This is a genomic window from Rhodococcus sp. Leaf233, from assembly GCF_001426165.1.
GTDB lineage: Bacteria > Actinomycetota > Actinomycetes > Mycobacteriales > Mycobacteriaceae > Rhodococcoides > Rhodococcoides fascians.
The window spans coordinates 1-56,383 of sequence record NZ_LMRO01000005.1 but is presented as its reverse complement, the minus strand read 5'-3'; the positions used below and the strand labels follow the sequence as shown (position 1 = coordinate 56,383).

The following is a 56,383-nucleotide window of genomic DNA, read 5'->3' as shown; positions in this document are numbered from 1 at the left end:
GCCCTTGAGGTAGTCGACCGATTTTTCGACGGCACCGGACTCGAAGAGTGAGTTCTCGTGGAAGTAGACGTCGAAATCGACACCGAATTCGTGCAGGTTGGCCTTGATGCGGTCGAACATCAGCTGGGTACCGATCGACCGGAAGATCTCGTCCTGCGCCTCGGGTGCCAGCGCCAGCGCTTCGGGCTCCTTCGCCAGCACCTGCTGTGCGATCTCGGCGATGTACTCGCCCGCATAGCCGTTCTCCGGTGCCGGCTCTCCCTTGGCCGCGGCGATGAGCGACCGGCTGAAGCGATCGATCTGAGCGCCGTGATCGTTGAAGTAGTACTCGCGAGTGACCTCGGCTCCGTGCGCGGTCAGGATGCGTCCGAGGGCATCGCCGACGGCAGCCCATCGGGTTCCACCGAGGTGCACCGGTCCGGTGGGGTTGGCCGAGACGAACTCGAGGTTGACCTTCTTGCCTGCCATCGAGGATCCGTTGCCGAACTCGGCACCGGCGGCCAGCACGCGGGCAACGATCTCGCCCTGCGCTGCGGCAGCCAGCCTGATGTTCAGAAAGCCGGGGCCCGCGACGTCGGCACTGGCGATCGCGGCGTCGGCCGCGAGCGCCTCGGCGAGCCAGCCGGCGAAATCACGGGGATTGGCTCCGGCCTTCTTCGCCACCTGCAGCGCCACGTTGGTGGCGTAGTCACCGTGCTCGGGATTGCGGGGACGCTCGACCGTGAGCTTCGCAGGGAGAACGGATGCGTCCAGGCCGCGGTCGGCAAGCACCTTGGCGGCGGTCGCGTGAAGCAATTCGGCAAGATCGGCGGGAGTCACAGGTAGCCATCCTATTGGCTGGTGTGCGGCATACTCGCATCCACTGCCCGTCCGAGCGCGGGGCCACCTGGCCGATGCGGTCCACACGGGCTCTGAGCACGCTCTCAGACAGAGAACGTACAGTAGGGGCGCTCTGCGCGGACGACCGTCGAGCACGGCCGTCACCAGCAGATACGTACCACCAGCGCTACCGACCACCCACTTTTCCTCGACTGAGAGAGCAACCACAGCGATGCCAACGGGTCCCGACAAAGGCAGTCAGAACAAGTCGGCTGCGAAGGCAGACAAAGCCATCAGTGCAGCCAACAAGAAGTCAGCTCGCAAGAAGCAGGGCGGTGTCCCCGCCGCCAAGGGCAGACAGATTCCCTGGCTGACGGTTGCCGGTGTCGTTGTGGTCGTCGGACTCGTCGTGGGCCTCGGGGTCAACCTCTACCCCAAGTACCAGGACCGCGCCGAGGCGCAGAAATTCGCGCCCAGCGAGAGCAATCAGGATCCGTCGACGGGAATCGACGGCGTCACCATCAAGGAATACCCGGCAGCCCTGCACGTCGGGCGCGCGCAACGCGTCGCCTACGACCAGACGCCGCCGTTCGGCGGACCGCACGATGCGGTGTGGGCCACTTGCACCGGCATCGTCTACCCCGAGGCCATCCGCACCGAGAACGCCGTGCACTCCCTCGAACACGGAGCGGTCTGGGTGACGTACAACCCCGACGACCTGAACGAAGACCAGATTCAGTCCCTCGCCGACCGCGTCGACGGGGAAACGCAGATGATGATGTCGCCGTACCCGGGCCTCGACACTCCCGTCTCGCTGCAGTCCTGGGGTCACCAGCTCAAGCTCGACAGCGTCGACGACGAGCGCATCGGTCAGTTCATCTCGGCTCTGCGCCTCAATCGATTCGCCTACCCGGAGGTCGGTGCCAGCTGCGCATCCGTGCCCGGAGTCGGTGACAACGCGTTCGATCCCGACAACCCGCCGCTGTTCGACGCTTCGGCCCCGGGTGCGGACGCCGTTCCGATGGACGGCGCAGGCATCACTCCCGACGCCAGCGAGACCAGCGGCGCAGGCGGAATGCCGAGCGGCCTGCCCGGCGGAGCACAGCTGCCCAGCGATCTCCAGGTGCCCGCGAGCTGATGACCGAATCGACAGTCGACTCGGTCGACGGCGTCCCCGAAACCAAGCGGAGCCAGCGCACTGCGCTGGTCGCCTTGGCCGTGATCGCCGTGCTGGCGATCGGATTCGCGCTGGGCTTCCTGGCGCAGAATCCGTTCCGCAACGGTGACAACTCCCCCGCAGCAGATTCGGTCGACGTCGGATTTGCCCAGGACATGACGGTGCACCACAACCAGGCCATCGAAATGGCCGCGGTCGCGTTGACCAACGCGCCCGATCAGGCCGTCAAGAGCCTGGCGTTCGACATGCTCACCTCGCAACAGAATCAGGTGGGCCAGATGCAGGGCTGGCTCGCATTGTGGGACCGCGCGCCGATCTCGACCGACGGCTACATGACCTGGATGACGACCGACGACTCTCACGGCCATTCGATGGGCGGCATGTCGATGGAACCGGGATCCTCCGATCCCACCAGGGCCATGCCCGGCATGGCCAGCTCCGCGGAGCTCGCCGCACTACGCCAAGCGACCGGAACCGACGTCGACGTCATGTTCTTGCAGCTGATGCTGCGTCACCACGAGGGCGGACTGGCGATGATGGAATACGCCCAGACACACGCGCAGTCTCCTGCGGTGATCAACCTGGCGAAGTCCATGGTCGCAACGCAGACGAGTGAGTCGACTCTGATGAAGCAGATGCTCGCGGCGAAGGGTGCGCAGCCGCTGCCCGAGGGGTGATTTCGACTCGCGTCGCACATGCGCTAGTCTTTCGTACAGCCCAACAGGCACGCCGGCTGAAGCCGGTGCGCCCCCGTAGCTCAGGGGATAGAGCGTTCGCCTCCGGAGCGAAAGGCCGCAGGTTCGAATCCTGCCGGGGGCACACATCTTTCACGCATGTCACTTCTCCGAGGTGACTGCTCGAACGAGACGGACTGTTCACATGTCCGAGGATCTCCCCGATATCGACACCGTCATCGACGACCTGTATTCACTGGCACCCGCCGACTTCGTGTCGCACCGATCGGCGTATGTGACCCGGTTCAAGAAGGCCGGAGACAGGTCCGGTGCCACTCGTATCGGCGGACTCCGTAAACCCACTGTCGTGGCCTGGTTGGTGAACACACTCGCTCGTCAGGACGAATCCGCGGTCGCCGAGTTGTTCGACCTCGGTGCCGAACTCGAACGGGCTCAGCAACGCGGCGACGGTCATCGACTGCGTGAGTTGTCCACCGCTCGAAGCGCTTCGATACGCGCGCTCACCGATCGAGCCGTGGCATTGGGTCGCGAACGTGGCGTGACCGTCGGCGACAACGCGGCGCGCGAGGTTTCCAACACCCTCAATGCCGCAATGGCCGATCCGGAGATCCGCGACCGGGTTCGTGCGGGCCGAACGGTGGTGGCCGAGACATACAGCGGCTTCGGCCCCGCGCTGCTCTCGCTCGTTCCGGATCCTCCCGAGACCGAGACCGAGGACGACGGCGAACCGGACATTGCCGATGACGTGCCCGAGTCCGCAGCGGAATCCGATGCCGAGAACGAAGCCGAGCGGCTGCGCCAGGCCGAACATGATCGGCTGGTCGCCGAACTCGACTCTGCCGAAATCGCATTCGATGCCGCACGTGATGCGGCCGACGCTGCCGACCAGGGCACAGAGCGCGCTGCGTCCGAACGACGCAGCGCGACAGCAGAAGTCGAGAGACTCGAAGCCGAGCTGGAGGCCGCGAGAGCCACAGCGAAGGCAGCGCGGGCCGCGGAGAGAAAAAGCGTCGAACAGGCAGAGTCGACGGCGGAGGCGCTCGAGGCCGCCCGGACACGCGTGGCCGAAGCCCGGTCGGCCCTCGACGAACCGAGCTGACCTACCCTGGCGGTATGACCACGCGCTGGCAAGCCGAGAACTCCGCCGACGACTCCGCCCGGTACATCGAGCGATTCGATCGTCTGGCCGAACGCGGCGTGGATCTGCACGGTGAGGCCCGCATGGTCGACGCGGTGGTCTCCCCCGCGTCGGACATTCTCGACGCCGGCTGCGGTACGGGCAGACTCGGTGCCGAACTGGCGCGACGTGGCCACCACGTCACCGCCGTGGATCTCGATCCGATTCTGGTCGAGAAGGCGCGTAGTCACCCCGAACTCGACGTGCATCTCGCGGATCTGACCACGCTCGAGTTGAATCGCACGTTCGACGCGGTCGTCGCGGCCGGCAACGTGTTGGTTTTTCTGAAGCCCGGCACCGAACGCGCTGCGCTCGAACGCATCTGGGCACATCTGAACGACGGCGGAGTGTTCGTCACCGGCTTCGCCACCGACCGGGCATACGCAGCCGACGAACTCCACGAGGATCTCACTGCCGTCGGATTTTTCGTCGAACATCGATTCTCCACCTGGGACCTGCGGCCCTGGCGCGCCGAAGCGGACTGGGCCGTCACCGTGGCACGAAAGCCTGATCTACTTGCCTGAAACGAATCGAGACAGAATGAATCGAGACCGGCCGTTCCCGGACGGCCTCGATGGTGGAGCGAGCGACGGGATTCGAACCCGTGTAAACGGCTTTGCAGCCCGGTTCAGATACCCCGCGCGCCAGTACTGCATGCCGCATAAGCCCAGACCAGACCAGGAGCGTTGCCGCTAGGCCTCAAGCGAGGTGACTGACGGTCGGTACCTCCGCTGTACCTCCAGAACGAACAGCGGAATACGCGCCACCGCCCAAGGCTGATGATCTCAATCTGGCTACCGAATCCCGCATATGTCGAAGCGAACCGTAGGGTATGCCCAAACATGCTTCAGCAGGCGCAGCTTGTCGGTGGCATGAGCCACACTACGAGAATGATTTGGAGAGTAAGTTGCCGGACTGGCCCCCTCACTTCCCTGAGTCGTGCCCGCCTGAGGACGCCCAGCCCACTGGCGGAAGCTTTTACCGGTTGGTCAAAGCCGACCCCGCCACTTCCGGGGACTTCGTGAGCAACCTGCGCCTCCAACAGTTGGGCATCAGCAACAAGAAACGCAAGTGGTCAGACGAATGTGTCGCGGCAGCCCTAAGCGTATTTACGGACCTTAAAGACGCTGAAGCAACGCGCGCTGCCTTCGGACAGACCATCGGAGAAGTGATTGCCTACGGCGATATCACCGGCGATGGAGTTATGAAGCACACCCCGTCGAAGACCAACGGAAGTCATCACTCCTGGTGGCTGCCAATCGAGAGCCGACCTGAACTATATTTCCGGACAGTCGCATGAACTGGCTGCCAAGACAGACCGATCTAGGTCGCCTGACACTCGACGACACATTCGTATTTTACGATGGCCCCCGCGTCTTCACCGCGCGCTCAACAACCGATCAGATTTTCCTAGCGGGATGGGCCGAGGAAGGTGAGCACGCCGACCTGTGGCTGTACGTTCCGATATCGCAGGCAAGATTAAATCTCGTCCGCTCGGGCGGTGTAACACTGCGATCTGCATACCTGAATCCCGAGGGTTACCTGTACCTCGTTTCTCTCCCGGACGACGAAAGCGAACAGGACGATGCTCGCAAGATAGAAACTGACCAAGTGCAGGAATCATGGTTACCTGCGGCTGATTATCGTCTCAATATAAGCACCCATACAGTACCTGAGGCGGCGTCTGCCTCGGAGATTACTAGGCTCGTTTTTTCCGAGAATCGAACGCGCCTGCGCATCAAGCTAGACCACAACGAAATGTTTCGGACCGAAGCACCCAGCCGACAGGTTGGCGAGATCCTAATCCTTACCCAGAAACTTCTGGATAACGTCGGGTTCGCGCTCGACGCTGATGAAGTATCCAAGATCGGTCGGATCCCAACCGAAGTAATCAAGCAGACTGCCAGTGACGTGGTCGGACTAAGGGCAGCAAGTTTCGTCATGGAGCTTGCCGCAAGCTCTTTCGACGACCTGCTCGGCGATTCGCTCTTCGCTAACTCAACGAAAACGATACTTGAACTTCTCGATCCCGAACTACGGTCCGAATCTATTTCGACAGGATTGTTGGCATTGGGGCCTCGTCCAGCCAAGAGTTTCCGGCGCTTTGTCAAGGGGCTCGCAGATTCAGGCGCTGACGTCCAGCTGGCGGCGGCAGGAACTAATTTCAAATACATCAATAGAGAACTTCCTACGGAGCGATTAGAACTTCTCATGACCATCCTGAATCGGATCGTCCCCGACGACGACGTGACCGAGATACGTGAACGAATGGAGTTGTTCGCGTATGACTCCGAACGCGGAACATTTGGGTTGCAGACCCGAGACGGGATCCGTTACGAAGGCAAGGTGGAGTCGCGTGCGCAAGCCAGCCACCCTACTATCGACAACCGATACGACGTAGTAATCCTGGCCACCCAAGTACTCGATGAAGTAGTTGGTGAGATCAAAGTGACCTATGCTCTGAGCCAACTAATACCAGCTGCTGAGGAAGAACCACCGCATTAGCCTGCGCGTATCGGTAACACGATGTCCGCATGGATCAATTGGCCTATGGCTCCGAGAGCCGCCATCGCGTCTGTGTGGTCGTCCTCGAAGATCTGCGCGTACACGCCTAACGTCACGTTCGTGTTGGCGTGCCCCATGAACCCCGAGAGCTTAAACGGCGCGATCCCGGCCGCGATGCACAGACTGGCGTAGGTGTGCCGTAGCGAGTGGGTCTCAAGTTGAGCAACAGCTTTGCGCCGTTAAGGTTTGCCCGCAGCAACGCAGGCCGGTACACCGCACCGTAGAAGTTGCGGTGCACCAGGCGGACGGTCCAATCAAGCACCAGGCGCGCTTCGGCCTGGGTGACTGTGGCGGTTGCAGCCTGTTCCGCTGGCGACATCTGCGAGCCATCCGCCTGGGTGGGCGCGGCCTTCCCTGTCGGCCTGGTGGGGCGCAGGCTGCATGCGGGAAACAGCGAGGCTTCCACTCCGTCGGCCCGGCGGTGCAACGACAGATGGTCCCGGAGCACCGCGCAGGTGGCGGGAATCAGCGGTACCCGGCGACGGCTCCCCCGCGTCTTCGGCGTGTCGTAGACGACCTCCGGCTGTAGCTCCCCAGCGCGACGACCTGGCTTCCGTTCACCTTCTGCGAAAGGTCCGTATTTGACGAGCACCGTACGACGAACGTTCACTGCGCCGGGTGCGTTCGGCCGGTTTTCCGGCGGCAGCTCCAAGTCACCGATCTGCAGTCCGGCCAGTTCGGCAGCGCGTAAGTCATTCCACGCGGCAACGTGCACAGTGACGTTATTCGGCCACGGAGTTGCTTCGACCAACGCTGACACCTGCCCAGCCGTGAGAAACTGCGCCGCATCTACAACTCCATCGACCGACGATCCGTCGCGCTACTGCCGTCGGCATCTGTCGCGAGCGATCAAGAGCAACGCCTTGCCCCTTCTCCGCTGCAAGTGCCGCATTGGTCCGCTCACCAATCAGTCGTCGCTCGAACTGAGCGAACGTCGCCAGCGTGTTGGCCGTAGCCTCACCACTGGCTGTGGCGGTGTCCACCTGCACGTCCAACATGATGAGCGCCCATTGCGGTCCGCGGGCCCGCTCCATGATCTCCACCGCGTGCAACAGCGACCTGCTCATGCGGTCGAGTTCTGTGACGATCAGACCGTCGGCAAGGCCAGCGGCCAACTGCTCCAACGCATTCCGCAGACCAGGATTCACCTGGCTACCGCTCAATCCCTCGTCACGCAGGACGGTTAGCTCCCAGTCTCGCCGGCCACGAACCGTCAGAACCGGAGCCACGGCCGGAACTGACGATCGAAGACCCTCGGCAGTTTGCCCGGACCGTCGAGGGTCTTCGCTTGACCGAATACTAGTTCGAGCACATTCAACAGGTACCTCCGTCGTACCTCCACTTGAAGTAAACACAACCTGCTTACGGTTCAACCAAGAGCTGTACGCGAGCTGCCTGCGGTGTGTGTCGGCTGGACCGTAAACCAGCAAAAATGAGTGAAACCGCCAGGCTTGCCACCTGGCGGTTCCTTCGAGCGAGCGACGGGATTCGAACCCGTGTAAACGGCTTTGCAGGCCGGTGCCTAGCCACTCAGCCACACCCGCATCACCGATGACGATGCCGTGTCGGCCACGCGAACACCACGGTTACGCTCAGCGTGATTCGAAGTGCGGGTGTCGATCGGTTCCTGGGCGGGAAGACTGTCGCTCATGAAGGAACACATAGCGCGGTTGCGGGAGTCGTTCTGGTTCATTCCCGCCGTCCTCGGGGTTCTCGCACTCCTACTGGCGCAGGCGCTCGTCAGCCTCGATCGCTACCTACTCGACACCCGCGTGGACCTGACGGGTTCGTTGCTCTATCACGTCGGGGCGAGTGGCAGCCGGGACATCCTCGGGGCGATCGGTGGCTCGATGCTGGGGGTAGCTGCCACGTCGTTCTCCATCACCATCTCCGTCCTCGCCACGGCCAGTTCCTCGTACGGCCCCCGCCTGGTGCGAAACTTCATGGCGGACCGCGGGAATCAGGTGGTTCTGGGTATCTTCGGGGCGACGTTCCTGTACTCGCTGATGGTGCTGCGGTCGATTCGTTCGATCGAGTCCGATGGTTCGGTGTTCGTCCCGGACATCGCCGTCAATGTCGCCGTGGCGCTCGCGGTGGTCGACGTGGGCGTGCTCGTCTACTTCATCCATCACATCGCGCAGTCGATTCAGGTGGCCACCCTGTCCGCGAGAGTCCGCGACGAGTTGTCGGAAACCGTCGACTCCCTCTACCCGACGGATCTTCCCGACGACGCCGCTTCGATCGACGGCATCTCGAAACCACCTGTCTACGTGACGGTCCTGGCCGAGACCTCCGGGGTGATCATCGACATCGACGAGGACGCACTGCTGGGCATCGCGACCGACAACGGCACGCTGATCGAGATTCATCGGGTCCCGGGCGAGCACATCGTCTCAGGCGAGCCGCTCGTCGACATTCTCGCCGACCGCTCGGCCGACATCTCCGACGCATCGATCGACCGAGTCCGCTCTTCTTTCGACATCGGTACCAGTAGGACGCCGCGCCACGACATCGCGTTCGCCGTCGAGCAGATGACGGAAATGGCGGTCCGGGCGCTGTCCACCGGGGTCAATGATCCCTACACGGCGCGTAACGCCATCGACGATCTTTCCGTCGGACTCGTTGCACTGGTCCAACGGCCGGCACCGTCACGCGGACGGCGTGAAACCGACGGAGAGGTGCGACTGATCGTGCGGCGGGTGCCCGTCTCGATCCTGATCGACCATGCGCTCGATGCGGTGCGCATCTACGGGACCAGCAGTCCCATGGTGGTCCAGGCCGGAATTCGTCTCGCCGAGAGGGTCGGCCGCGCTGCGCGCTCCACCGACGATGTCGACGCCGTGCTGGCGCAATTGAGCCTGTTGGACGCCGCCCTGACCGTCGACGAGACAGACAGCGCGCGCACAGTCGATGCCCGCGAGCAGATTTCGCGGACTCGAGCAGCGATCACCGATCGGGTACCACTCGCGGTACTTCGCACCGTCATTCGGTAGACGCTCGAACCGGGCATCGTGGGAGGATGGTGTGTATGCCAGCACCGTCGCCGCTTCCCCTCGACCCCATTGCAGAGGCCCACCGTCAGTGGACCAAGCACGGGTGGTCCGACGCCGCCGACGGTATGGCCGCGGTGACGTCGTTGATGCGCGCGCAGCAGATCATGCTGGCCCGGGTCGAGGAAGCGCTCAAGCCGACGGGACTGACCTTTTCGCGCTACGAATTGCTGACGTTGTTGACGTTCACCAAGAACGGCGCGTTACCGATGGCGAAGGCCAGTGCCCGACTGCAAGTGCACCCCACCAGTGTGACCAACGCGGTGGACCGCCTCGAATCTGTCGGCTACGTGCGCCGGATTCCCCATCCCAGCGATCGACGGACAACCCTGGTCGAAATCACCGAGCAGGGGCGCACGTTGGCGGTCGAAGCCACCGAGCGCCTGAACACGCTGGTGTTCGCCAGGCCCGGGCTCGCGCGCGACAAGCTGATGGCGCTGGTGCGCATCCTTGCGGAACTGCGTTCGGATGCAGGCGATTTCGACAGTGATGACATCACCACATCGTTCTGAGTTCGATGGTGACTCGTCACAAGACAATGGCACAGCCGTACCGTTCGTGGTCCAATTGCTCCGGGAACAGGTCGGAGTCGGTCTGCTGAAGGGCGGGGCGGGGTGCTGGTGTTGGGGGTCGGAGCGGGTGCGCACGGTGCACGCGCAATTCTGACGTATCTGGACAGCCCCCACCGCACACCGATCGTGTCGCGGACGGTGCGCCGCGCTCCCGGGCAGTCGCTGGCCACCACGATCGCCACCGGCGTCGACGCCATCCATTCCATCGCCGCGACGATGTCGCTCCCGGTCCAGTTCTCTGCCATTGCCTACCGGGTGGCCACCGATCCCGGCACGGTCGCCACCCGAGGTACCGCTCGCACGGCCTCACTCGTTCCGGAAACCGCTGCGCAAGTAAGGTTTCTACGATTCATCGGGCTGGTCCCCAATCACGGCGTCACCGTGCTGTGCGACATCGGTAGTACCGGGACCACGGTCACCGTCATCGATCTCGCGTCCACTCGCACCCTGATGACGCGGCGCACCGCGACGTTCTGCGGCGACGATCTCGATCACTCGGTGCGCCGGCTGCTCTCGTCCAACGGCGTTCGCGTCGGAATCGACACCAGCCGGTCCATCAAGGAGCAACTGAGCATCGATTCCGTCGTCAGCACCACGGACCCAGCCGGCACTGCACGGCATGTGCTGACACGGCGCGACTTCGACGATCTGATCGCGGGACCCGTCCGTTACGCAGGCATGCTGGTGGAGCAGACCATCGAATTGTCCGGTGCCAGACCGCAGTCCATCGTCGTGGTCGGCGGCGGCGCGAACATCACCTCGATAGCGCGGTCTCTCGAACTGCGGACCGGCCTGACGACCCTGGTGCCGACGATGCCCGAGCTGGTCTCGGCCCGCGGGGCCGCCCTCCTGTCCCCGACAGGTAGGACGGCCCCGGGAGTGGAGCCTGCGGAACGACCGGTCGGGGTGGGAGTGGAGCCCGCGGAACGACCCGAAAGCACGCGTGGAGCCCGCGGAACGACCCGAAAGAGCGGCCAGCTTTACCGGTGCTGAAAGTTGGGCGTGCGCTTCTCGATGAAAGCCGACATGCCTTCCTTCTGATCCTCCGTGGCGAACGTCGAATGAAACACGCGGCGCTCGAACAGAACTCCCTCACGAAGACTCGACTCGAACGATCGGTTCACTGCTTCCTTCGCCATCATGGCAACCGGAAGCGACATCTCCGCGATCGTGGTCGCGGTTGCGATGGCGTCGTCGAGGAGATCCGCGACCGGCACGATGCGCGAGACCAATCCTGCTCGCTCGGCTTCCTCGACCTTCATGTTCCGGCCGGTCAGGCACATCTCCATGGCCTTGGCCTTGCCCACCGCACGCGTCAGGCGCTGCGAGCCACCGATTCCCGGAATGACGCCGAGCTTGATCTCGGGTTGTCCGAATACCGCGGTGTCGGAGGCGATCAGAACGTCGCACAGCATCGCGAGTTCGCAGCCGCCACCGAGTGCATAACCGGAGACCGCGGCGATGAGGGGCGTCCGCGCCGCGGCCAGTCGATCCCACGCCGCGAAGAAGTCGTCGAGGTACACGTCCATGTACGACTTGGGCTGCATTTCCTTGATGTCGGCCCCGGCCGCGAAGGCCCGTTCGGATCCGGTGATCAGAATGGCACCGATCTCGGAATCTGCATCGAGTTCCTCGACCACCGACACGACCTCACGCATCAACTGAGAGTTGAGCGCGTTCAATGCTTTCGGTCGGTTCAGCGTGATGATGCCGACGCGTCCCCGGCGTTCGAGCAGGATGGTTTCGTAGTCGGTCACTGAGCAGCTCCGTTCGAGCGTTCGCGGATATCGTTGATGATGCCGGAGAAGTCCACGTCGGTTCCGCCGCCGGACGTTTCCTTGAACCGAGCGTAGAGCTCGGCTGCGCGAAGTCCGAGTACTCCCTCGACCCCGTTGTCGCGCAGTGCATTCGCAGCCAGACCCAGATCCTTGTCCATGAGGGCCGCCGCGAATCCGGGCTTGTACTCGTTGTTCGCCGGGCTCGTCGGAACCGGACCGGGCACCGGACAATTGGTCGTCAACGCCCAGCATTGGCCGGACGCAGTCGATGCCACGTCGAAGAGCGCCTGATTGCTCAGGCCGAGCTTCTCGCCCAACACGAAGGCCTCGCTGATGGCGATCATCGATACGCCGAGAATCATGTTGTTGCAGATCTTGGCGGCCTGACCGTTGCCCGCCGGTCCGCAGTGCACGACCTTGCGACCCATGACATCGAGAACGGCAGCGGCGGAGGCGAAATCGTCCTCCGAACCACCGACCATGAACGTGAGCGTGCCTGCGGCCGCTCCCCCGACACCGCCCGAGACCGGAGCGTCGAGGCTACGGTGTCCGGCCTCGTGCACCAGCCGGTGCGCGGCATGCGCGTCAGCGACGTCGATGGTCGACGAATCGATGAACAACGTCCCCGGTGCCGCGGCCGGAAGCAGGTCCCCGTACAGCCCGAGCACCAGTTTTCCGTTCGGCAACATCGTGATCACGATGTCGGCTCCGGCGACGGCCGCAACCGCGGACTCCACCACTGTGACGCCGTCCTTCGTGGCCTGCTCCAGCGCCGCGGGAACAAGATCGAAGCCCTGCACCGTGTACCCGGCCGCAGCCAGATTGGCGGCCATCGGCCCACCCATGTGCCCGAGGCCAATGAATCCGATCGTCTTCTCGCTCATGACTGCTCACCTTCTGTAAGTGCTTTCGACAGACCGAGTTCGGCGTCGCCCAGGGGCGCGAAGTATCGGTCGACGTCCTCGGCAGTGACATCAGCCGACGTGGCCGGCTGCCACTGGGGATTGCGATCCTTGTCGACGACCTGCGCCCGAATTCCCTCGACCAGATCGTGACTGCTCAGCGACGCGACCGACACGCGGTACTCCTCGTCGAGCACGGCCTCGAGGGAGGGCAGCGTCGCCGCCCGTCGCAGTGACCGCAGCGTCACCGCAAGAGACACCGGCGATTTGGACGCGATGTCCTTCGCCGCCTGCTGCGCCTCCGGCACCGGCGATGCAGCCAGAGCGTCGACGATGCCCTGAATGTCATCACCGGCGTAGCACTCGTCGATCCATTCCTGCTGAGCCGCGACGGTGGATTCCGGAGCCGACTCGCTGAACGTGTCGACGGCCTCCCCGACGCTGACCGTCTCGAGGGCGGTGTAGAGCTCCTCGAGCTTGTCCGACGGAATGTAGTGATCGGCGAATCCGACCGCGATGGCGTCGGCCGCATTCATCCGCGCCGTGGTGAGCGCGAAGTGGGTACCGGTTTCGCCGGGCGCACGCGAAAGAAGGTAGGTGCCACCGACATCGGGAATGAATCCGATGCCGACCTCGGGCATCGCGATCTTCGAACGTTCGGTCACGATGCGGGTGTTCGCGTGGGCCGAGAGCCCGACGCCACCGCCCATGACGATGCCGTCCATGATCGCGACGAAGGGCTTCGGGAAGCGGGCGATCGCGGCGTTGAGCACGTACTCGTCGCGCCAGAAGTCTTTGCTCCCGCTGCCGCCGTCCTTGGCGTCGTGGTAGATCGAGACTATGTCGCCGCCCGCGCACAATCCTCGCTCGCCGGCTCCGGTCAACAGGACGACGTCGACGCTGTCGTCGGTTGCCCACTGCGTCAACGCCGGAGCTATCTGCTGCACCATCGCATGCGAGAGTGCGTTGATGGCTTTGGGGCGGTTCAGAGTGATGCGACCGATCCCGCCCGAAACCTCCAGTAGGACATCGCTCATGCTGCACCCACGATGGAGCGAGCTACGACCACGCGCATGATCTCGTTGGTACCTTCCAGAATCTGGTGGACCCGAAGGTCGCGAACGATTTTCTCGACACCGTACTCGGCGAGATAACCGTATCCGCCGAGCAACTGCAGCGCCCCGTTGGCGACCTCGAAGCCGGTATCGGTACCGAAACGTTTGGCCATCGCACACATCTCGACCTTGTCGGCTGCATTGTTCTGCAACCCGTCCGCTGCTCGCCACAGCAGAGTTCGCGCAGCTTCGAGCTCGGTCTTGAAATCCGCCAGTCGAAACTGCAGGGCCTGCGAGTCGAGCAACCTGGCACCGAATGCGTTGCGGTCGGCGAGGTAGGACACGGCCTTGTCGAGAGCGGATTGTGCGCCGCCGATCGAGCACGCGGCGATGTTGATGCGTCCGCCGTTGAGCCCGTTCATCGCGATCCGAAATCCGTCGCCCTCGCCGCCGAGCAGGTTGGCAGCCGGAACGCGGGCACCTTCGAAGATCACCTGGCGGGTGGGTTGAGCGTTCCATCCCATCTTCTTCTCGTTCGCTCCGAACGACAGTCCCGCGGTGTCCTTCGGCACGATGAACGCCGAGATGCCGCGGGGACCCGGCGCTCCGGTACGGGCCATGACGACGTACACCTCGGAAGTGCCTGCGCCGGAGATGAACTGCTTGACGCCGTCCAGCACGTACTCGTCACCGTCGCGGACGGCCTTGGTACCGAGCTTTGCCGCATCGGATCCAGCGCCGGGTTCGGTGAGGCAGTAGCTACCGAGCTGGTCCATCGAGCACAGCCCTGGCAGCCAGCGCTGCCGTTGCTCGTCGTCGCCGTACGTGTCGATCATCCAGGCGACCATGTTGTGGATCGAGATGTAGGCCGCGATGGACGGGTCACCGGTGGCGAGTTGCTCGAAGATGCGCACCGCGTCGACGCGGGTCAGGCCCGATCCGCCCACGTCTTCACGAATGTAGATGCCGCCCATCCCGAGAGCAGCAGCCTTGCGCAGCACGTCCACCGGAAAGTGCTTCTGCTGATCCCATTCGACGGCGTTCGGTGCGAGGAACTCGTCCGCGAAATCACGAGCAGTGTCGTTGATGGCACGCTCGTCCTCGTTCAACGTGAACATCGTCGATCAGTCCATGTTCGGAATGACGAAGTGATTCTGCGCAGCTGCTTCCTTGGTGCCCGACGGCCAACGCTGAGTGACGGTCTTGGTCTTGGTGTAGAAGCGGATGGAATCCGGTCCGTGCTGGTTGAGATCGCCGAATCCCGAACGCTTCCAACCACCGAACGTGTGGTACGCGATCGGCACCGGAATCGGCACGTTGACTCCCACCATGCCCACCTGGACGCGGGAGCAGAAGTCGCGAGCGGTGTCGCCGTCGCGGGTGAAGATCGAGACGCCGTTGCCGTACTCGTGTTCGGACGGCAGACGCAGCGCGTCCTCGTAGTCCTTCGCGCGCACGACGATCAGCACCGGACCGAAGATCTCTTCCTTGTAGATGCGCATGTCGGTGGTCACCTTGTCGAACAGCGTTGCGCCGGCGAAGAATCCGCCCTCGTGGCCCTCGAGACTGAATCCGCGTCCATCGACGACCAACTCGGCACCCTCGTCCACACCGATCTGGGTGTAGTCGTTGACGCGCTTCAACGCATCGCTACCGACGAGCGGGCCGAAGTCCGCGTTCTCGTCGTCGCTGCGGCCGATCTTCAGTTTCGCCACTCGCTCGGTCAGTTTGGCGACCAACGCGTCGGCGGTCTCCTCACCGACGGGAACCGCGACGGAAATCGCCATGCATCGCTCGCCGGCCGAACCGTATGCGGCTCCGAGCAGAGCGTCGGCGACCTCGTCGAGATCGGCATCGGGCATCACCAATGCGTGGTTCTTCGCTCCACCGAAGCACTGTGCGCGCTTGCCGTGCTGCGCCGCCGTCTCGTAGATGTACTGCGCGATGGGGGTCGATCCGACGAAGCCGATCGCCTTGACGCGATCATCGGTGAGCAGCACGTCGACGGCATCCTTGCCGCCGTTGACGACGTTGAACACGCCCGGCGGCAGACCTGCCTCGAGGAACAGCTCCGCGAGCTTGAGGGGTACGGACGGGTCTCGCTCTGACGGCTTGAGAATGAAGGCGTTACCGCAGGCGATGGCCGGGCCGGCCTTCCACAGCGGAATCATGGCCGGGAAGTTGAACGGGGTGATGCCGGCAACGACACCGAGCGGCTGACGCATCGAGTAGACGTCGATACCGCCACCCGCACCCTCGGTGTACTCACCCTTGAGCAGGTGCGGAACACCGACGGCGAACTCGACGACCTCGACGCCACGCTGGATGTCGCCCTTGGCGTCGGCGATGGTCTTGCCGTGCTCCGACGAGAGCAGCCGCGCGAGTTCTTCGGTGTCGCGGGTGACGAGCGCGAGGAACTTCATCAGCACCCGAGCGCGCCGCTGCGGGTTCCACTTCGCCCACTCACGCTGCGCCTGCTCGGCGTCGGCGATGGCGGCCTCGACCTCGGATACGTCGGCCAGGGGCACCCGGGCCTGCACCTCACCGGTATTGGGATCGAACACATCCCCGAACTGTCCGGAGGTGCCGGCGACATGCTTGCCGCCGATGAAGTGCGTGAGTTCGCGAGCCATGGGTGTCCGTCCTCGAGCGTGGAATTAAGTACGCTCATCCTATAGTCGGATGTCCATGCAAGTCCAGGAGCGGTCACATTCGGTCGTAGAACGCGCGCAGATCAGCGCAGGCCCGGCTGACTTCCGCCTCCGTCGAACCGTCGGCGCGAAAGATTCTGCGCAGGATCAGCGGATCGAGATCGTCCGTCGCCGGAGCGAACGACACTTTCGGAAGTTCGGGGAACGCCGCACGATCGCCGAACCAGTCGTCCGGGTCGAACTCCTCGTCGCTGTCGCCGACCCCCTCGATCAACTGATCCAGATCGACACCGCGCAGTGTCAGGATCGTCCCCGCGGACGCGTCGATGTGCTCGGCGGCGATGTACATCAGCGCTGCCGCGTGTTTGCACGGCCACCCGTCGTCGGGGCACGAACAGTCGAAATCCAGTTGCCCCTTGTCGTGGGGAAGCAGCACCGACGCCAGCGCCTGAGGAATCGCGTTGGACGCGAGTTCCGCCAGCATGCCGGGGTTGGATCGCACTCGGCCGACGAGCGCGGCCACCTCGCCTTCGGTGAGCGGCTCGACACTGACCGACGCGGAGAACGGCTCGAGCTGACTGCCCTGCACCTCACCGTAGATCTGCCCGCGTTCGACGCCGAGAGTAAGCACCTGACCCTGGCGGGCATAGGTCCGGCCCCGTGCGATCCGGCCCGGGTCGGCCAGATCTTCCATCGCGGCGACGAAGTGCCTGCCCCACCACGTCTGCCCGAAGGCACCCCGCTTGTTACGAGACTCGATGCCGCCCTTGGCTTGTCGACGCTTACCGTACTGCGAGAAGTCGGCCATCACTCCCCCACCGCATCTTCGCTGAGACGAAACAGTTCCTGCAGTTCCGCAGTGTCCATCTCGGTCACCCAGCTCTCACCGGTGCCCACCGCCAGATCCGCCAGATCCTGCTTCGACACCAGCATCGAATCGATGCGTTCCTCCACGGTGCCCACACACAGCAGCTTGCGCACCATCACATTCTTGCGCTGGCCGATACGGAAAGCGCGGTCGGTCGCCTGGTTCTCCACCGCCGGATTCCACCAACGATCTAAGTGCACAACATGATTGGCGGCAGTGAGATTGAGCCCGGTACCACCGGCCTTGAGCGAGAGCATCATGATCGGCGGACCGTCGTCGCTCTGGAACTTCTCGACCATCTCATCGCGCTTGCCCTTGCTCACGCCGCCGTGCAGGAACGGCACCTGAACTCCGAAACGCTCGGCGAAATACGGTGCCACGAGCTCACCGAACTCTCGAAACTGCGTGAACAACAACGCCTTCTCGTTGTCACCGAGAACGGAATCGAGCATGTCCTCCACCAATCCGATCTTTCCGGAACGGTGCTGACCTCGCTTGAGTACCGACGAACCGTCGGACAGGAAATGCGCGGGGTGATTGCACACCTGCTTGAGGCGAGTGAGGGCCGAGAGCACCGCACCCTTGCGTTTCATGCCCTTCGCGTCGGCGATCTGGGCCATCATCTCGTCGACGACCGCCTTGTACAACGCCGCCTGCTCGGCAGTGAGGTTGGCGCGCACGGTCATTTCGTTCTTCTCCGGCAGATCAGAGATGACCGTGGGATCGGTCTTGACGCGACGCAGAATGAACGGAGACGTGATGGCACGCAGCCGCGAGACCGCGTTCTCGTCGTTCTCCCGCTCGATCGGCACCGAGAACCGCTTCCTGAAGTCCGACGGCCGCCCCAGCATGCCCGGGTTCGCGAAATCCAGAATGGACCTCAGCTCGTCCAGCCGGTTCTCCACCGGCGTCCCGGTGAGCGCCAGTTTGTGATCGGCCGGAATGGCCAGCGCCGCCTTCGCCTGCACGGTGCCTGCATTCTTGATGTGCTGCGCCTCGTCGAGAACCACACGGCGCCACGTCTGTGCGGCCAACTGCGCGCGGTCCTTGGCCATCAATGCGTACGTGGTAACTATCAGGTCGTGCTCCGCGATCGCTCGATCGAGCTCCTCGTCGCGTAACCGCGTCGGACCGTGGTGCACCAGAACACGCAGTGCAGGAGTGAATTTCGCGGCCTCACGTTGCCAGTTACCGACCACCGACATCGGGGCCACCAACAGCGTCGGAGTCGCACTGTTCTCGTGGGCGAGCAGCGTGAGCACCTGCAGTGTCTTGCCCAGGCCCATGTCGTCGGCGAGCACGGCACCGAGACCGAGCCGGCTCATGAACGCGAGCCAGTCGAGACCGCGTTGCTGATAGGGCCGCAGAGTCGCCCGGACACCGTCGGGCACCGGGATAGTTTCCGGAACCGCCCCGGGTTCGAGCAACGTAGCCGCCCAGCCGGTGGCGCGGATGTCCTGGACCGGAGCCGGAGGCGGATCGGCCAACGTCATCTCACGCATCAACGTGCTGAGCGCAGTCCCGTCACCGTGATGCTCGGCGACGTACTTCGCGGCCCGCGCCAGCTGTCCCCCGTCGGCGAGCACCCATTGCCCGCGCAGCCGGACGAGGTCGCCCTTCGAGACGGCAAGCCGGTTCATCTCCGCCTCGGTGAGCACCATGTCGCCCAGCTGCAGTTGCCAGTCGTACGACACCAGCTCGTCCATCCCGACGGCACGATCGGCCGCAGCTTTGGTCACCGCGGGTGACTCGACCCGCAACCGCATCGACGGATCCAACCTGGTCCAGGCCCTCGGCAGCAGGACCGTCGTGCCGGTGGCCTGCAGCGCAGTGGCACCGTGTTCGACGAGATCGATGACCACCGACGTCGGCAACAACAGGTCGAGGGTGCCCTCCTGGGTGGGCAGATCACGCAGCCTCGGGTAGGCAGCCACGGCCTCGCCGAGTTTGCGCACTGCCGTCGACAGCAAGGTCGCGTCGACCTTGCGGCTCATCGGGACCGGACGCGGCGCCTCCCCGTCCGCGCGCAGGCACACCTGAAGTGTCCAGAACGACTCGACGGCATCGTCCGCGGCACCGTCGGCATCACCCGTCTCGCCGTCCTGGTCGTCCGGTTCGAGCAGGCGCAGCACCAGCGCCGGTTCGTCGACGGTGAGGCTGGCGCGCCAATTGTCGAACAGCGTCGAGATCTTCTGCGTCCCATCGAGATACGGATCGTCACGCACGAGGGCCGACAGCAACGGATGCTCGGAGTCGGGCTTGCCGAGCACCGATCTGACGATCGGGTCGGTGAGCTCCTCGACCATGTCGTCCAGAAGCTTCTTCGGCCGTTCGTTCGCCCGCTGCACCGACGGCATCGCAACAGCGAGCTCGCTGAGCCACGCGCGTTGACGCTCGCCGCCGACCAGCCGCCAACGCGGCCACCACTGGCCGTCCATCAATTTCAGTGCCGGCACCACTCGTCCGGCCCGGACCCACCGTTCGATGCCCTGGGCGACGTGGCCCAGGAACCGGAGGTCTCCGGAGATCAGCGGGTGGGTCGACGGGGTGCGGAGCAACAGGTCGGCCGCATCGTGCGGAGCCAGCGCGATCGCCGGCAGTTCGACCGGATCCCGAGGGGTGGCGCGTCGAGTGGAGTCGGGAAACGTCACTCGGGCGCGATGCCGGAACGTGCGGGTGAGCACGTGCGAGTGTGTCGCCGGTAGGTCGGGTTCGTCTCCGGTGCTGATCTCGTCGTCCCAGAGCAGCAATCCGGCACCGGGAGACCAGAGACCGTGCAGCATCGGTCCATCCAACCAGCACGCACCGACATACCCGGCGCCGATGTGTCTTCGATGAGGCACCGATGAGGCACCGATGTGTCATCGATGTGTCATCGATGAGGCACAGTGGTCCCATGATCGCGTACGGCTTCGACGAATACGGCGGCCCCGACACCGAGACATTTCTGGACCTCCCCGTGACGGAACCGGGATCGGGGCAGCTTCTCGTGGCGGTACATGCCGCGGGGGTGAATCCCGCAGATTGGAAGGTGCGGGCGGGTAATCGCAAGGACACCGTGCAGATCACTTTGCCTGCGGTGCTGGGGCGGGAGGTGTCGGGCACTGTTGTGGGCGTCGGCTCGGGAGTGGACGGGTTCTCGGTCGGTGACGAGGTCTTCGGGGCAACGGCGTCGGGTCACGGCGGCTATGCGCAGTACACGCTGCTCAACGCGGCCGGTACGGCACACAAGCCCGAGGCCGTGTCCTGGTCGGTCGCGGCGACACTGCCGGTGGCGGCCGGGACCGCCTTGGACGCACTGCGAGGGTTGGCGCTGACTGCAGGCGACACGGTTCTCGTTCTCGGCGCAGGCGGCGGTGTGGGTTCTTCGGTTCTGCAGCTGGCGCGTGCCGACGGTATCGACGTTCTCGGGGTGGCGAGCTCGGGCAAGCGGGAGTGGATCGAGAGCCTCGGTGCGGAGTTCGTCGAGTCCGGACCCGAGTACGTCGGTTCGATATCGCGGCCGGTGCACGGCATCGTCGATCTGGTCGGCGGCGACACTCTTCGCGCGGCCGCTGCGAAGACCGGCGCTCCGATCGTCAGCGTGGCCGACCCGGTGCTCGCCGCCCAGTGGGGTGGGTCTGGAGCAGTGCGCGAGCGCACCACTGCGGCGTTCACCCGATTGGCCGATCTGGTCGTGACGGGCGTCCTTCGTCCACGCATCGATCACACGTTTCCACTCGACCGCGCAGGCGAGGCTCTTGCGCTCGTGGAGAACGGGCACGCACTCGGCAAGGTCGTCATCGAGGTCCGCTGACACCCGACCGTGTCGGGCGGTGTCGGTACCGTCCGGCACACTGCTGTCGCGAGGTACGAGAGTCGGCAAGATCGAAGTTTCACGATGGGGCGTGTGTGAAGAAGCTGTGGGTAGCGGCGGCGTTGGTGATCGCCGCGATCGTCATGGCGACGTTCGAATCCTGTGACCGGTCCGACATACCGGGATTGGCTCCCCCGCCCCCGGCTCCGGGCAGCCCCACCCGCGCCCAGATCGAAACGCTGTTGGATCGGGTGGCCGTCGTCGCCGCACGACCCGATCCTCGTGGGTACGAGCGCGGATGCAAGAGCGGTGAAGGGTGCGTGTTCGGACCGGCGTGGACGGACGACTACGACGGACCGGGCGGGCACGACGGGTGTGGAACCCGCGACAACGTGCTGGCACTGTCGATGACCGAAGTCGAGTTCAAGGCCGGCACCCGAGACTGCGTGGTGCTCTCGGGCTCCCTGGACGACCCCTACTCCGGTGAACGGTTGCAGTTCACCAAGTCCGACGCCGGCAAGATTCAGATCGATCACGTCTATCCGTTGTCTGCCGCCTGGGACATGGGTGCCGACAGCTGGGCAGCGGACAAGCGCATTCGTTTCGCGAACGACATCGCGTTCAATCTGCTGGCGGTCAACGGGCCGGACAACCAGAGCAAGAGCGACAAGACGCCGTCGCAGTGGATGCCGCCGAACGCGGCGTACCACTGTTTCTACGCGGGCAAATATCTGTCGGTGGCGGCCCAGTACGAGCTGCCGATCACCGAGGCCGACCGCCGCGCCCTCGCTTCGGTGGCCCCCAGCTGCTGATCCAGCGATGCGAACGCGGGCGGTAAAGTCTGGCCAATGGCAACGACGTCGTCGCGCAGCTTTCTCGACCGTGACACCCAGCTCTGCATGTCTCTGTCGGGAAGGCCGAGCAATATCGGAACCCGCTTCCACAACTACTTGTACGACGAACTGGGATTGAACTTCGTCTACAAGGCGTTCACCACCACCGATCTCGCGGCCGCGGTCGGTGGAGTCCGTGCACTCGGTATCAGGGGATGCGCGGTCTCCATGCCGTTCAAGGAAGACGTGATCGAGCTGGTCGACGTCATGCACGAATCTGCGAGCGCGATCGCATCGGTCAACACCATCGTCAACGAGGCGGGCGTGCTGCACGCCTACAACACCGATTACCAGGCTGTGGCCGATCTGCTCGCGTCGAGCGATATCTCGACCGATTGTTCGGTGGCCGTGACCGGCAGCGGCGGTATGGCCAAGGCAGTTGTTGCCGCACTGCGAGATTCGGGTTTCACCCGCGGCACCGTAGTTGCTCGCAACACGTCGACCGGTCCGGCTCTCGCCGAGGCGTACGGATACGACTGGTCGGCCGAGTCCGTCGAAGCCGACTTGCTGGTGAACGTCACCCCGGTGGGAATGGCGGGCGGCCCCGCTGCCGATTCGACTCCCTTCACCGAGTCGCAGATCCATGCGGCACAGGCAGTGTTCGACGTGGTCGCGATGCCGTCGGAGACTCCGCTGATCACCGCGGCGCGTGCGGCGAACAAACCGGTGATCACCGGCGCACAGGTCATTGCCCTGCAGGCAGCAGAACAGTTCGTTCTCTACACCGGAGTTCGCCCGACCGACGATCAGATCCAGCGGGCGTCGACATTCTCCCGTCGCTGACTCAGAGGCGTTGCCACGCGGGCTTGTTCGCGTAGGCGTGGCGGTAGTAGTCCACGAGATCGAGGGACGCAGCAGCTGCCTCGTCCACCAGTACCGTCACGTGTGGATGCCACTGAATCGCGGACGCAGGACAGCGTGCCGACAACGGCCCCTCGACGGCCGCGGCCACCGCGTCTGCCTTGGATTCTCCGGTAGCGATGAGCACGAGATGACGCGCCTCGTCGATGGTGCCGAGGCCTTGCGTCAGCACATGGTGCGGCACCTCCTCCGGCGAGGGGAAGAAGCGCGCATTGTCGACCCGAGTCTGTTCGGTGAGCGTCTTGACCCGGGTTCTCGACCGAAGTGACGATCCGGGCTCGTTGAAGCCGATGTGTCCGTCGGTGCCGATGCCCAGAATCTGCACATCGATACCACCGGCCTCCGCGATCGCGGCGTCGTATCGTCGCGCTTCGGCAGCGATATCGACGGCTTCACCGTCCGGCGAGAACACCGCGGAATCGTCCAGGTCGACGAGGTCCACGAAGTTCTCGCGAATGAACGAAAAATACGACTGCTCAGCAGTTCTGGGTAGCCCTATGTATTCGTCGAGCAGAAACGCTCGACACCCAGCGAAGGACAGCCCTTCCTCGCGATGTCGGCGGGCCAGCTCGCGATACGTGCCGACGGGACTCGACCCGGTCGCCAACCCGAGGACGGGGCCCGATCCCGGGACCGAGTCGGTTCGCACGACGTGCTCGACGATGTCGGCCGCGGTTCGGTCCACGTCGGTAGCTGTAGGGAGTACGACGATCTCCATCTAACTTTCCTCCTCGATCGCGCGTCCGCCGCGAATGACCTGCACCGGCTCGAAGGATGCGTCGACCACCAGCACGTCCGCTCTCGATCCGGCGACGAGAGAACCGGTTTCGGCCCCGATCCCGATCAATGCTGCCGGGGTGGTTGCCCCGGCACGCACTGCGTCGAGCAATGGCACGCCGGCGTCGAGCACTGCGCGGCGTACCAGGTCGAGCACACTCGACGTGCCACCCGCGATCGGGGCCGACTCGGGATCGTTCTCCCGCGACAGGCGGGCGACCGAATCGTGCACGGTGACATCCAGCGGCCCGAGCCGGTAGCGGCCGTCGGCCATTCCCGCCGCGGCCATCGCGTCGGACACCAACGCGATGTTCCCACCGCCGACGAGATCGAACACCGCTCGCACGGTCTCGTCGGCGAGATGTACCCCGTCGCCGATCAATTCGAGCACCATCGACCCTCGCGCCGCGGCGGCCAAGCACTCGCTGACCGGCCCCGGCGACCGATGGTGCCAGGTGGGCATCCCGTTGAACAGGTGCGTGGCACCGATGGCACCCTCTCCGAGGGCGTCGATTGCGCTGCGAGTGGTGCGTGCGTCGGCGTCGGTGTGCCCGATGCTGGGGACGATGCCGTTCTCTCGCAACATGTGTCCGACGGCCATGAAGCCGTCGACTTCGGGAGCAAGTGTCATCGACCGTACCGATCCCCGCCCGGCGTCGATGATGTCTGCCAGCAGACCGGTGTCGCCGCCACGGAGTGACGCGGGGTCCTGCGCTCCGCAGCGCGCAACAGACAGGAACGGCCCTTCGAGGTGGACCCCGGCGATGTCCCCCGACTCGTACAGATCGGCGAGCATCGACGTCTGCTCGACCAGTCGCCCAGGGGATGCCGACACCAGCGATGCGAGCATCGTGGTGGTGCCGCGGCCGCGGTGGTGCCGTACCGCGGTCATCAGATCGGCACGGGCAGAATCCGGGAATGACGCCCCGCCGCCGCCGTGGCAGTGCACGTCGACCAGCCCCGGCAGGATGGTCGAGTTCGATTGCGGTGGGGCCTCGTCGGGCCACGCCGACACCGGACCCACCCAGGAGATTCGATCGCCGGACAACGCCACGACGGCATCCTCGATGACCGCATCGGGTGTGACGACCCGCCCCCGGAGCGCCGTCGTGATGGATTCGCTCATGCCCGGTCGGGTTCGAGCACCGCGTCGTCCTCGCGGCCGGGGGTGCGCAGGTTCCACTTCTTGATGACGAAGCTGAACAGGAAGTAGTAGATCACCGCATACACCAGGCCGATAGGAATGAGAAGCCATGCCTTCGTGGCGATTCCGTAGTTCAACAGATAGTCGATACCGCCGGCAGAGAAGAAGAAGCCGTCATGGATTCCCAGGGCATTGGTCAGTGCCATGGAGGTTCCGGTCAGCACGGCGTGGATGATGTAGAGCGGCCAGGCGACGAACATGAACGAGTACTCGAGCGGTTCGGTGATGCCGGTGACGAACGCAGTCAGACCGGTGGACAACATGATTCCGCCGACGATCTTCTTCTGCGACGGCTTGGCGTTGCGATAGATCGCGAATGCGGCGGCAGGCAGAGCGAACATCATGATGGGGAAGAAGCCGGTCATGAAGACTCCGGCGGACGGATCTCCCGCGAAGAATCGGTTGAGATCGCCACGCACCAATTGACCACTCGCGTCCTGATAATCGCCGACGAGGAACCAGACGACCGAATTGAGAATGTGGTGCAGTCCCGTCGGAATCAGCATGCGATTGGCGAAACCGTAGATTCCGCTACCCACCACACTGTGATCGGCAACGGTGTTTCCGACCCAGTTCAGTGCGCTGTAGAAGAGCGGGTAGACGAACGACATGACGACGGCGACGACGAGGCCGGTGACAGCGGTCAGGATGGGAACCAGACGTCGTCCGCTGAAGAAGCCGAGGTAATCCGGCAGTTTCTGGCGGTAGAACCGCTGCCACAGAATGGCGGAGAGCAGGCCGATGACGATGCCGGCCAACACGCCGTAGTCGATCACGGCCGGATCGCCGTTCGCGTCGACTTTGCCTTTCAGTACCACCGGTGACATTGCGGTGAAGACACCGTTCATCACCATGTAGCCGACGACGGCGGCGAGGGCGGTCGAGCCGTCCGACTTCTTGGCCCAGCCGATGGCGATGCCCACGGCGAAGATCAGAGGCAACCAGGTGAAGACCGCCTGTCCTGCAGCGGAGATGACGGCCGCCGCGGTGCCCAGAGCACTGAATCTGCCGAGGAGGTCGTCCTGGCCCAGCCGCAACAGGATTCCCGCCGCGGGAAGAACCGCGATGGGCAGCATGAGACTGCGCCCGAATCGCTGCAACCCGGCGAGAGATCTGGATTCCTTCTTCGGTTCGGCTTCGGCCGAGTCCGTCTTCTTCAGGGTCATGGCGACCTTCTCTTCGAGGCTGGTCCGGCAAGGGAGTTCTACTGTTGTGACCGGATGACATCAGGGGTACTGTCCGGTCATTACCAGTTGTAGTTTGGCCAGGTGACGACCACATGTCAACCCGGAGATGTGACCTCGCCTACACCACTGCACACGAGAAGGAAGCGGGAACAGAACATGGCCAAGGCGGACGCGATCGTGAAGGGCCTCGGCGGTGCCGACAACATCGTAGAGATCGAAGCGTGTATCACCCGGCTCCGTACCGAGGTCAAGGACGGGTCGCTGGTGGACGAGGCTGCGCTCAAGGCAGCCGGTGCGCACGGAGTGTTCCACAAGGGGACAGCCGTGCAGGTCATCGTCGGCCCGGAGGCCGACACCCTCGCCGAGGACATCGGCGACATTCTGTGAGCGGGACCTCGACGATCTCCAGTCCTGTTGCCGGTCAGGTCATCTCGCTCGCCGACGTCCCCGACCCGGTCTTCTCTTCGCAGATGGTGGGCTCCGGGGTCGCCGTGCGCCCGGCAGCCGGTAGCGGGCCCGTCGAGGTGCGGTCTCCGATAGCCGGCAAGATCCTCAAACTCCACCCACATGCGTTCGTCGTGTTCACCGACGACAAGGCGGGAGTGCTGGTGCACATCGGCATCGACACCGTGAAGATGAAGGGCCAGGGTTTCGAACTCGTTGCAGCAGAGGGCGATCGGGTTCAGTCCGGCGATCTCGTGATCACCTACGACCCTGCGGCGATCGCGGAGGCCGGATACTCCGACGTGATTCCCGTGGTCCTGATGGACTCCGAGCCCGATGCCGTCACGAGCGCGGCCGTCGGAACGTTGGTGGCACAGGGTGACTCGCTGTTCGTGTTGCCCTGAGCCTAGCGGCGCTGTGTGGTGCGCCGCTCCCCCTCCACCTCCATCGAGAGTTGGTACCGGTCACACCGGTACCAACTCTCCGTGTGCTCGATCGGTTCGTCGCCGCTGAACGACACTCGGTCGAAGTACAGCACCGGTGCGCCGCGTTTGGTCCCCAGCAGCGTGGAGGTGTCACTGTCGGCGGCTGTCGCTTTGACGGTCTGCTCGGCTCGATCGATGGTCAGGCCGTAGTGGTTGCGCACGGCCTCGTACACCGACTGACTCAGATCGTGGTCGATCAGCCCCGGAAGGAGTTCGGCCCGGTACCACCCGTCGTCGACACTGACCGGCTCGGCATCGGCCAGCCGTAGCCGTTTGATGTGGTACGTCCGATCACCGTCGACCAGGCCCAGAGCACGAATCGTTGCTGCCGAGGGCTTTTCGAGTCGCGCGAACAGGACCACCGTCGTCGGCGTCAGCCCCTGGGCACGCATCTCCTCGGAGAACGACGCCAGGTGCAACCGCGACTGCACGGTACGAGAAGCAACGAACGTCCCTTTCCCACGTACCCGAACCAGATGTCCGTCGTTGACGAGCTGCCCTATCGCCTCGCGTACCGTGATGCGACTGACGCCGTAGTCCTCCATCAACCGACGCTCGCTCGGCATCAGATCCCCCGGCGAAAGCTCCTTGGTGCAGCGGTGCAACAGAATTGCGCGTAGCTGTTCGTGCTTAGGGATCTGACTGTCCCTCAGGTGTACGGGCATCACCACTGCGCCGGCCTTTCGATCACTCGCAGAACCAGCGGTACGGACTGGTCCGGTCCAACCAAAGACTACGTCACGACGGCGATACCGAGGAAGCATTCGCCCGGACTCAGCTCTCCGATGCCTCGAATCCGGTCGCGTTTGTTGCCGACGTGGCGACGGGTTAGCGTCGTGCCATGACGGAGTCGCCGAAGGACAGCGTGGAATTGTCGAATGCGTCGGATTTCCCGGCACTGCGGCCGGTGTCGACCCGATGGGACGACAACGACCACTACGGCCACGTCAACAACGTGACGTATTACGCATACTTCGACACCGCAGTGAACGGGTGGCTCATGGAAACGACGGGTGTGGACATCAGGACTCTGCCCGCGATCGGCGTCGTGGCCGAAACCTCGTGCCGCTATCTGTCCGAGCTCAGTTTTCCCGATCGCCTTCAGGTCGGTCTTGCGGTGGAGAAGCTGGGCACCCGCAGCATCGTCTACTCGCTGGCCTTGTTCCGAGAAGCCGAGGACGACGCACTGACATTGGCCGCTCGGGGACGGTTCGTTCACGTCTACGTCGACGCGAACTCCCGTCGCCCCGTCCCCATTCCCTCCGAAATCGAAACCGCGGCACGCACTTTGGTGATCGGAACGTCAGTAGACGCCTGAATCTAGAGCCCGATTTCGTCGGCGCGCTGCAGCGCTCGGGTGACGATGTCGTCGATCAGCGTCGTGGTCGGCGCGCCGCCCACGGCGCGGTTGCGTGAATCGGCTTCCATCCGGCGCATGACGCCTTCGGCGATGATCGACAACTTCCACAGCGCCAGCACTTCCCAGAATCCGGCATCGGTCACATCGCGGCCCGTGTTGTGCGCGTAGGACTCGACCAGCTCCGCCCGGGTAGGGAAACCGGGCAGAGTCGATGCCATGAAAGGACCGGCAACCCCGTCGTCCGCCTGAGGCCAGTAGGCGAGCAGACCACCCAGATCCGCCAACGGGTCTCCGAGCGTGCACAACTCCCAGTCGACGACGGCAACCACGCGGCCGTCGTTTCGAGCGGTGATGACGTTGCTCAGATGGAAGTCGCCGTGAACCAGCGTCACCTCGTGCTGCTCGGGGATCTTGGCCGTCAATCGTGCTGCGAGCGAATCGATTCCAGGAACCTCCCGGGTTCGGGAGGAGTCCCACTGCGTGGTCCACCGCGCGATCTGACGCGCAGCGTAGGGCTTGCGGCCGGCGAGGTCGGCAAGACCCGACGACTCGAGGTCGACACGGTGTATGTCGGACAACGCCGCGGTCAGACCGAGTCCGACACGTCGACGCTGATCGGGGTCCAACTGTTCGGCAGCCGACACCGAGTCGACGACGACCCCGTCGACGAAACTCATCAGGACCAACGGAACCTCGGAAATGGCTGGATCCTGCGTGATCGCAATCATTTTCGGCACAGGGACCGGCGAATTCTGCAGACCGGAGAGAATCCGGTGCTCGCGCACGACGTCGTGAGCCGACGCCAACAATTTGCCCAACGGCGGCCGGCGAAGGACCCACGCACTGCCACCGGCGTCGCGAACCGCGTACGTGAGGTTGGACTGGCCGTTACCGATGCGCTGAAACGAGAGCGGCGATGTTGCGCCTATCCCCAGCTCCGCGATCCACGTCGACACTGCATCTTCGTGCAAGCCCACCACGCCCATACAAAACCCTCACTTCGTTGTGCGGCACCGTTGCCGACGGACATCACCGGTTCGGGTGATCGTAACGAAGCGGTGCCAACGGATGCCGGTGGCACAAGCACAGACGGTCAGCTGGCGCGACCGAACGCGGAGATCAGCGCCGGAGTAGCAACGGCAGCGGCCGGGACTGCGGCCTCGTGCCGCTTGACAGCAATTTCGTCGACTTCGCCGACGAGCAGTGCGGTCATCGACTCGGGCTCGGCACACCAGACGGCCGAGATGTTGTGCACCTCCGCTGGCGCGAACAGTCCACTGGTGGACAGCGCGTCGATCCATTCGGCAACGGCATCGGCCGTGGGCTCCGGCATCACCGTACGGTCCAGCGAGTCCGCCTGGAACTCGTTGCAAAAGAACGCGCGGACCATATCGAGCTGCCCCTGCGACATTGTGGTCATGTTCTTCTCCTTCGAGTTTCCGACTTCTGTTGGTGCCGAATGCCCGTTCACGAGTTGCGATGAGCCGACCAGACCGTGTTCAGATCGTTACCAACTTGGCCGTAACGGGGGAATACGGTTTTCCGATGCGGCTGAAACTACGCCCTTTTCGACGGTCTCGCCCAGGGTGAACTGGACTATGTGACCATAGTCACACAGATCGGCCCATCCGATCAACGACTTGCAACGAATTCATAGTTCGCATTTCAAAATACTGTGACAGGAGACAAACTCCGCACAAAAGTCCAGGTAGGCGAGGTGCGACACTCGAGAGCAACTACTCGGAGCCGCAGTCGAGTAGCCTCCTCTACACCGCACTGGACCACACACTCCGACCGATCGGTTGGTTGCAGGGTCGAATTCTACTTTCGGCTCGGCTTTTCGGCTGTTTACAGACTCCAGGAATTTGACAGATCGCCATTACTAGGTTGCGGCTACAACAAAGAATCGACGCTTCTTCGTCGTGATCCGACCGTTACCGCAGATGCTCAGCCGGCTCCCACGATGCTCACATCTCACGCTCAGCCGACTGCGGCAGTCTGGCGTCCATGCGATCACCGAGTCTCGACAGCGGACCGATCCGGTCACCCCGTGGAGCCGGCAACGAGAGCCGTTCGGCGAACACGAGCGAGCGAGCGCACCGACGGGCGATCCGTACCCGGCTGACGGTGTCGGGCCTCTGCGCGGTGCTGTTGTCGGTACTACTGATGTGGGTGCCGAACATGGCACCGGTGTGGCCCGTCTCCACGAGCCCGTCCGCCGCCCTGGCCTCGCGAGCGCTGAGCACGATCGACGTCACCGCCGTGCTGACCGTCCTCGCCGCCCTCACCGTTGTCGCCCTGGTCCGAAAACTGCCTTACGGCATCGGAGTGGTGATTGCCTGCGTCGTCGGCGCGGAAGTGACCACAGCTCTGGTGCGTCACCTCGCGGCGTCGTCGACAACGGCCACCGACCTTCCGAGCGGGCAGCTCGTCGCTGTCACAGCGCTGGTGGGGGCCGCGTCGATGGTGGCATCGGCCACGTGGCGGCCGATGATCCTCGGGCTCGGAACCGTCGCCGCCCTCGCTGTCGGAGCGGCACAACTGGTCGTCGGGTCCGTCTCCCCCGTCGGGATTGTCAGCGCACTGCTGATCACGGGCATGTGGTGGCCGGCGTGCTCGGTGGTGATGCTCTTCTCACCCGCAGCCGCTGCCCGCGAGGCTCGAAACCCGTTCGATACCGCTGCCCTCGTCGCCCAACGCAGAATGGGACGCTTCCGTTGACACGGAAGCGTCCCATCCGGGCCGAGACGGCGACCGACTAGAGGGCCTTGAGCTCCTCGGTCACCTCGGACACCGACTTCTTTGCGTCGCCGAACAGCATCGACGTGCCTTCCGCGAAGAACAGTGGGTTCTCGATTCCGGCGAAGCCGGACGACATCGACCGCTTGAGGACGATGACCGACTTCGACTGATCGACGTTGAGAATCGGCATCCCGTGAATCGGGCTCGACGGATCGTTGCGCGCCGCCGGGTTGGTCACGTCGTTCGCTCCGATGACCAACGTGACGTCGGTGCGTGAGAACTCGTCGTTGATGTCGTCCATTTCCTTCATCGCGTCGTATGCGACGTCGGCCTCGGCGAGCAGCACGTTCATATGTCCCGGCATGCGACCGGCGACGGGGTGAATGGCGTACTTGACCTCGACACCCTTGGACTCCAGCAACTTGGCCATGTCCTTGACGGCATGCTGTGCCTGAGCGACGGCAAGGCCGTAGCCGGGCACGACGATGACCTGGTTGGCGTAGGCCATCTGGATCGCTGCGTCTGCCGCCGAGGTCGCCTTGGCGGTTCCCCCGCCTGCACCGGCCGGGCCTGCAGCCGCGTCGCCGCCGCCGAATCCACCTGCGACGATCGCCGGAATGGACCTGTTCATGGCCTTGGCCATGAGGTTGGTCAAGATCGTGCCGGACGCGCCGACGATCATGCCCGCCACGATCATCGCGGTGTTGTTGAGCGCCAGACCCGCAGCCGCAGCAGACAGACCGGTCAGAGCATTGAGCAGCGAAATGACGACCGGCATGTCCGCGCCGCCGATGGGCAGTACCACCGTGAGACCGAGGATGCCTGCCAGTACGAGAACCGCGACGATCCACCACTGCGACACGCCGCCGCCCGGAGTGGCGTTGATGCCGATGACCACTGCAGCGGCCACAGCGCCGATCAGCAGCAGAGCGTTGAGCGGCTGCTGCAACTTACCGATGGTGATCGGCGAGCCGGGCAGAGTTTCCTGCAGCTTCAAGAAGGCGATGAGAGAGCCCCAGAACGAGATGGAACCGATGATCGCCGCGAAGAGTGAGCCGATGACGATATGCACCGTCGGCGACTCTCCGTGGTTGAAGTTCGAGAATCCGGACGTGTCGAGGAACTCGGCCCACGCGATCAGTGCGACCGTGCCACCGCCGACGCCGTTGAACAGAGCCACCAGCTGCGGCATCGCCGTCATCTTCACCCGTCGCGCAGGCGGGATTCCCAGCGCCACGCCGACGACGAGTCCGACGATGATCAGGATCCAGTTACCGGTGTCGCGAATGGATATCAGCGTGGCCACCACGGCGATGAACATGCCGACCGCGGCGATCTGGTTGCCCCGCACGGCGGTCTTCGGTCCGGTCAGACCCATCAGACCGTAGATGAACATGCCGAAGGCGACGATGTAGAGAATGTTGACGAGATTGTCCATCAGGAGTCAGCACCCTTCGAGGTCTTGGCGGGCACCGGCTTGGACTTGAACATGCCGAGCATGCGGTCGGTGACCACGAAGCCACCGATGACGTTGACGGTTCCGAACACCAGCGCGACGAACAGGATGACCTGCAGCCCGATGGACGGGTCGTGCACCTTCCCGAGGACGACCAACGCGCCCAACACGACGATGCCGTGGATGGCGTTGGTTCCCGACATCAGCGGGGTGTGCAAGGTGTTCGGCACCTTGGAGATCACCGCGAAACCGACGAACCCGGACAACACCAGGATCGCGATGTTCGCGAGAAGCGGGGTGTACATCAGTTCTCCTTCTCACGTGTCACGCAGGCACCGGCGAGCACTTCGTCGGAGAAATCCGGAGCGAGTGCGCCGTCGACCAGCATGAGCTCGAGCAAAGCCGAGATGTTCTTCGAGTACAGCTCGCTGGCGTGCTCGGGCATCGAGGCAGGCAGGTTCAACGGCGAGCAGATGGTGACGTCGTGCTTGACGACGGTCTGGCCGGGCTCGGTGAGTTCGCAGTTTCCGCCGGTCTCACCGGCCAGGTCGACCACGACGCTGCCGGGCTTCATACCCTCGACTGCGGCGGCCGTCACCAGACGCGGTGCGGGACGGCCGGGCACCAACGCCGTGGTGATCACGACGTCGAATCCCTTGATCGCCTCTTCCAGGGCACGCTGCTGCTGGACGCGTTCGTCCTCGGTCAGCTCACGCGCGTAGCCGCCTTCGCCGGCAGCATCGATCCCCAGATCGAGCCACTGCGCGCCGACGGAACGGACCTGGTCGGCTACCTCCGGTCGCACGTCGTAGCCGGTGGGTCGACCACCGAGACGCTTCGCGGTGGCCAGGGCTTGCAGGCCGGCCACACCGACACCGAGAACGAGCACAGTCGCCGGCTTCACCGTTCCGGCGGCGGTGGTCAGCATCGGGAAGAACCTCGTGGACTCCGACGCGGCCAACAGAACGGCCTTGTACCCGGCGACGTTCGCCTGAGAAGACAAGGCGTCCATCACCTGAGCGCGGGAGATACGCGGAATGGCTTCGACCGCGAACGCCTGTACTCCGGCGGCCTTCAGCGCGCCGATGCTGTTCTCGGCATTGCGTGGGGCGAGGAAACCGATGAGCGTCGAGCCCGACTTCAGCCTCGAGATCTCTACGTCGGTGGGCGGTGCGACCTTGACCACGACCTCCGAGCCCCAGGGATCGCCGATCGTGGCCCCGGCTGCGACATAGAGCTCGTCCGGGATCAGAGCGCCGAGTCCGGCACCCGATTCCACGACGACCTCGACACCCTTGCCCGTGAGCGCGGCAACGATCTTCGGGACCAGAGCGACACGTCGCTCACCTTCCCCCGATTCGCGGACCACACCGACGACCGTCGTGGATCCCGAACCCTTTTCAGTGCTCTGCGATGTATCCAAATCTCCGTCTTCCTGCGTTGAATGGTGCCCACCGATCGGCCAATGGCTCGAAATCTGCGACGAGTGGACGAACCCATGCGACAAGGCACGAGGTTCCTGATAGTAGCCACAGGTAATGGAGCGCGGGTAACCCAGAACACAGTCCGATTCGTTCTGAATCGAGTCCGTTTCGACATTTCGCGACTACAGGGCGAGCAATTGTGATGCACGCCATACAGGTCTATCCGTGATGATCGGACCTTACAGTGACAATCGTGGAATCTTGCATCTTCTGTGCCATCGTCGCCGGCGACGCACCTGCCCACCGCGTGTTCGAGAACGAGCACACCGTCGCCTTTCTCGATATTCGACCGATCAGCAGGGGCCATGTTCTGGTGGTTCCGCGCGAGCATTCCGCAGACCTGACCTCCACCGGACCGGACACAGCTGCCGAGGTTTTCCGCGTCGGGCACACGCTGGCGCGCGCAGTGCGCGAGTCCGACCTCCGCGCCGACGGTGCAAACCTGGTGATCAACGACGGCGTCGCCGCATTCCAAACCGTCTTTCACCTGCATCTGCACGTGGTGCCGCGCTGGGACCGCGACCGACTGAAGTTCGCGGCGGGGTTCGTCACCCGTCGCCTGCGTGAACCCGAACGGGTGGCCGAGGCAATTCGATCCGGAATGGCCAGGGTCGCCGGGGAGCAGACCTCGTGAGGTTGTTCTTGTCTTCGTATCGATTCGGCGGCCATTCCGACGAGTTCGCCCGCCTCACCGGCCCGCCCGCCGATCTCGCGGTCATCGCCAATGCGGCCGATGCCTGGCCCGCCACCGCCCGCGAATCCTCGCTCCGCAGCGAGTTCGGACCCCTGCGCGCGTTGGGATACCGGCCGTCGGAGTTGGATCTGCGCGATTTCGCCGGGAGACCGGCCGCATTCGAGCGCGCCCTGGCAGCGTTCGACGCAGTCTGGGTCCGCGGTGGCAACACGTTCGTGTTGCGCGCTCAGATGGCTCGTTCCGGTGCGGACGAGGTCATCCGCGGGCGCGTGCGGGCCGACACCATCGCCTACGGCGGGTACAGCGCGGGAGCGTGCGTCGCTGCGCCGTCGCTGGCCGGAGTCGAGGATGCCGACGACCCGAACGAGGTACGGCCGTTCGCAGGCATCGATCCGGTGTGGAGCGGGCTCGGTCTCGTCGACTTCTCCGTCGTCCCGCATCTCGATTCCGTGCTGGACGAGAAGGATTCGGGGTGGGCGACGCTGCGCCGTCTGCGACGCGAGGGCATCGAAGCTCACGGACTGACCGACAGCCAGGCAATCGTGGTCGACGACTCCGGGACGACAATTCTGGGCGCGTGAACCGTGATATGTGACTGTGCGACCCGTGATCAGCCCAGGCGAGCGAGCGGCGCGAGCCGGTCGAGGGACGACCACGCGAGAGAGCAACGGCGAGCAGTCATTTCGTCGGCATCGAGGACGAGCATGTCGAACAGTCGGCGGGGTACTGCACGCCACGAGTCGGCGATGGCCGCGACGGTCGCGCTCTCGAACATCCCGGATTTCAGCAACGCGTGCACCCACTCGTCGACCTCGCCGCGGTGAATGCGCTCGATGGTGTCGTATTCGACTCCGCCCCCGAGGAATTCGTACGAGAACATCGCCGCCACATAGTTCCAGGAGTCACTTCCGGGATCGATCATCGTGCAGCCTCCTTGTCGACCCGCACCGCATGGGGTGCGAGATGCGCTGCGCTGGACGCTAGCGCTGCGAACTACAACATTGCGTGTCGACGACGCATCGATCTGGTAACGCCTGAGGCTGGTGTTACTGATGTGACTCGGACATTCTCGGAGTCGTTCTCGTTCACGCCCCACTGCGAGTCGTGACAGACTCGAGTGGCGACGGTCACATGTACGACGTGAGGAGAACCGGATGTCGGTGACTACCGATGCAGATGCCCACCTGAGCGAGCTCGAAGCGCTGCTTCCCGCCGGTGCCGTGGTCACCGACCCCGACATCACCGAGGGATACCGACGCGACTGGGCCAAGGACCCCGACGCGGGTATCCCATTGGCCGTGGTCCGCGCGCAGTCCACCGACGACGTCAGAGCCGTCATGCGGTGGGCCACCGAACACGCGGTGGCGGTCGTCCCGCGCGGGGCCGGCTCGGGCCTGTCCGGTGGTGCCACGGCCGTCGACGGCGGGATAGTGCTCACCACCGAGCTGATGCGCGAGATCACCGTCGACCCGGTGACCCGCATAGCCGTCGTACAACCCGGACTGCTCAACGCCGAAGTCAAGAAGGCAGTCGCCGAACACGGTCTGTGGTACCCACCGGATCCGTCGTCGTTCGAGATGTGCTCCATCGGCGGCAATGCGGCCACCAATGCCGGCGGGCTGTGCTGCGTGAAATACGGCGTCACCACCGATTACGTTCTCGGACTCGAGGTCGTCCTCGCCGACGGGACTGCCGTCCGACTCGGCGGACCACGCCTGAAAGATGTTGCCGGACTGTCCCTTGCGAAGCTCTTCGTGGGATCCGAGGGCACCCTGGGCATCATCACCGAGATCACTCTTCGATTGATCCCGGCCCAACCTCCGGCCAGCACCGTGGTTGCCTCGTTCGCCTCCGTGCACGATGCGACGACTGCCATTCTGGCCATCACCCGCACCCTGCGGCCGTCGATGCTCGAGTTCATGGACCGTGCGTCCATCGGTGCCGTCGAAGATGCCATGAACATGGGACTCGACCGCGAGGCAGCAGCGATGCTGATCGCTCGGTCCGACTCCCCCGGCGCCGACCGAGGACGTGAAATCGAGATCATGGCCGCAGCATGCACCGAGGCCGGTGCCTCGGATGTCTTCACCACCGACGACCCCGACGAGGGCGAGGCCTTCGCAGCCGCACGGCGATTCGCCATTCCGGCGGTCGAACGACTCGGCAGCCTGCTGCTCGAGGATGTCGGTGTTCCGCTCCCTGCCCTCCCGGCTCTCGTCGACGGGATCGCCGAACTGTCGAAGAAGTACGACGTGTTGGTCGCCGTCATCGCGCACGCGGGCGACGGCAACACCCACCCGCTGATCGTGTTCGATCCCGAGGACGCCGACATGACCCGTCGGGCCAACGTCGCATTCGGAGCCATCATGGATCTGGCAATTTCGTTGGGCGGCACCATCACCGGGGAACACGGCGTAGGTCGCCTCAAGAAGGCCTGGCTACCCGATCAAGTCGGCGAAGACGTCATGGAACTGACCCGGCGAATCAAGACCGCTCTCGATCCGGCCGGAATACTCAACCCCGGTGCTGTGCTCTGATCAGAGCGGCTGACGCCGCACGTGCGCGCAGTGTTTTCGGGTCGTTCCGCAGGCTCCACTCCTGCCTCGTAGTCTGGGGTCGAATTTACGCGCACGACCCCGAGTCAGACGGTGAACCCGTCCGCCACCGTCAATACCTCGTCGAGGATTTCCAGTCCCTGACGAATCTCGTCCTCGGTCGTCGTCAGTGGCGGTGCGATCTGCAGACGGTTGCCTGCGACGAAGGGCCACAGACCCCGTGACTTCGCCGCGGCGGTCACGGTGCCCATCGCCGCCGCGTCCTTGCCCGACGCGGCGAAGGGCACCAGCGGCTCCCGCGTCGTGCCGTCCTTGACCAGCTCGACGGCCCAGAAGAATCCCTTGCCGCGCACCTCACCGACGCTGGGATGAGATTCGGCCAGCTTGGACAGGCCCGCACCGAGTACGTCCTCGCCGACGTGACGCACGTGCGGAAGGATCTTGTCGCGCTCGAACACTCCGATGGATGCCACACCCGCGGCGCACCCGAGGACGTGACCGGAGTAGGTCAACCCGCCCGGGTAGGCTTTGTGGTCGAACTGCGAGGCGATCTTCTCCGAGATCACGACCCCGCCGAGGGGCACGTATCCGGAGTTGACGCCCTTGGCGAACGTGATCAGATCCGGTGTCACATCCCAGGCCTGGCACGCGAACCATTCCCCGATTCGCCCGAACCCGACCATCACTTCGTCGGCGATGTAGACGATTCCGTACTTGTCGCACAGCGCTCGAACGCCGGCCAGATATCCGGGCGGCGGGATCAGCACACCGTTGGTGCCGATGACCGATTCCAGGATCAGCCCGGCGATGTTCTGCGCGCCTTCGAGCACGATGACCTGTTCGAGGTGCGCAAGCGCTGCGGCTGTCTCGTCCTCGGGAGTCGTTGTGCCCCAGGGCGACCGGTACGGGTACGGCCCGAAGAAGCGTACGACGTCGACGTTGGTCGGCTCGGTACCCCATCGCCGCGGCTCGCCGGTGAGACCGATAGCGACTCCGGTTCCGCCGTGGTACGAGCGGTAGGCGGCAAGCATCTTCGTGCGTCCGGTGTGCTGGCGCGCCAGCCTCACCGCATGCTCGACGGCTTCGGCACCGCCCGTCGTGAAGAACACCCGTTTCAGATCACCCGGAGCGCGTTCGGCGATCAGAGCGGCGAGTTCACTGCGCTTGTTGTTGGCCACGGTCGGAGAGATGGTCGTCAGAACCTGGGCCTGTTCGACGATGGCGGCCACCACGTCGGGGTGTTGATGCCCGAGATTGACGTTGACCAACTGGGACGAGAAGTCCAGGTACCGATTGCCCTTGTCGTCCCAGAACCACGACCCCTCGGCACCCTCGACGGTGATCGGGTTCAGTTCGGCCTGCGCCGACCAGGAGTAGAACACGTGATCCATCTACTTGCCGCCTTTCTTCGGTGTGACACTCACCGGAGCGTACGACTGGCCGACGGCAACAGTCCCGTCGCCCGTCACGACGTAGCCGTGACAGATGTGCGAATCTGCGGGATGATGCTTTCTCCGTACGCTTCGAGCGTCGCTGCCTTGGCGTCGTGCTGCAGGTACACCGAGAACTGGTCGACGCCGAGCGCCTCGAGCTCCTTCAGCTTGGCGATGTGATCGGCCGGGGTGCCCAGTAGGCAGAACCTGTCGATCACCTCGTCCGGAACGAATTCTGCGTGCGAGTTTCCGGCTCGACCGTGCTCGTTGTAGTCGTACCCTTTGCGCGCCGCGATGTAGTCGGTGAGTGCCTGCGGAACACCGCCGCCGTCACCGCCGTAGCGTGCGACGATATCGGCGACGTGATTGCCGACCATTCCACCGAACCAACGGCATTGATCGCGGGCATGTTCGACCCCGGCCTCGGTGCCGTCGGTGACGTAGGCGGGAGCTGCCACGCAGATCGAGATCGAATCCGGATCTCGGCCCGCCTGCTCGGCCGCAGCACGCACTCGGCCGATCGTCCACGCAGCGATATCCGGATCTGCCAATTGCAGAATGAATCCGTCCGCTACCTGCCCGGTGAGCTCGAGGGCTTTCGGTCCGTACGCCGCGACCCAGACCTCCAGCGTCGAGTGTTCCGCCCACGGAAACTGCACCGTCGTCTCACCCACTCGGGCGCTGCGCCCGTTGGCCAAATTTCGGATCACCTCGATCGAGTCTCGAAGCGAGGCAAGTGTTGTCGGCTTCCCTCCGAGAGCGCGGACCGCGGAATCACCCCGACCGATGCCGCAGACGGTTCGATTGCCGAACATGTCGTTGAGTGTCGCGAACGTCGACGCCGTTACGGTCCAATCGCGGGTAGCCGGATTGGTGACCATCGGACCCACGGTCACACGCCTGGTCGCGGCCAGAATCTGACTGTAGATGACGTACGGTTCCTGCCACAGCAGATGCGAATCGAACGTCCATACGTGCGAAAACCCATGCGTCTCGGCCTGTCTGGCCAGATCGATCACCCGCGACGCCGGCGGATTGCACTGCAGCACCACCCCGATGTCCATGCTCAGATCAGATTCTGTGACAGGTCGCGGCGAACGAAGCGGCCGTGTCCCGCAGTGCCGGAATAGGATCCACTGTCGACGATGACGCGCCCGCGAGACATGACGGTGTCCACGTGCCCGTCGATCTCGAAACCCTCGTACGCCGAATAGTCCATGTTCATGTGGTGGGTCTTCTCGACCCCGATGCTGGTGTGCCCGTTCGGGTCGTAGATCACGATGTCGGCATCTGCTCCCGGGCTGATGACGCCCTTTCTCGGATACATACCGAACATCCGGGCCGGGGTGGTGCAACAGACGTCGACCCACTTCTCGAGGGTGATCTTGCCGCTCTTGACCCCCTGGAACATCAAGTCGATGCGATGTTCCACCGAACCGATTCCGTTGGGAATCTTGGAGAAATCGCTGATTCCCATTTCTTTCTGGTCCTTCATGCAGAACGGGCAGTGGTCGGTACTGACGGTTGCCACGTCACCGGTGCGCAGGTAGCGCCACAATTCGTCCTGATGGCCCTCGGCTCGCGACCGCAGGGGCGTCGAGCAGACCCATTTGGCCCCCTCGAAGCCGGGTGCACCGAGTTGTTCTTCGAGCGAGAGATAGAGGTACTGCGGACACGTCTCGGCAAACACGTTCTGCCCGTTGCCCCGAGCCTGCGCAATCTGTTCGAGAGCCTGCTTTGCCGATACGTGCACGACGTACAGCGGCGCTCCGGTGACGTCGGCCAGCATGATCGCTCGATGCGTCGCCTCTTCCTCCAGCTGCCACGGACGCGATGTCCCGTGGAAGTACGGGGCCGTGTCGCCGCGTGCGATGGATTGGGCCACGAGGACATCGATGGCAATCCCGTTCTCCGCGTGCATCATCAACAGCGCACCCGTTTCCGCCGCCGACTGCATGGCGCGCAGGATCTTGCCGTCGTCGGAGTAGAAGACCCCCGGATACGCCATGAACAGTTTGAAGCTGGTGACACCCTCGGAGACCAACTCGCTCATGGCTTTCAGCGAATCATCGGTGACGTCGCCGATGATCTGATGAAACCCGTAATCGATCGCGCACCGACCAGCGGCCTTGTCATGCCACTGCGCCAGAGTGTCCTGGACGCGTTGGCCGGGAGTCTGGATGGCGAAATCCACGATGGTCGTCGTACCACCCCACGCCGCTGCACGCGTTCCGGTTTCGAAGGTATCGGAGGCGAACGTGCCCCCGAACGGCATCTCCATGTGCGTGTGTCCGTCCACGCCGCCCGGAATCACGTACTTCCCGGTGGCATCGATGACGACGTCCGCCGATGTCTTCAGATCTGCGGCCAAGGACACCGAGCCGGGTGCCAGCACTGCGACGATGGTCTCACCGTCGATGAGCACATCCAGTTCCTGTGCGCCGGTGGTGGATACGACAGTGCCGCCGTGCACGAAGGTGGTGGCCATCAGGGTTGCACCAGCGGGCCGTAGGCGTCGGGTCTACGGTCGCGGTAGAACGCCCATCGGTCGCGGACCACTTTGATCAGGTCCATGTCCAGGTCCCGAACGACGATCTCGGACTCCGAATCCGACGCCACCTCGCCGACGAATTTGCCCTCGGGATCGACGAAATAGCTGGTGCCGTAGAAATCGTCGTCGCCGTACTCGGATTCGATTCCGACGCGGTTGATCGCACCCACGTAGTACTCGTTCGCGACGGCGGACGCGGGTTGCTCGAGCTTCCACAGATAATTCGACAGACCCCGTGAGGTCGCCGAGGGATTGAAGACGATCTCGGCACCGGCGAGTCCGAGAGCACGCCAGCCTTCGGGGAAATGCCGGTCGTAACAGATATAGACACCGATGCGGCCGACGGCGGTATCGAACACCGGCCACCCCAGGTTGCCGGGACGGAAATAGAACTTCTCCCAGAATCCGTTCACGTGGGGAATGTGATGCTTGCGGTATTTACCAAGATACGTGCCGTCGGCGTCGACCACGGCCGCGGTGTTGTAGAGCAACCCGGGCTGTTCCTGCTCGTAGACGGGCAGGATCATGACGATCCCGAGCTCTTTCGCCAACGCCGCGAACCGGTCGACCGTCGGGCCCGGTACGGATTCGGCGTACTCGTAGAATTTCGCATCCTGGAGCTGGCAGAAGTACGGACCGTAGAAAAGCTCTTGAAAGCAGACAACTTTCGCGCCCTGCTCGGCGGCGGACCGAGCAAACCCCTCGTGTGCCTCGATCATCGATTCTTTGTCACCGGTCCACGTGCTCTGGACCAACGCAGCTCGAACTGTGGACATCATCGGCACTCCATCTCTCGCTGGCTTGCACCCTCAAGGTATTTTGCGCCGTGTTACGGGATCGTTCGTCCGGTTTCGTATGTATTAATCGTGCACAGTTCTCGGCGAACTCACGAGTTCGAGTTGGGCAACAACGCGCGGACGGCATCGATGGTGTCCGCGGTGGCAAGGTTCTTGTCCGGTCGGTATCGCAACACTCGGGCGAAACGCAGCGCCACCCCGCCCGGATAGCGCGAGCTGACCTGCACTCCGTCGAGTTCGATTTCGACTATCAACTCGGGCCGCAGGTACACAGTGTGCTGATCTCGCTCGCGTTCGTGTTTCGGGAATTCCTCCGTCTGCCACTGCAGCAACACATCGGTCAGGCCTTTGAACGTTTTGCCGACCATGATCGGTTCACCGCCATCGGGATCGCGGGCCCCCAGATGCAGGTTGGACAGAAAGCCCGTACGTCGGCCGTATCCCCACTCCGCGCCGAGAACAACGAGATCGAGAGTGTGTTCGGGTTTGACCTTCTGCCAACTCTTTCCGCGCCGGCCTGCCGCATACGGGGCGCTCAGGGCCTTGAGCATGACTCCCTCGTGCCCGGCATCGAGCGCAGCATCGAAGTGGGCGGCCGCCCCGTCGGCGTCGGGCCGCACGGCACTCGGAATCCGATGGCCCGGCGCCACCTTGTCGAGCGCTGCGAGACGCTCTTCGAGTGGAGCGTCGAGCAGATCGACGCCGTCGAGATGCAGACAGTCGAAGAAGTAGGGCTGCAGCAACAATTCGTGTGCGCTCTCGGCACCGAACCGGCTCATCGTCTCCTGGAACGGACGCGGTCTGCCACTGTCGTCCAGTGCGAGTGTTTCGCCATCGAGGACCACCGACTCGCAGGGAAGTGCACGGACCAGTTCCACCAGCTCGGGCACACCGGCGGTGATATCGCGCAGGGTGCGGGTGTAGATGCTCACGTCGGATCCCGAGCGATGCACCTGAATTCGGGCACCGTCCAGCTTGTACTCGACCGTCACATCCCCCGCCAGCTGCTCCCACGCACCCCGAAGGGACTCCGCCGGCGACGCCAGCATCGGGCGAACCGGCCGACCGACTTCGAGTCGAAAGGCGTTCAATGCCTCGACACCACCGGTCATGGCGGCGACGGCAGTGGCAGACAATCGACCGGACAGCATGAACGCCCGCCGCACCGACGCCTGCGGCAGAGCTGTGGCAGCGGCGACAGCGTCGACCATGATGCCCTCGAGCGCACCTTGCCTCAGCTCGCCCGTGACCAACCTGATGACGAACGCCCGCTCGTCGGCCGTGGTCCGCGAGAACAAGTCCAGCAGCAGGGCCGAACGTCGCGCAGCCGAACCAGCGCCCGACGTCGCCGCCACCTCGGACAACTTCTCGTCCACCTCGGCAACCGTCAGTGTCGACTCCGATGCGGACGGGACATCCAGATCTGCGAGTGTGCGCCAGCCGACCCCGATCCGTCCCTGCGGCAATTCGCCCGACAACCACGACACCGCCGGTGCGATATCACCCGCCTGTGCCTCGGACAGCACAGCACCGAGCTCCTCGATCTTGACCTTGCGCGAACGCGTCGCGGCCACGGCCCGAGAGGTTTCGACAATCCTGGACATCAGCACTCATCGAACATAACCGCACCCACCGACTGGCCTACCCAACCGGGTCATTCCGCAGGCTCCACTCCTGCCTGACATTCAATTGTTACCGCTGTGACTCCAGCGGCCGGTGTTCTTGCTGTTACGTTCGATGTATGCCTGTGACGTCCCGAGCAGGAGTGAAGCCTGCGGGACGACCCGGCGGCGGGCCGGCGACGGATCAGCTGAATCCCACCACCCGGTCGCCCCAGGCAGCGCGCATGTCTCCGTCGGGATCGTCGACGAGCGTGTCGGACGTATCGATCACCAGAGTCCATCGATTCTTCTCGGTGTACGGGGCCCAGTGCTTGGACGCGTCCAGCGCGGCCGGTACTCCGTACCGCGCGAAGGCCAGCCACCGCCGCTGCATCCGGGCCGACACCGCCATCGCCGGTTTGCGACCCCCCAGCCAGAAGGTGGGATCTCGGTTGAGAGTTCCGAAATTGCCGAACACGTACGGCAGTTCGGTCGCGTGGCCGGCCCCTACTCGCGCGGCCTTGAGCATCGGCGTCGCGTGATCGAAACGGTACATCCAGGTCGGCGAATGTCTACTGTGCCCGTCGGCGATCCACAGACTCGGCATGACGAAGCCCGCGTCGCGCGAGATCGCCTGCGCCCCGGCGGGTTTATTCCTGTCCGGGTAGGCGGCCATGATTTCCGCGATGCGCGAGGCGGGCATGTCCGCGTGATCGTGCGCGATGGCCCGGAACATCTCCGAGACGGTGTCGGATGTGATCGGCATCAACGGGGACTTCATGAACCGGAAGATCGAGGGCTCGTCGTGGTTGGTGCCGATGATCAACGGAATTCTGTGCGACAGACCTTTTTGAAAGGCCGCGACCGGGTAACGGGGCACGATGTCTCCGTCGACGACGGGCGAAAGTCCCAGTGTCCCAGGCACTGTGGTCGGAATCTCGTAGCAGAGAGTGTCCCCCGCGGTGACCAGTCTGCTGAAGTGCATCTCGAGCAACTCGCCGACATCCTCGCGGTCGACCCCCACGAGCTCGAGGAACCGGGCGGCCACCGCAGCGCCGCGTTCGGGACCGTACACGGACGTGGCCGGGGCACTTTGCACGATCGCTCGATGGAAGAGCCCCTCGGCCTTGGGCGAGGTCATCAGAGTGGTGACCGACGCGCCCCCGGAGGACTCGCCGAAGACGGTGATCTCGTCGGGGTCCCCACCGAAGGCGGAGATGCACTCCCGGACCCAGTGCAGCGCCGCAATCTGGTCGCGCAAGCCGAGATTGGTCTCGAAGACGTGCTCGTCGGTGGAGAAGGACGACAGATCGAGAAAGCCGAATGCGCCGAGACGAAAGTTGATCGAGACCACGACCACGTCGCCGTTCTCGCTCAGATGTCGCCCGTCGTACACCTGTTGCGCGGACGAACCGAGCGAATACGCGCCGCCGTGGATCCACACCAGCACCGGACGCAGTTCGCCGTCCGGCCGTGGTGCCCACACGTTGAGCGACAGGCAATCCTCGGAGATCGACAACGACGGATCGATCGGGACCGGGCTGTCGCGGCCCTGCGGTGCCATCGCACCGAAGTGCAGACCGTCGAGCACGCCGTTCCACGGCTGCATGGGACGCGGTGCTCGAAACCGCAACTCACCCACCGGCGGCGTCGCGTACGGAATACCCCTCCAGGCGACTGTCGGCGATGCGTCGGCCGCGACCGGGTAGCCGAGAACGTCGCCGTACGGCGTGCTCACACGCACGGTGGAGTCGGACGTGGTGTCGTCCATCGCACCTCCCTTCGGGTCGTTGCTCAACGTACCAACTCCATCCCCGACGCCGGCCCGCTCGAAACCCCCGGCAGCGCTCCCATCGAACCGAGGAACGAGTCATGAAGAGAATTGGATCCGCCCTGGCGGCGGTCGTCGGAGTGTGCCTGTTGTCTGCCTGCGGTTCGGGCGGCGGAGGTGACGGACCCATGGCGACGGTCATCACCGACCGCCCCCAGCCGATCACCGCGGTTCCGACCACCGACCGTGGCCTGCCGTCGAGCAGTGTGCCTTCCACGCCGTCCTCCACGACACCGTCCAGCACCACGAAGACCACGCCGAGTGCCGTTGCGCAGCAAGCGAACCCGACACAGTACGCGGGCAAGGCTCCGGGCTGGTACTACTTCACGAGCCCCAGCGGCAAGTTCGAGTGCGGTATAGCCGTACAAGAGACGTCGATCGCCGGTTGCCACGGCTCGCTGCCCGACTCGGCCCCCGAGGTGACCGACAGTGCATCCTCCGACCGGGTGAAACCCAATTCAGTGCAGATCATCGCCGGCTCCCCCGCGAAGTTCGAGAGCCTGGGCGATCCCAAGTTCCACCGATTCGACGGACCCGCGGCGGCACTCCCGTACGGCGAAGAACTCACCGTGGCGGGTAGTGGATCCACCAACGGGCTTCGATGCAGCGTCGACGAGCAGACCGGAGTCACCTGCACCGATCAGGTCGGCCACGGTTTCACCGTCTCGGACGACGATTTCGACCTTCGCTGACGGCGTCGTTCGCGCGGCGAAAGACCAGGCGTAATGTCCCAGGACGGTACGACAATCCCTGCCGTACGGTCTCCCCAGCGGCCGGCGCCCGCGCGCGGCCAGAAGGTGCATCACACATGAATCAGACCTCGGACCGTCACACAGCGAAGGTCATCGGCGTCAGCGTCGCCGCCGCTGTAGGCGGCTTCCTGTTCGGCTTCGACAGTTCGGTCATCAACGGAGCTGTCGATTCGATCGAAGACCACTTCTCTCTCGGCTCGTTCACCACCGGCTTCGTGGTTGCGATCGCCCTGATCGGCTGCGCGATCGGTGCCTGGTTCGCCGGTAGCCTCGCCGATCGCTGGGGCCGCAAGAAGGTGATGCTGCTCGGCTCGGCCCTGTTCGTCATTTCCTCGGTCGGCTCCGGGCTCGCGTTCAGCGTTCCCGATCTCATGCTCTGGCGTGTGCTCGGCGGTCTCGGCATCGGCATCGCGTCGGTCATCGCACCGGCCTACATCGCCGAAATCGCGCCCGCCAAATGGCGTGGCGCGCTGGCCTCGCTGCAGCAATTGGCGATCACCATCGGTATCTTCGCTGCCCTACTGTCCGACGCCCTTCTCGCGGGTGCGGCCGACGGAGCCTCCAACGACCTGTGGTTCGGTGTCGAGGCGTGGCGCTGGATGTTCCTCGTCGGTGTGGTCCCCGCTCTGGTCTACGGAATCCTGGCTACCCTGATCCCGGAGTCACCCCGCTACCTGGTGGGTCAGCATCTGGACGAGGAAGCCGCCGCGGTTCTGGCGAACATCACCGGCGAGCTGCATCCCGACGAGCGAGTGCACGAGATCAGGCTGACGCTGCGCAAGGAGGCCCGATCGTCGTTCGCCGACATCCGTGGCCCCAAGTTCGGTCTGCAGCCGATCGTCTGGGTGGGCATCACGATGGCCGTCCTGCAACAGCTGGTCGGCATCAATGCGATCTTCTACTACTCGACGACGCTGTGGCGGTCGGTCGGGTTCACCGAGGACCAGTCGTTCACCACCTCGGTCATCACCGCGGTCATCAACGTGGCCATGACGTTCGTGGCGATTCTGTTCGTCGATCGCATCGGCAGGCGCAAGCTGCTGATGGCGGGGTCCATCGGAATGTTCGTCGGACTCGTCATGGCATCCGTCGCCTTCTCGCAGGCGACCGGCAGCGGCGACGAGGTCAGTCTGCCGTCGCCGTGGGGTGCGATCGCGTTGGTCGGGGCGAATCTGTTCGTCATCTTTTTCGCATCGACCTGGGGGCCGATCATGTGGGTCATGCTCGGCGAGATGTTCCCCAACCGGATGCGCGCCATGGCTCTGGGTATCGGTACGGCTGCGAATTGGATCGCCAACTTCGCTGTCACGCTTGCCTTCCCACCACTGACGTCGTCCGTCGGATTGTGGGTCATCTACGCCGGCTTCGCGCTCTTCGCTGCGCTGTCGTTCCTCTTCGTCAAGTCCAACATCCGTGAGACCAAGGGCATGGAGCTCGAGGACATGCTGGGCTAGACCCAGGCCGAGGTGAAGGGGCAGTAACACCGGCACATCGTGACCGGTGTTACTGTCACTGACGTTCTGACACGGGGTGTGTCCGCCGATGCGGATGCTGAGATCAAACCCGCCGAACCTGATGCAGGTAATACTGACGAAGGGATGTCAAGGCGATGACGCCTGTTGTATCTGCGGACCCGGTCCGCTTCACCACTCGACTCTGGGACGCATCCGCGCACATCAGACGCGCGATCGACGATCTCGAATTTCTCTGCCTACTCGGTGCGGGAACCCTTCCACTCGACGCGTTCCGTCGATATCTGGAACAGGATTCGCTGTATCTCGGTGGCTACGTGAAGTCGCTCTCCCTGCTGGCAGCGCACGCGCCGACACCGGTGGCCGGAGCCTTCTGGGCCGGCGCTGCAGCGAGTGCGATGGACGAGGCCGCCTCGCACGAGGCCATGCTCACCGGAGACGTTCTCCCGCCCTCCGCCGAGACGCCGACGCCTTCACCGGCATGCCTCGGCTACACCTCCTATCTGACGGCCGTCGCCGCGACCGAGCCGTATCCCGTTGCGGCGGCAGCTGTTCTGCCGTGCTTCTGGATCTACGCCGACGTCGGCCGCTCGCTCGCCGGAGCGGCGAAAGCCGTGCTGGCACGCGATCCCGGTCATCCCTACGCACAGTGGGTGGCCAACTACGACGCACCCGAATTCCATGCCATCGTCGATGCCGCCAAGGGCTTCGTCGACGACGCGGCCGACTCTGCGACGGAACTGCAGCGTGAGCAGATGATCGACGCCTTCGTCGTTGCGTCGAGGTACGAATTGATGTTCTGGGACAGCGCATTACACCCCACTCCGTGGCCATCGACCGAGAGCGCGGTGCACGCATGAGAACGTCTCGATCGCTCACGGTGATGGTGGCGACAGTCCTCGCAACCACGGTGATGGCCGGCTGCTCGCAGTCGACGGATTCCGACACCATCCGTTTCGCCCTCGACTGGACTCCCAACACCAATCACACCGGCCTCTACGTCGCCCTTCAGGAGGGCTACTTCGCCGACGCCGGGCTCGATGTGGAGGTACTGCCGTACAACAACACGGCCGCGGACACGCTCGTCGATGCAGGCAACGCCGAATTCGGTATCAGCACCCAGAGTTCGACGGTCTTCGCGAGATCCGCCGGCGCCCGGACCGTGTCCGTCCTCGCACCACTGCAGCACTGGGCCACCGGCATCGGAGTGCGTGCGGATCGGGACGACATCGCGAGCCCACGCGCACTCGACGGCAAGGTCTACGCCGGTTTCGGTGAATCCGGCGAGCAGGCCGGGCTCCGGCAGGTCATCGAGAACGACGGTGGCACAGGCGAATACGAGACCGTCGTACTCGGCACATCGGCCTACGAGGCGGTGTACTCCGGCACTGCGGACTTCACCGTGTCCTACCTCGCATGGGAGGGCATCGAGGCAGAGCACAGCGGAACGCCGATGAAGTACTTCGATTACACCGATTACGGGTTCCCCGACGCCTACGCCATCACCATCAACGGGAACGAGCCGTGGCTGGCTGCGCATCCGGACGAGGCGAAGAAGTTCGTGCAGGCGCTGCAGCGTGGCTACCAACTCGCAGCGGACGATCCGGACAGGGCGGCTCAGGATCTGATCGACGCCAATCCCGGTACGTTCACCGACGAATCGTTGGTGTTCGAGAGTCAGAAGATGCTCGCAGAGAAGTACATGAAGGATTCCGCGGGCGAAGTCGGACGACAGAGCATCGACACGTGGACCGCGTACTCGAAGTTTCTCTACGACAGCGGGGTACTCACCGATCAGAGCGGTGCACCGCTGAGCGCCGAACCGGACTGGTCCACCTATTTCACCGATGACTACCTCGGCGATCGATGAGCCGGTGACCGCCGAGCGAGATACGTTCTCGCTCAGCGGTGTCCGAGCTTCGTTGCGGTGGGCATGGCCCGCGGTGACCGTCGTCGTCCTGTCGATCGCGGTGTGGCAGATCTATGTCGAGGTCAGCGGCATCAGGCCACAGGTACTGCCCTCCCCCGGCCGCGTTCTCACGCAGGGCTGGGCCCAACGCGAGGCGATTGCCGAGAACGCCGCAGCGACACTGCAGGTGACACTCGTCGGGTTCGCGGTCTCGCTCGTGCTGGCCTGGCTGCTCGCCATCGCCGTGGACTTCTCCCCGTGGCTGCGCCGTGCGTTCGTACCCTTGTTCGTCGTCTCGCAGACACTGCCGATCATCGCCATCGCACCGCTGCTCATCATCTGGTTCGGGTTCGGACTGTTACCGAAGATTCTCGTGATCGCACTGGCGACGTTCTTTCCCATGGCCATCGGGCTCATCGAGGGGTTCGCCGCCGCAGATCGCGACGCGCGAGCCCTCCTGGCCACCATGGGGGCCGGCCGCTGGCAGCAGTTCCGCTACGTACGGCTGCCGTCGGCACTTCCTCGATTCTTCACCTCGCTTCGCATCGGCATCACCTACGCCGTCGTCGGTGCGATCTTTGCCGAATACGCAGGAGCCACCGCAGGACTCGGTATCTACATGAGTCAGCAGAAGAATTCGTTCCGTACCGATTTGGTACTTGCAGCCGTTGCCGTCACCGCGGTGATCAGCGTGCTCCTGTTCGTCTCGACGTTCGTGGTCGAACGCGTCGTCGCCCCGTGGGCACGTCAGGGGTCGGCGGGCCACAATGTCTGAACTCGAGCACAGCATCGACATCTCGGCTCTGAGAAAATCGTTCGGCGGAAAACCGGTACTCGACGGCGTGTCGTTCGGCGTCCGGCCCGGTGAATTCGTGTCGATCATCGGTCCGAGCGGCTCGGGTAAGAGCACGGTGTTCAACATGCTCGCCGGCCTCGATACACCCGATTCGGGCTCGGTCCGAGTCCCGCCGTGTGCCTACATGCCGCAGAAGGACCTACTGTTCCCGTGGCGATCGGTGCTCGACAACACCTCGCTCGGCCTCGAAGTACAAGGCGTCGCCAAGAAGGAGGCACGAGCGCGGGCACGCGAGTTGTTCCCGGTGTTCGGTCTCGACGGGTACGAGTCCGCTCGCCCGTCCGAACTGTCCGGTGGCATGCGGCAACGAGCAGCACTGCTGCGCACCGTGGTGCAGGGACGGTCGGTGTTGCTGTTGGACGAGCCCTTCGGGGCATTGGACTCGTTGACCCGTAGTGACATGCAGGCCTGGCTGCAGCAGGTCTGGTCGGAGTTCAGGTGGACGGTGCTGATGATCACCCACGACATCCGCGAGGCGGTCTACCTGTCCGATCGGGTGGTGGTCCTCTCGCCACGACCCGCCCACGTTCGACGGCAGGTCGACGTACCGCTGCCTCGACCCCGGGAGCTCGAGATCGTGACGACGCCACAGTTCGCCGCCGTCGAGAAGCAGTTGATGGATGTTCTGTCGAGCTCGCCGAACCATTGACCGAGCCGATGCAGGGCTCAGTCGACGCAGGGGATGCCGCCGTTGCTGTGCACACCCTGGTCCGGGGCGGCCGGTAGGTCCTGGGACGGCTCGGGTACGGCTACCGCGAGCGGTGGTGGTGGTGCCGGATCCGACGTCGGGTCGAGGGCTGCGGGCGCCGGTTGCGCAGGACCGATCAATCGCGCTGCGTCGGCTCTGATGGCGTCGACGTCGACGAGATTGACGTCCTGACCGTCGACGGTGTCGTAGCCCGTGATCGGCAGCGTGTAGAAGTCGATATCACCCTTCATGACGGCACCGGCTCCCCCGGCCAGGCCGATCGGGTCGAGGCCTGCGTCGATGACGATGTCGTTCTTGGTACCCGCGATCAGCTCACGCAATTCGCTGATGTTCGCCAGCACGCCGGATGCGCTGAGCTTGGCCATCACTCCGGCCACGAACGCCTGCTGCCGCTTGGTTCTGTCGAGGTCACCGTTGTCGAGTCCGTGCCGTTGACGCACGAAGGACAACGCCTGAGTCGCGCTCAACTCTTGTGCACCCGCGGGGAAGTCCGCACCCGAGTACGTATCGTGCACCGGGTTGTTCAGGCAGACCTGGATCGGGCCGACTGCCGTCGCCACGTCGTAGAACCCCAGAAGATTGACTTCCGCGAAATGATCGATCGGCACATCGAGGAGATCGCGAACGGCCGTCAGTGTCGAGCGGCGCCCCGCCTCGCGTGCTCGACGCTCACGCTCGGCCGCGTCGGTGACACCCTCGTCGAGCAATTGGGTGTCGGCATCGGCCTTGGCGAGCCCGTAGGCCTCCTTGATCTTGCGCTTGCCGTACCCGGGAACGTCGACGTAGTCGTCGCGCGGTATCGACAGCGCTGTCGCTCGTCCACCGCCGGCCGGAAGATGCACCAGCAGAAGCGTATTGGTGTTGTATCCCCCGACGTCGCTGTCACCGGCATGCAGGGTGTCGGTGACGAACGCGGCCGGCAGATCGTTGCCGTCCATGTCCTTACGACTGTCGAGCCCGATCAGCAGAATGTTGGTGTCGGCACCGTTGACATCCGGATCGTTGTTCGCGATACCGTCGAGCGCATCGGAGGTGGTCAGTCCGGTGGTTGCCTCCCGGTACACCGCGAATCCGACGCCACTGACTGCAACGGACGCCACCGCCGCCGTCGCAACGAGCACTCGGCCGATCCGCAGCGCAACAGCGTGGTCGCCGGACGGACGCGCCAACCGGTGGCGTCCTGGTCCACGTTCGATGCCGCTACCAGGGCCGTTCGGTTGCACCCTGACAGGCTACTCGGCTCTCACACGGGCGAGATCGTGCCCAGACGCCGCGCGAGCTCGTCGACGGCCGAGAATGCCGCGTCGAGGCTGGCCCGAGCCTGCGGAATCTTCGGTGCCAGACCGGCAACCCGCTCGGCAAGGGTCAGGTCGATCGGGACGAAATGCACGTCCATGCCCAGTGCGGCACCGAGAACCTGCCGCAGCTGCCCCGTGGTGTGGTCGATCGACGCTGCCTCCGAGCCCGGGGTGTACTCGTTCCCCCGACTGGTGACCACAACCGCAGGCTTGCCGACGAGTGGTGCTGTGTCGCCGTCGAACGGCACCGTGATGCCGGGAACGTGCACGTAGTCGATCCACGCCTTCAGCGTCGACGGGATCGACCAGTTGTACATCGGTGCACCGATCAGTACGACGTCCGCGGAGATCAGTTCCTCGATCAGCTCGACTTGTAGAGCCTCGGCTGCCGCGTCCACGGTCTCGTCGGCAGTCCGCAGGTGCGGTGCCCAATGCAGTGCCGAGGTCGGCAGATGTGGCAATGCATTGACGTGCAGATCACGGCGAATCACCGAATGATCGGTTCCGATGCTGTGCCACGCGTCCGAGAAGTGGGCTGTCACCCGACGGCTGATCGAACGGGACAGGTCGGCAGACGAATCCAGGTGCAACAACTGCGGCACTGAAACACTCCTCGGATGGTGGGTGTCCCGAGCCTAGGCGAACCGAACGCTCCTATCCTGGTCGGATGGACTTCCGATTCGTCACCCGCGCGCTGAGTTCGCGCTCCGCCGCACGAATCACGACGGCACTGCACGAGAACACGGACACGGACGTCGATGTCCGTCTCGGCGGAGTGTCGGTGGACCTGGACGACTCCGCGCGCGCTGCGGTGCTCGAACTGCTCACCCAGCTGGCCACCGCCAGGGCTGTGGCCATCGGAACCGTCGAAGAACTGCTGACGACCTCGCAAGCGGCAGAGGTACTCGGTGTCTCCGACACCTACGTCCGGCGTTTGGCCGACGCCGGAGACCTACCGATCGAAATGCGTGGCACCCACCGACGCTTCCGGCTGGAAGACCTTCTGCGACACCGTGATCGATTTCGCTGACGGGCTGCGGTGGCCGATCAGCCGGCCTCGCGCTCGAACTGCTCGGACTGCAATGTCATGAGGTCACGAAACGCGTGGCCGGCTGCACGCCACAGCTGTTCCGCATCGATGTAGTCCACGCCGCGAAGGTCGACGTCTCCCAGATACGCCCCGACGTCGACCGACAGCATCCCGATCACCGACGACACCTCTGCATCGAGGTACGTCACCCGCGTGTTCTGGAGTTCTCGAAACTGCGTCGAGAAGAACTCCGCCGGAATTCTCCGATCGACGAACTGTGCGATGAGAAAAAGGAAGCGGGACGAATGAGCGGATGCCGCTCGGTATGACTGCTCCATGGTGAATACCTCTCCCCACGGTCGACAGCACCCCTCGCACTGTCGACCGTCGAGCTCGCTGAGACCCGAAACCCGATGCACAGACGAACTCTCGAGCATCGATTCGACCCAGCGATTGAAACAGGGAGCTCGTCGTACAAGCGCTAGGTTAATCAGACGCTTCGACGGTTTCCGCACGTTGCGCGAAGTTGGTGAAAGCTCACAAGATCACCGCGTTCACCTGCTAGTTCTTACTGAAAGGAACCGAGAGGGGCGCGATCGGGAGTGTCCAACTGCCAGAACTGCCAGCCGTCCCGCTCCTCGACATCTCCACTGATGTGCGTGGCGACGGCACTGGCGGCGACGGACGGGTTGTCGAACCGTCGACCCTCCATCGGCCCGGCCGTGATTTCCAGGCGCTGAGTCTGCGGGTCGAATCGCCCACTGAGCCGGTATCCCTCGCAATCGGCCACCACCCGTACCCGGTTGTCGATCACTTCCTCTTCGACGACGACCTTGGACTTCCGCGTTGCTTTGACCCTGGGCGTGCGAACCCACGTCTGCTCGGGTCCGACGTCGACGGACGTGTCCAGGGTGGCGCTCAGTCCCAGCAGTTCCCAGCGTTCACTGCCGTGAGCCACCCTGTCGACTGCAATGGCGTGATGCCCGGTTCGTGTCCGTAGCGGCGAATCCTGTACCCACAGATCCACTTCTCCACGAATATCCGACGCCATCTCCTCGGAGGACACCATGTAGAACCGCGGTTCCTCGGTTGCCAGGTCCACGAACACCCAGTACGACGACCCCGTGTCGTCGCTCTCGAGCGACTCGTCCTGCCTGCGGGCCTTCCAGTCGCCCGTGACCTTCGATCGCACCCGCACGATGCAGGAGGACTTACCGTCCATCGACCAGACCTGAACGGGATTGCGACGCGAGGTGGTCAGACGCTCCGCGCGTCCACCGCGCTGCGCGACGGTTCTGATGAAAGCCTTGATTCCCCGGTCGGATGTGTCTTCCACGGTTTGCCGCCTTAAGCCTCGAGCGCCCCGTACTTATGAAGAGAGGTGTTGCGACGGGTGGCGCTCGCACGACTCGGTTTCCCTCAGCCTACTGCGTCGATGCGTGCTCGAGTAACTACCGGAAGATCGCCGTTCGGCTGCCGGTTACCGTGGAGACATCGAACACTGCCAGGAGGTACCGCAATGCCGGTGACGATCACCCATGACACCGCCGCCCACCGATTCGAGATTCACGTCGACTCCGAGCCGGCCGGGTACTCCGAGTACTTCGAGTCGAACGGCGTCCGAACCTTCCACCACACCGTGACACTGCCTCGGTTCCGCGGCCGAGGGCTGGCCGCCGCGCTCACCGAATACGCCCTCGACGACACCAGCACGCAGGGCCTCCAAGTGGTCCCTGCGTGCTGGTTCGTGCGCGACTTCATCGACGCAGCCGGCGATCGATATTCACATCTGGTCAAACGATGACCGGTCAGCGATTTGCCGAGACGAATCCGGACCCGATACCGGATTCAGAACTGTCACCGTTTCCGGGTGTTCCCTCGTCGTTCCCAGTGGTTTTCCCGACCGATTCCTGAACGGGTTCGATTCGTTCTTGTGCCGCAACACTTTCCGCAGCCCGCTCGGCTGCTACCCGACGCCGTTCGTAGTTCTCGACACCCCGGGCAACCCGTTGTCGATGTTCACTCAAAACATGTTCGTAGTACATCTGTTCTCCTACAGAAAGAATGGACGCCTCACACGGAGCACAGCCGTGCGGCGCAAAATAGTCGACGCGTCGTTGTCGAGGCTCATCGGCCTCGATCCGCGAAAGCTCTACTCAGAGAGCGTGATCGGCAATAGCCGCGGATCGCGTGTAGACGACGCCCCGGCCTGCGAGCTCGAAATTTGCTGCCATTGTCCACCTCCACGATCGATGCGATGTACCCGTACGACGATCATGCACTGCCGAGGCATCGAACTCCACTGATTAAATTCGGCGCTCGAGAATTGTTGTGCAGCTGGGCGTTCCAGGGGCGCACTCGAACGAGTGGTGGAGTGTGGCCCGACTACTTCGATTCGATCGGTCGGTAGGCCTTCCCGGTGTACGCGAACGCGCGCGCGTTTGTCAGGTACGCGCAGTCCGGTGTCGCTGTTCTGCTCGCGTGTGGCAAACGCGCTCGCGTGTGCGAACGGGATGGGTGTTGCGAGTGAACGTCCGGCACTGTCGGAGGCGACGTGGTGCCGGCACCTCTGGTGCTATGCGAATGCGCGCGCGTTTGCCGGGTGCGCGCAGTGTGGTGTCACTGTTCTGCTCGCGTCCGGCGAGTGCGCGCGCGTTCGCGGCCCTGGGGCGAGGGGGCGGGGGGTCCGTATGGCGATGATGGGACTGGGGGTGCAGGTGTGGATGCCTGCGAGTTCAGCAGCGCGAGCGGTGCATACTGTTGTGTGGGTGGTGGTTTCGAATGCAAAATGCCCCTGACCACGGGTGGTCAGGGGCATTTTGGGATGTTGTGTTCGGCGGTGTCCTACTCTCCCACACCCTGTCGAGTGCAGTACCATCGGCGCTGGAGGGCTTAGC

The 56,383-nt window shown here is 64.1% G+C and carries 56 protein-coding genes, 2 tRNA genes and 1 riboswitch (1 of these 59 cut by a window edge); of the genes, 28 read left to right on the top strand and 30 right to left on the bottom strand.

The annotated features are described in order from the left end of the window. Positions 1-819: the beginning of an arginine--tRNA ligase gene (gene argS / locus ASH04_RS07650; protein WP_032373974.1), read on the bottom strand. 834 nt of this gene lie to the left of the window's left edge; the window shows 819 of its 1,653 coding nt (coding positions 1-819); the start codon lies at positions 817-819; its stop codon lies beyond the left edge, outside the window. A 232-nt stretch (positions 820-1,051) separates the two neighbouring features. Here argS and ASH04_RS07645 point away from each other — a divergent pair, with 232 nt between their 5' ends. The 7 genes from ASH04_RS07645 to ASH04_RS07610 all read left to right on the top strand — a co-directional run bounded on the left by ASH04_RS07645 (position 1,052) and on the right by ASH04_RS07610 (position 6,373). Next, positions 1,052-1,957 (top strand): DUF3105 domain-containing protein, encoded by a 906-nt coding sequence (locus tag ASH04_RS07645; protein ID WP_057473213.1) that lies wholly within the window; start codon positions 1,052-1,054, stop codon positions 1,955-1,957. Then, the gene (locus tag ASH04_RS07640; protein WP_057473212.1) at positions 1,957-2,673 is read left to right on the top strand and encodes a DUF305 domain-containing protein; all 717 of its coding nucleotides are present in this window, start codon (positions 1,957-1,959) and stop codon (positions 2,671-2,673) included. Before ASH04_RS07645 ends, ASH04_RS07640 begins: the two co-directional genes overlap by 1 nt. Positions 2,674-2,742: 69 nt before the next feature. Then, a tRNA-Arg gene (locus ASH04_RS07635) sits at positions 2,743-2,815 on the top strand. Between the two features lie 60 nt (positions 2,816-2,875). Then, positions 2,876-3,790, top strand: a complete 915-nt coding sequence (locus ASH04_RS07630; protein WP_057473211.1) for a hypothetical protein — start codon at positions 2,876-2,878, stop codon at positions 3,788-3,790. Between the two features lie 14 nt (positions 3,791-3,804). Further along, on the top strand, positions 3,805-4,392 hold the full coding sequence (locus ASH04_RS07625; protein WP_057473210.1) for a class I SAM-dependent DNA methyltransferase: 588 nt from the start codon (positions 3,805-3,807) through the stop codon (positions 4,390-4,392). Between the two features lie 497 nt (positions 4,393-4,889). Beyond that, positions 4,890-5,168, top strand: a complete 279-nt coding sequence (locus ASH04_RS07615) for a hypothetical protein (protein ID WP_156394500.1) — start codon at positions 4,890-4,892, stop codon at positions 5,166-5,168. Next, positions 5,165-6,373, top strand: a complete 1,209-nt coding sequence (locus ASH04_RS07610) for a DUF6575 domain-containing protein (RefSeq protein WP_057473208.1) — start codon at positions 5,165-5,167, stop codon at positions 6,371-6,373. Before ASH04_RS07615 ends, ASH04_RS07610 begins: the two co-directional genes overlap by 4 nt. Positions 6,374-7,155: 782 nt before the next feature. Here ASH04_RS07610 and ASH04_RS07600 read toward each other — a convergent pair. Both ASH04_RS07600 and ASH04_RS07595 read right to left on the bottom strand, forming a co-directional pair. Next, the gene (locus ASH04_RS07600; protein ID WP_057473206.1) at positions 7,156-7,662 is read right to left on the bottom strand and encodes a recombinase family protein; all 507 of its coding nucleotides are present in this window, start codon (positions 7,660-7,662) and stop codon (positions 7,156-7,158) included. A gap of 244 nt (positions 7,663-7,906) precedes the next feature. Next, positions 7,907-7,977 (bottom strand) — tRNA-Cys (locus ASH04_RS07595). A gap of 105 nt (positions 7,978-8,082) precedes the next feature. Here ASH04_RS07595 and ASH04_RS07590 point away from each other — a divergent pair. From ASH04_RS07590 to ASH04_RS07580, 3 genes are all read left to right on the top strand, one after another. After that, the gene (locus ASH04_RS07590; protein ID WP_057473217.1) at positions 8,083-9,426 is read left to right on the top strand and encodes a DUF2254 domain-containing protein; all 1,344 of its coding nucleotides are present in this window, start codon (positions 8,083-8,085) and stop codon (positions 9,424-9,426) included. 35 nt (positions 9,427-9,461) lie between these two features. Continuing rightward, positions 9,462-9,995 carry a MarR family winged helix-turn-helix transcriptional regulator gene (locus tag ASH04_RS07585; protein WP_048320672.1) on the top strand — a complete coding sequence of 178 codons (534 nt, stop codon included), beginning with the start codon at positions 9,462-9,464 and terminating at the stop codon, positions 9,993-9,995. Between the two features lie 102 nt (positions 9,996-10,097). Next, complete coding sequence (locus ASH04_RS07580) at positions 10,098-11,048, top strand: hypothetical protein (RefSeq protein ID WP_235579961.1); 951 nt, start codon at positions 10,098-10,100, stop codon at positions 11,046-11,048. Here the strand turns inward: ASH04_RS07580 and ASH04_RS07575 are convergent. The 7 genes from ASH04_RS07575 to ASH04_RS07545 all read right to left on the bottom strand — a co-directional run bounded on the left by ASH04_RS07575 (position 11,036) and on the right by ASH04_RS07545 (position 20,092). Continuing rightward, a complete protein-coding gene (locus ASH04_RS07575) occupies positions 11,036-11,812 on the bottom strand; it encodes an enoyl-CoA hydratase (protein ID WP_027497924.1) in 777 nt (258 codons plus the stop codon). The two genes, ASH04_RS07580 and ASH04_RS07575, sit on opposite strands and share 13 nt — an antisense overlap. Further along, the gene (gene mmsB / locus ASH04_RS07570) at positions 11,809-12,717 is read right to left on the bottom strand and encodes a 3-hydroxyisobutyrate dehydrogenase (RefSeq protein ID WP_027497925.1); all 909 of its coding nucleotides are present in this window, start codon (positions 12,715-12,717) and stop codon (positions 11,809-11,811) included. The genes ASH04_RS07575 and mmsB overlap by 4 nt, the downstream gene beginning before the upstream one ends. Next, positions 12,714-13,772 (bottom strand): enoyl-CoA hydratase/isomerase family protein, encoded by a 1,059-nt coding sequence (locus ASH04_RS07565; protein WP_057473205.1) that lies wholly within the window; start codon positions 13,770-13,772, stop codon positions 12,714-12,716. The genes mmsB and ASH04_RS07565 overlap by 4 nt, the downstream gene beginning before the upstream one ends. After that, on the bottom strand, positions 13,769-14,908 hold the full coding sequence (locus tag ASH04_RS07560) for an isobutyryl-CoA dehydrogenase (RefSeq protein WP_032383699.1): 1,140 nt from the start codon (positions 14,906-14,908) through the stop codon (positions 13,769-13,771). The genes ASH04_RS07565 and ASH04_RS07560 overlap by 4 nt, the downstream gene beginning before the upstream one ends. A 6-nt stretch (positions 14,909-14,914) precedes the next feature. After that, positions 14,915-16,423, bottom strand: a complete 1,509-nt coding sequence (locus ASH04_RS07555; RefSeq protein WP_032365569.1) for a CoA-acylating methylmalonate-semialdehyde dehydrogenase — start codon at positions 16,421-16,423, stop codon at positions 14,915-14,917. 73 nt (positions 16,424-16,496) lie between these two features. Beyond that, the gene (locus ASH04_RS07550) at positions 16,497-17,249 is read right to left on the bottom strand and encodes an SWIM zinc finger family protein (RefSeq protein ID WP_032368786.1); all 753 of its coding nucleotides are present in this window, start codon (positions 17,247-17,249) and stop codon (positions 16,497-16,499) included. Next, entirely contained in the window at positions 17,249-20,092 is a 2,844-nt protein-coding gene (locus ASH04_RS07545) for a DEAD/DEAH box helicase (RefSeq protein ID WP_032365567.1), read from the bottom strand. The genes ASH04_RS07550 and ASH04_RS07545 overlap by 1 nt, the downstream gene beginning before the upstream one ends. A gap of 113 nt (positions 20,093-20,205) precedes the next feature. Here ASH04_RS07545 and ASH04_RS07540 point away from each other — a divergent pair, with 113 nt between their 5' ends. The 3 genes from ASH04_RS07540 to ASH04_RS07530 all read left to right on the top strand — a co-directional run bounded on the left by ASH04_RS07540 (position 20,206) and on the right by ASH04_RS07530 (position 22,781). Beyond that, a complete protein-coding gene (locus ASH04_RS07540; RefSeq protein WP_032406297.1) occupies positions 20,206-21,105 on the top strand; it encodes an NADP-dependent oxidoreductase in 900 nt (299 codons plus the stop codon). Between the two features lie 95 nt (positions 21,106-21,200). Next, on the top strand, positions 21,201-21,917 hold the full coding sequence (locus ASH04_RS07535; protein WP_032401268.1) for an HNH endonuclease family protein: 717 nt from the start codon (positions 21,201-21,203) through the stop codon (positions 21,915-21,917). A gap of 36 nt (positions 21,918-21,953) precedes the next feature. Then, positions 21,954-22,781: a shikimate 5-dehydrogenase gene (locus ASH04_RS07530; RefSeq protein WP_057473204.1), complete on the top strand. Its 828-nt coding sequence runs from the start codon at positions 21,954-21,956 to the stop codon at positions 22,779-22,781. A gap of 1 nt (position 22,782) precedes the next feature. On the opposite strand, the gene nagB is transcribed toward ASH04_RS07530, so the two are convergent. Genes nagB through ASH04_RS07515 form a run of 3 tightly spaced genes read right to left on the bottom strand, consistent with a single transcriptional unit; the run spans position 22,783 to position 26,006 of the window. Beyond that, entirely contained in the window at positions 22,783-23,577 is a 795-nt protein-coding gene (nagB, locus tag ASH04_RS07525) for a glucosamine-6-phosphate deaminase (protein ID WP_057473203.1), read from the bottom strand. After that, on the bottom strand, positions 23,578-24,762 hold the full coding sequence (locus tag ASH04_RS07520; RefSeq protein WP_057473202.1) for an N-acetylglucosamine-6-phosphate deacetylase: 1,185 nt from the start codon (positions 24,760-24,762) through the stop codon (positions 23,578-23,580). It lies immediately after the preceding gene. Further along, positions 24,759-26,006 carry a PTS transporter subunit EIIC gene (locus tag ASH04_RS07515; RefSeq protein WP_057473201.1) on the bottom strand — a complete coding sequence of 416 codons (1,248 nt, stop codon included), beginning with the start codon at positions 26,004-26,006 and terminating at the stop codon, positions 24,759-24,761. Before ASH04_RS07515 ends, ASH04_RS07520 begins: the two co-directional genes overlap by 4 nt. Positions 26,007-26,183: 177 nt before the next feature. Between ASH04_RS07515 and ASH04_RS07510 the strand changes: the two genes are divergently transcribed. Together ASH04_RS07510 and ASH04_RS07505 are read left to right on the top strand one after the other, a co-directional pair. Continuing rightward, complete coding sequence (locus tag ASH04_RS07510) at positions 26,184-26,414, top strand: glucose PTS transporter subunit EIIB (RefSeq protein ID WP_027497937.1); 231 nt, start codon at positions 26,184-26,186, stop codon at positions 26,412-26,414. Further along, the gene (locus ASH04_RS07505) at positions 26,411-26,875 is read left to right on the top strand and encodes a PTS sugar transporter subunit IIA (RefSeq protein ID WP_057473200.1); all 465 of its coding nucleotides are present in this window, start codon (positions 26,411-26,413) and stop codon (positions 26,873-26,875) included. Before ASH04_RS07510 ends, ASH04_RS07505 begins: the two co-directional genes overlap by 4 nt. Before the next feature lie 2 nt (positions 26,876-26,877). On the opposite strand, the gene ASH04_RS07500 is transcribed toward ASH04_RS07505, so the two are convergent. Beyond that, positions 26,878-27,624: a GntR family transcriptional regulator gene (locus ASH04_RS07500; RefSeq protein WP_057473216.1), complete on the bottom strand. Its 747-nt coding sequence runs from the start codon at positions 27,622-27,624 to the stop codon at positions 26,878-26,880. A 173-nt stretch (positions 27,625-27,797) separates the two neighbouring features. Between ASH04_RS07500 and ASH04_RS07495 the strand changes: the two genes are divergently transcribed. Then, positions 27,798-28,274 (top strand): acyl-CoA thioesterase, encoded by a 477-nt coding sequence (locus ASH04_RS07495; protein ID WP_057473199.1) that lies wholly within the window; start codon positions 27,798-27,800, stop codon positions 28,272-28,274. A 2-nt stretch (positions 28,275-28,276) separates the two neighbouring features. On the opposite strand, the gene ASH04_RS07490 is transcribed toward ASH04_RS07495, so the two are convergent. Next, on the bottom strand, positions 28,277-29,302 hold the full coding sequence (locus tag ASH04_RS07490; RefSeq protein ID WP_057473198.1) for a phosphotransferase family protein: 1,026 nt from the start codon (positions 29,300-29,302) through the stop codon (positions 28,277-28,279). A 107-nt stretch (positions 29,303-29,409) separates the two neighbouring features. Further along, positions 29,410-29,736, bottom strand: coding sequence for a hypothetical protein (locus ASH04_RS07485; RefSeq protein ID WP_156394499.1), 327 nt, complete (start codon positions 29,734-29,736; stop codon positions 29,410-29,412). Between the two features lie 587 nt (positions 29,737-30,323). Between ASH04_RS07485 and ASH04_RS07475 the strand changes: the two genes are divergently transcribed. Next, positions 30,324-31,037: a hypothetical protein gene (locus ASH04_RS07475; RefSeq protein WP_156394498.1), complete on the top strand. Its 714-nt coding sequence runs from the start codon at positions 30,324-30,326 to the stop codon at positions 31,035-31,037. Positions 31,038-31,074: 37 nt separating this feature from the next. Here the strand turns inward: ASH04_RS07475 and ASH04_RS07470 are convergent, their stop codons facing one another. Genes ASH04_RS07470 through ASH04_RS07460 form a run of 3 tightly spaced genes read right to left on the bottom strand, consistent with a single transcriptional unit; the run spans position 31,075 to position 33,937 of the window. Beyond that, on the bottom strand, positions 31,075-32,496 hold the full coding sequence (locus ASH04_RS07470) for an NAD(P)(+) transhydrogenase (Re/Si-specific) subunit beta (RefSeq protein ID WP_027497942.1): 1,422 nt from the start codon (positions 32,494-32,496) through the stop codon (positions 31,075-31,077). Next, on the bottom strand, positions 32,496-32,819 hold the full coding sequence (locus ASH04_RS07465) for an NAD(P) transhydrogenase subunit alpha (RefSeq protein WP_027497943.1): 324 nt from the start codon (positions 32,817-32,819) through the stop codon (positions 32,496-32,498). Before ASH04_RS07465 ends, ASH04_RS07470 begins: the two co-directional genes overlap by 1 nt. Further along, the gene (locus tag ASH04_RS07460) at positions 32,819-33,937 is read right to left on the bottom strand and encodes a Re/Si-specific NAD(P)(+) transhydrogenase subunit alpha (protein ID WP_057473194.1); all 1,119 of its coding nucleotides are present in this window, start codon (positions 33,935-33,937) and stop codon (positions 32,819-32,821) included. Before ASH04_RS07460 ends, ASH04_RS07465 begins: the two co-directional genes overlap by 1 nt. Positions 33,938-34,191: 254 nt before the next feature. Between ASH04_RS07460 and ASH04_RS07455 the strand changes: the two genes are divergently transcribed. Both ASH04_RS07455 and ASH04_RS07450 read left to right on the top strand, forming a co-directional pair. Continuing rightward, complete coding sequence (locus tag ASH04_RS07455; RefSeq protein ID WP_032365556.1) at positions 34,192-34,632, top strand: HIT family protein; 441 nt, start codon at positions 34,192-34,194, stop codon at positions 34,630-34,632. Then, on the top strand, positions 34,629-35,273 hold the full coding sequence (locus tag ASH04_RS07450) for a Type 1 glutamine amidotransferase-like domain-containing protein (protein WP_057473193.1): 645 nt from the start codon (positions 34,629-34,631) through the stop codon (positions 35,271-35,273). The genes ASH04_RS07455 and ASH04_RS07450 overlap by 4 nt, the downstream gene beginning before the upstream one ends. A gap of 29 nt (positions 35,274-35,302) precedes the next feature. Here ASH04_RS07450 and ASH04_RS07445 read toward each other — a convergent pair whose 3' ends face one another. Further along, positions 35,303-35,614, bottom strand: a complete 312-nt coding sequence (locus ASH04_RS07445; RefSeq protein WP_057473192.1) for a hypothetical protein — start codon at positions 35,612-35,614, stop codon at positions 35,303-35,305. 232 nt (positions 35,615-35,846) lie between these two features. On the opposite strand from ASH04_RS07445, the gene ASH04_RS07440 reads away from it, so the two are divergent. Further along, positions 35,847-37,229: an FAD-binding oxidoreductase gene (locus ASH04_RS07440; protein ID WP_057473191.1), complete on the top strand. Its 1,383-nt coding sequence runs from the start codon at positions 35,847-35,849 to the stop codon at positions 37,227-37,229. Positions 37,230-37,333: 104 nt separating this feature from the next. Here the strand turns inward: ASH04_RS07440 and ASH04_RS07435 are convergent, their stop codons facing one another. The 6 genes from ASH04_RS07435 to ASH04_RS07410 form a co-directional block, all read right to left on the bottom strand. Further along, positions 37,334-38,638: an aspartate aminotransferase family protein gene (locus tag ASH04_RS07435; protein ID WP_057473190.1), complete on the bottom strand. Its 1,305-nt coding sequence runs from the start codon at positions 38,636-38,638 to the stop codon at positions 37,334-37,336. Positions 38,639-38,712: 74 nt separating this feature from the next. After that, positions 38,713-39,744, bottom strand: a complete 1,032-nt coding sequence (locus ASH04_RS07430) for a TIGR03842 family LLM class F420-dependent oxidoreductase (protein ID WP_057473189.1) — start codon at positions 39,742-39,744, stop codon at positions 38,713-38,715. 2 nt (positions 39,745-39,746) lie between these two features. Then, entirely contained in the window at positions 39,747-41,168 is a 1,422-nt protein-coding gene (gene hydA, locus ASH04_RS07425) for a dihydropyrimidinase (protein ID WP_057473188.1), read from the bottom strand. Continuing rightward, a complete protein-coding gene (locus ASH04_RS07420; protein WP_197077429.1) occupies positions 41,168-42,007 on the bottom strand; it encodes a nitrilase-related carbon-nitrogen hydrolase in 840 nt (279 codons plus the stop codon). The genes hydA and ASH04_RS07420 overlap by 1 nt, the downstream gene beginning before the upstream one ends. A 110-nt stretch (positions 42,008-42,117) precedes the next feature. Then, positions 42,118-43,638, bottom strand: coding sequence for an ATP-dependent DNA ligase (locus ASH04_RS07415; RefSeq protein ID WP_057473187.1), 1,521 nt, complete (start codon positions 43,636-43,638; stop codon positions 42,118-42,120). 196 nt (positions 43,639-43,834) lie between these two features. Next, positions 43,835-45,400, bottom strand: a complete 1,566-nt coding sequence (locus ASH04_RS07410; RefSeq protein ID WP_048320649.1) for a carboxylesterase/lipase family protein — start codon at positions 45,398-45,400, stop codon at positions 43,835-43,837. 101 nt (positions 45,401-45,501) lie between these two features. Here ASH04_RS07410 and ASH04_RS26875 point away from each other — a divergent pair, with 101 nt between their 5' ends. The 6 genes from ASH04_RS26875 (at position 45,502) to ASH04_RS07380 (ending at position 51,098) form a co-directional block, all read left to right on the top strand. Next, a complete protein-coding gene (locus tag ASH04_RS26875) occupies positions 45,502-46,152 on the top strand; it encodes a hypothetical protein (RefSeq protein ID WP_027497955.1) in 651 nt (216 codons plus the stop codon). A gap of 116 nt (positions 46,153-46,268) precedes the next feature. Next, positions 46,269-47,666 carry a sugar porter family MFS transporter gene (locus ASH04_RS07400; protein WP_027497956.1) on the top strand — a complete coding sequence of 466 codons (1,398 nt, stop codon included), beginning with the start codon at positions 46,269-46,271 and terminating at the stop codon, positions 47,664-47,666. Positions 47,667-47,728: 62 nt separating this feature from the next. Next, positions 47,729-47,828: riboswitch (TPP riboswitch) on the top strand. After that, a complete protein-coding gene (locus ASH04_RS07395; RefSeq protein ID WP_032374004.1) occupies positions 47,822-48,544 on the top strand; it encodes a TenA family protein in 723 nt (240 codons plus the stop codon). (Overlaps the previous riboswitch by 7 nt.) 23 nt (positions 48,545-48,567) lie before the next feature. Further along, complete coding sequence (locus ASH04_RS07390; protein WP_051365412.1) at positions 48,568-49,554, top strand: ABC transporter substrate-binding protein; 987 nt, start codon at positions 48,568-48,570, stop codon at positions 49,552-49,554. Further along, on the top strand, positions 49,532-50,368 hold the full coding sequence (locus tag ASH04_RS07385; protein WP_027497959.1) for an ABC transporter permease: 837 nt from the start codon (positions 49,532-49,534) through the stop codon (positions 50,366-50,368). The genes ASH04_RS07390 and ASH04_RS07385 overlap by 23 nt, the downstream gene beginning before the upstream one ends. After that, positions 50,361-51,098 carry an ABC transporter ATP-binding protein gene (locus ASH04_RS07380; RefSeq protein WP_027497960.1) on the top strand — a complete coding sequence of 246 codons (738 nt, stop codon included), beginning with the start codon at positions 50,361-50,363 and terminating at the stop codon, positions 51,096-51,098. Before ASH04_RS07385 ends, ASH04_RS07380 begins: the two co-directional genes overlap by 8 nt. A gap of 17 nt (positions 51,099-51,115) precedes the next feature. Here the strand turns inward: ASH04_RS07380 and ASH04_RS07375 are convergent, their stop codons facing one another. Continuing rightward, positions 51,116-52,381: an LCP family protein gene (locus ASH04_RS07375; RefSeq protein ID WP_057473186.1), complete on the bottom strand. Its 1,266-nt coding sequence runs from the start codon at positions 52,379-52,381 to the stop codon at positions 51,116-51,118. 20 nt (positions 52,382-52,401) lie between these two features. Then, on the bottom strand, positions 52,402-53,058 hold the full coding sequence (locus tag ASH04_RS07370) for an FMN-dependent NADH-azoreductase (RefSeq protein WP_080729046.1): 657 nt from the start codon (positions 53,056-53,058) through the stop codon (positions 52,402-52,404). Positions 53,059-53,123: 65 nt separating this feature from the next. Between ASH04_RS07370 and ASH04_RS07365 the strand changes: the two genes are divergently transcribed. Beyond that, on the top strand, positions 53,124-53,486 hold the full coding sequence (locus ASH04_RS07365; RefSeq protein WP_032365543.1) for a helix-turn-helix domain-containing protein: 363 nt from the start codon (positions 53,124-53,126) through the stop codon (positions 53,484-53,486). A 17-nt stretch (positions 53,487-53,503) separates the two neighbouring features. On the opposite strand, the gene ASH04_RS07360 is transcribed toward ASH04_RS07365, so the two are convergent. Continuing rightward, positions 53,504-53,824 carry a colicin immunity domain-containing protein gene (locus tag ASH04_RS07360; protein ID WP_027497963.1) on the bottom strand — a complete coding sequence of 107 codons (321 nt, stop codon included), beginning with the start codon at positions 53,822-53,824 and terminating at the stop codon, positions 53,504-53,506. 230 nt (positions 53,825-54,054) lie between these two features. Next, positions 54,055-54,822: a hypothetical protein gene (locus ASH04_RS07355; protein ID WP_032368807.1), complete on the bottom strand. Its 768-nt coding sequence runs from the start codon at positions 54,820-54,822 to the stop codon at positions 54,055-54,057. A gap of 183 nt (positions 54,823-55,005) precedes the next feature. On the opposite strand from ASH04_RS07355, the gene ASH04_RS07350 reads away from it, so the two are divergent. Continuing rightward, positions 55,006-55,290, top strand: coding sequence for a GNAT family N-acetyltransferase (locus ASH04_RS07350; RefSeq protein WP_027497965.1), 285 nt, complete (start codon positions 55,006-55,008; stop codon positions 55,288-55,290). Positions 55,291-56,383: the final 1,093 nt, after the last annotated feature.

What these genes read in the sequence shown, in the direction of transcription:
- nagB (WP_057473203.1), bottom strand. Translation starts at nt 23,577, where the DNA reads ATGGAGATCGTCGTACTCCCTACAGCTACCGACGTGGACCGAACCGCG.
- ASH04_RS07545 (WP_032365567.1), bottom strand. Translation starts at nt 20,092, where the DNA reads ATGCTGCACGGTCTCTGGTCTCCCGGTGCCGGATTGCTGCTCTGGGAC.
- ASH04_RS07550 (WP_032368786.1), bottom strand. Translation starts at nt 17,249, where the DNA reads ATGGCCGACTTCTCGCAGTACGGTAAGCGTCGACAAGCCAAGGGCGGC.
- ASH04_RS07485 (WP_156394499.1), bottom strand. Translation starts at nt 29,736, where the DNA reads ATGACCACAATGTCGCAGGGGCAGCTCGATATGGTCCGCGCGTTCTTT.
- ASH04_RS07395 (WP_032374004.1), top strand. Translation starts at nt 47,822, where the DNA reads ATGACGCCTGTTGTATCTGCGGACCCGGTCCGCTTCACCACTCGACTC.
- ASH04_RS07640 (WP_057473212.1), top strand. Translation starts at nt 1,957, where the DNA reads ATGACCGAATCGACAGTCGACTCGGTCGACGGCGTCCCCGAAACCAAG.
- ASH04_RS07440 (WP_057473191.1), top strand. Translation starts at nt 35,847, where the DNA reads ATGTCGGTGACTACCGATGCAGATGCCCACCTGAGCGAGCTCGAAGCG.
- ASH04_RS07555 (WP_032365569.1), bottom strand. Translation starts at nt 16,423, where the DNA reads ATGGCTCGCGAACTCACGCACTTCATCGGCGGCAAGCATGTCGCCGGC.
- ASH04_RS07470 (WP_027497942.1), bottom strand. Translation starts at nt 32,496, where the DNA reads ATGGACAATCTCGTCAACATTCTCTACATCGTCGCCTTCGGCATGTTC.
- ASH04_RS07495 (WP_057473199.1), top strand. Translation starts at nt 27,798, where the DNA reads ATGACGGAGTCGCCGAAGGACAGCGTGGAATTGTCGAATGCGTCGGAT.
- ASH04_RS07435 (WP_057473190.1), bottom strand. Translation starts at nt 38,638, where the DNA reads ATGGATCACGTGTTCTACTCCTGGTCGGCGCAGGCCGAACTGAACCCG.
- ASH04_RS07390 (WP_051365412.1), top strand. Translation starts at nt 48,568, where the DNA reads ATGGTGGCGACAGTCCTCGCAACCACGGTGATGGCCGGCTGCTCGCAG.
- ASH04_RS07465 (WP_027497943.1), bottom strand. Translation starts at nt 32,819, where the DNA reads ATGTACACCCCGCTTCTCGCGAACATCGCGATCCTGGTGTTGTCCGGG.
- ASH04_RS07380 (WP_027497960.1), top strand. Translation starts at nt 50,361, where the DNA reads ATGTCTGAACTCGAGCACAGCATCGACATCTCGGCTCTGAGAAAATCG.
- ASH04_RS07520 (WP_057473202.1), bottom strand. Translation starts at nt 24,762, where the DNA reads ATGAGCGAATCCATCACGACGGCGCTCCGGGGGCGGGTCGTCACACCC.
- ASH04_RS07585 (WP_048320672.1), top strand. Translation starts at nt 9,462, where the DNA reads ATGCCAGCACCGTCGCCGCTTCCCCTCGACCCCATTGCAGAGGCCCAC.
- ASH04_RS26875 (WP_027497955.1), top strand. Translation starts at nt 45,502, where the DNA reads ATGAAGAGAATTGGATCCGCCCTGGCGGCGGTCGTCGGAGTGTGCCTG.
- ASH04_RS07365 (WP_032365543.1), top strand. Translation starts at nt 53,124, where the DNA reads ATGGACTTCCGATTCGTCACCCGCGCGCTGAGTTCGCGCTCCGCCGCA.
- hydA (WP_057473188.1), bottom strand. Translation starts at nt 41,168, where the DNA reads ATGGCCACCACCTTCGTGCACGGCGGCACTGTCGTATCCACCACCGGC.
- ASH04_RS07430 (WP_057473189.1), bottom strand. Translation starts at nt 39,744, where the DNA reads ATGGACATCGGGGTGGTGCTGCAGTGCAATCCGCCGGCGTCGCGGGTG.
- ASH04_RS07630 (WP_057473211.1), top strand. Translation starts at nt 2,876, where the DNA reads ATGTCCGAGGATCTCCCCGATATCGACACCGTCATCGACGACCTGTAT.
- ASH04_RS07490 (WP_057473198.1), bottom strand. Translation starts at nt 29,302, where the DNA reads ATGGGCGTGGTGGGCTTGCACGAAGATGCAGTGTCGACGTGGATCGCG.
- ASH04_RS07420 (WP_197077429.1), bottom strand. Translation starts at nt 42,007, where the DNA reads ATGTCCACAGTTCGAGCTGCGTTGGTCCAGAGCACGTGGACCGGTGAC.
- ASH04_RS07445 (WP_057473192.1), bottom strand. Translation starts at nt 35,614, where the DNA reads ATGATCGATCCCGGAAGTGACTCCTGGAACTATGTGGCGGCGATGTTC.
- ASH04_RS07610 (WP_057473208.1), top strand. Translation starts at nt 5,165, where the DNA reads ATGAACTGGCTGCCAAGACAGACCGATCTAGGTCGCCTGACACTCGAC.
- ASH04_RS07645 (WP_057473213.1), top strand. Translation starts at nt 1,052, where the DNA reads ATGCCAACGGGTCCCGACAAAGGCAGTCAGAACAAGTCGGCTGCGAAG.
- ASH04_RS07400 (WP_027497956.1), top strand. Translation starts at nt 46,269, where the DNA reads ATGAATCAGACCTCGGACCGTCACACAGCGAAGGTCATCGGCGTCAGC.
- ASH04_RS07475 (WP_156394498.1), top strand. Translation starts at nt 30,324, where the DNA reads ATGCGATCACCGAGTCTCGACAGCGGACCGATCCGGTCACCCCGTGGA.
- ASH04_RS07360 (WP_027497963.1), bottom strand. Translation starts at nt 53,824, where the DNA reads ATGGAGCAGTCATACCGAGCGGCATCCGCTCATTCGTCCCGCTTCCTT.
- ASH04_RS07515 (WP_057473201.1), bottom strand. Translation starts at nt 26,006, where the DNA reads ATGACCCTGAAGAAGACGGACTCGGCCGAAGCCGAACCGAAGAAGGAA.
- ASH04_RS07590 (WP_057473217.1), top strand. Translation starts at nt 8,083, where the DNA reads ATGAAGGAACACATAGCGCGGTTGCGGGAGTCGTTCTGGTTCATTCCC.
- ASH04_RS07565 (WP_057473205.1), bottom strand. Translation starts at nt 13,772, where the DNA reads ATGAGCGATGTCCTACTGGAGGTTTCGGGCGGGATCGGTCGCATCACT.
- ASH04_RS07410 (WP_048320649.1), bottom strand. Translation starts at nt 45,400, where the DNA reads ATGGACGACACCACGTCCGACTCCACCGTGCGTGTGAGCACGCCGTAC.
- ASH04_RS07625 (WP_057473210.1), top strand. Translation starts at nt 3,805, where the DNA reads ATGACCACGCGCTGGCAAGCCGAGAACTCCGCCGACGACTCCGCCCGG.
- mmsB (WP_027497925.1), bottom strand. Translation starts at nt 12,717, where the DNA reads ATGAGCGAGAAGACGATCGGATTCATTGGCCTCGGGCACATGGGTGGG.
- ASH04_RS07540 (WP_032406297.1), top strand. Translation starts at nt 20,206, where the DNA reads ATGATCGCGTACGGCTTCGACGAATACGGCGGCCCCGACACCGAGACA.
- ASH04_RS07350 (WP_027497965.1), top strand. Translation starts at nt 55,006, where the DNA reads ATGCCGGTGACGATCACCCATGACACCGCCGCCCACCGATTCGAGATT.
- ASH04_RS07560 (WP_032383699.1), bottom strand. Translation starts at nt 14,908, where the DNA reads ATGTTCACGTTGAACGAGGACGAGCGTGCCATCAACGACACTGCTCGT.
- ASH04_RS07385 (WP_027497959.1), top strand. Translation starts at nt 49,532, where the DNA reads ATGACTACCTCGGCGATCGATGAGCCGGTGACCGCCGAGCGAGATACG.
- ASH04_RS07530 (WP_057473204.1), top strand. Translation starts at nt 21,954, where the DNA reads ATGGCAACGACGTCGTCGCGCAGCTTTCTCGACCGTGACACCCAGCTC.
- ASH04_RS07510 (WP_027497937.1), top strand. Translation starts at nt 26,184, where the DNA reads ATGGCCAAGGCGGACGCGATCGTGAAGGGCCTCGGCGGTGCCGACAAC.